This is a genomic window from Anabaena sp. CCY 0017 (assembly GCF_963920885.1).
Classification (GTDB): Bacteria; Cyanobacteriota; Cyanobacteriia; order Cyanobacteriales; family Nostocaceae; genus Nodularia.
In genome coordinates, this window is sequence record NZ_CAWUDG010000010.1 from 1 (window position 1) to 57671 (window position 57671).

Genomic DNA, 57671 nt, shown 5'->3' on the forward strand with positions numbered 1-57671 from the left:
GGGGTTTAGGGGGATTTAGGGGGATCAGATCACTTGTGTGTACACCGTAGCCCCTACACCCGACCCCCTACCCCCTACACCCTATTCATGACGCAAATGCCTAATACTGAGACTGACTAATACACACGAATGATTTTCGGAGAATTTTTTGGGTGGATGAAACGCGGATAGATACCAATGATTTGGGATAATTGTCTGCGTCCATCTGCATTGAAAAATGGCTTTTGCCAATAGATGCCGATGGACACCAATGATTTGGGATAATTATCTGCATTCATCAGTAATGTAGCTGACAATCCAAAATCCACAATTCACCGAGGGTCATGGGTTCTGAAAACTTTTCACAAGATACACTAGCAGAACATCTGCTGGATCTAGCGATCAAGTCGGGAGCAGAAGCTGCGGAGGTCTATCAGTCGCGATCGCTTTCTCGTCCCGTATTTTTTGAGGCTAACCGTCTCAAACAGCTAGAAACTAGCCAATCTGAAGGCACAGCCCTACGACTGTGGCGCAATGGGCGACCGGGACTAACGGTGGCTTATGGTTCTGTGGAAGCGCAAATAATGGTGGAACGAGCTTTGGCTTTAAGTCAGCTCAATCAACCAGAAGCAGTGGAGTTAGTCAAGAATTCTCAGCCATCTTATCCAGACATCGGGTCAGCTGTCCCATTAGAATTATTGGTCAATTGGGGTAAAGAAGCGATCGCTCTGATTCGTGATGTCTATCCCGATGTGCTTTGCAGTAGCGACTGGGAATGTGATGTGGAAACTACTAGACTTTCCAATAGTCAAGGTTTAGATTGTTACTACACCGACACAACTCTCAGTTGCTACATGGCTGCCGAATGGGTACGGGGTGATGATTTTTTAAGTGTTGCTGATGGACAAACTCAACGGGATATTCTCCACCCTGAAAAATTAGCCCATCAAATTTTACAAAGGTTGGATTGGTCTCAAGAAAACGTCCCACCCCCAACCGGTCGCGTTCCGGTTTTGTTTACCTCTAAAGCTGCTGATATGCTTTGGGGTACAGCACAAGCAGCGTTAAATGGCAAGCGGATTCTGGAAGTAGCGTCTCCTTGGGTAGAACGCCTGGGTAAGCAAGTGATGTCACCTAGTCTCACCCTCTACCAAGACCCACAAGCTGGCCCCTATAGTTGTCCTTTTGATGATGAAGGTACTCCCACAACTAGTTTAGTTTTTATCCAAGACGGAATTTTACAGAATTTTTATTGCGATCGCACCACAGGAAAACAACTAGGTATTAACACCACAGGTAATGGTTTTCGCCCTAGTTTCGGCAGTTATCCTAGCCCTGGCTTATTTAATTTCTTAATCCAACCCGGTTCCGCATCACTACAAGAATTAATACATCAAATGGATGACGGCTTAATTGTGGATCAAATGCTGGGTGGAGGTAACGGTATTTCTGGAGACTTTTCCATCAATATTGATTTGGGTTATCGTGTCAAAAACGGTCAGATAATTGGGCGTGTTAAAGATACAATGCTCGCAGGTAACGTCTACACAGTTCTCAAACAATTAGTAGCATTAGGCAGTGATGCTGATTGGAATGGGTCTTGTTATACCCCATCACTGTTAGTAGAAGGATTGTCTACAACTGGTAGAATTTCTTGACCGATTTATCAACAACCGATGGAGAGATGGGGAATACTGCAAAGTTGGTTAAAATTTAAAATAGGCTCGTCAGCATAATTACCTGAGTATGTGCTAGCGGGTAGCAATGAGTGCTGAGTAAAACCAAGTAGGGGCGGGGTTATTAAAATTATTATTAGTCATTGAGCATATCTAGGGCTTACGCATTGACAATAAATACCAAATATGTGTAACACTAAAAAGCACATATTGCGTAGGGGTTTAGCATTGCTAAACCCCTACAACACGGGTATATTTACTATCAACATAATCATTTTTCAAAGCCGGAAATTGGCTATTTTGGTAACTGCATACCATGATGAATTTGTACAGTGCGTAAGTCCTAATATCTGTAAACCCGCCCCTACATCAAGGCTTTGGGCAATCAACAATGTCCTAACGTGTATGCGTAGTGCTATAACATAAACCAGCACATAACAAAATAGCCCTCTCTTACTTGGCGTACCACAGCCCTTGCGGGTATCGCTTTGCGCGGGAGACTGGGCGGTTCGTTATTCAATATTTATTCCAAATTAATTTTAATGATTATGGTGCTTTCTGGTCTGTCTCAGCGCTTTCGCCTGTGGTTGCAACCCAGAAAAGGTTTAGCGATCGCCGAAGCTTGTATTATTGGTTTTGTTGCTGCCCTATCTGCGGTATTCCTGAAAGTCGGTTCGGGATGGTTAGGGACATGGCGAGTCCAAACTAGCCAAATTATACCAGCCTGGTTAATCTTACCTGCCATTGGTCTCAGCTTTGGGTTTATGGCTGGCTGGTTAGTGAATAGATTTGCACCAGAAGCTTCAGGTAGCGGTATCCCTCAAGTTAAAGCCACCCTGGCGAATGTGCCAATTACATTATCCTGGCGAGTCGCAATTGTCAAGTTAATCAGTGCCATTATTACCCTCGGTTCAGGGATGGCTTTGGGGCGACAAGGCCCCACCGTTCATGTTGGGGCGGGTTTAGCAGCAGGAATGAGTCGTTGGGTTCCCACTTCCCCAGATCATCGCCGACAGATGATTGCGGCGGGTGCGGGTGCGGGTTTAGCCGCAGCTTTCAATGCCCCAATTACAGGTGTACTATTTATCATTGAGGAGTTACTCCAGGATTTATCAGGGTTAACTTTAGGCACTGCCATTATCGCTTCGTTTATTGGTGGTGTAGTATCCCGACTGTTGGGTGGCGGCAGTCTGGAACTAAACCTGGAATTGATCCAATACTCTAGTAACTTCACCTTGCCAGAAATTCCCTTTTTTGTGTTGTTGGGAATTTTAGCAGGATTTCTGGGGGCATTATTTAATCGTGGTGTGATCGCCAGTATCAAATTTTATCAAACTTTCCACCTCAGCCTGCCGCTAAAAATGGCTTTAGCTGGATGCGTTTCGGGTTTAGTTGTGGCAATGCTTCCAGAATCTTTCCGTGATTATGCGGGCTTGCGGGAGTACATGATCATCAGTGAAGCTAACATAACTTTTGCTGCGATCGCCTTTTTATCTCAATTTATTCTCACCATGATCGCCTTTGGTTCCGGTGCGCCTGGGGGGTTATTTGCGCCTAGTCTGATTTTGGGTTCTTGTTTAGGACACCTAATTGGTGTATCCGCTTCTTATTTCTTAGCAGTGGATTCTCCCACGACTTACGCTTTAGCAGGTATGGGCGGTTTTTTTAGTGCCGTTTCTAAAGTACCAATCACAGCCATTGTGATTGTGTTTGAAATGACTACAGATTTCAATTTGGTATTACCTTTGATGATTGTATCTGTATCCGCATACTTGGTTTCTGACAAGGTAATGCCGGGATCTTTATATGACAAACTATTACAGCTAAAAGGCATCACAATTACCAAAGCTATTTCCTCTGAAGGGATATTAACAAAGTTAACAGCCAATGATGTTATGCAGCATCGAGTTGAAACTCTGGATGCAGATATGACATTAGAAGAAGCAATGCAAGTATTTTCCCGTTCCCATCATCGTGGCTTTCCAGTGGTGGAGAACAGTAAGCTGATCGGGATTATCACACAATCGGATTTTGTCACTAAACGGGATAGTGATTCATACATCCTCAGTAATAGCCAGTCACCAAAGGATGTCTCCTTAAGAGAGATTATGATCCAGTCCCCCATAACTGTCAAACCCAAGCATAACCTCAGTAATGTGCTGTATTTGCTAGATCGCTATCAAATTAGTCGCTTACCAGTGGTGGAAGGACGAAAATTAGTGGGGATTATTACCCGTGCAGACATCATCCGCGCCCAAGCAGAACATTTGAATTATGGCAACGTTACCCCAGAGTCACAGCCAGAACCATCTTATGTAGTTTATCAAACGCGATCGCCTAATATTGGCAGAGGTCGATTATTAGTACCAGTAGCGAATCCCGAAACCGCCGCCATTCTTTTGCAAATGGCCGCCGCTATGGCGCGCGATCGCCACTACGAAATCGAGTGTGTGCAAATAATCTTAGTCTCTCGTCACAGTTCGCCATCGGAAACACCAGTTAGAACCGCCAAAAGTCGCCGCTTACTCCGACAAGCCGAAGTTTTGGCTAAAAAGTGGAAAATTCCCTTACACACCCAAATTAGAGTCGCCCACGACCCAGCCCAGGCAATCTTAGAAACCATTCAGGAACGCCACATAAACCTGATTTTAATGGGGTGGAAAGGTGAGACTTCTACCCCTGGGCGAATTTTTGGCAATGTTGTCGATACAATCATTCGCCAAGCCACCTGCGACGTAATGCTAGTTAAACTGGGGCAAAAAGCCCAAAAAATATTTTCTACTAAATTTCCTCAGTCCCTGGAAGAGATGCAACGCCAATCGCTACAACGGGGGGAATTCCCCCAACCTGCGGGTTCATCAATCGCGTCTCTACCCACTCCCCAATTCAACCGTTGGCTAGTCACAATGGCTGGCGGCCCTAATGTTAGGGTAGCGATTAAATTATTACCTGCTTTAGTAACATTGGGGGATAATCCATACATTCGGCTAACGCAGGTGTTTAAACCATCTCAATTAAAGCCAGACATGACAGTTTTAGAACAAGCCATCCGCATATTAATGCGTCGTCGCCAATTATCCAGTAATGTAGTTGCTATTCCAGTCCAAGCTGATTCGGTGGCTGAAGGAGTGATTAACTTAGTGAAAACCGAAGGTTATGATGTTGTGGTTTTAGGGGCTTCTCGTGAAGGATTATTACAGCAAGCAGTTCAAGGTAATATTCCGGAAGCGATCGCCTCTGGTGTGGACTGTACAGTAATTTTAGTCAGAGGCGCAATTAGTAGTTAAGTTGACCCCAACCTACAATTTTTTGCAACATTTTAAGCTTGTCAATGTAGGGTGGTTTAGGACGATAGTCCGTCACCCACCATTATCCTGTCCCTATTTCATTCGTCCAAAACTTTAATCTAACACCCGCCAAATCATAATAGTATTATCTTCACTACCACTGACAAGGGTTTTACCATCCGGGCTGATAGCGACTGAAGTTACAGTATCGGCGTGTCCCACAAGTGTACGCATTTCTTTAGCTGTGGCTAAATCCCACAGTTTAATCGTGCGATCGCGACCACCACTCACAAGAGTCGTATTATTGGGACTAAACGCAATCGATGTCACCGTTTCGGCATTTTCTGCTAGTGTGTGAGTTTTTTGTTTTGTGGCTAAATTCCACAGTTTAATAGTGCGATCGCGGCTAGCACTAGCCAGAGTCAGACCATCTGGACTAAAAGCCACATCTGTCACCGTTTCCGCATCTGAAACCAGTGTGTCAATAAAAACAGCTTGATTTAAATCCCAAATTTTAATAGTTTTATCAAAACTACCACTGGCCAGAGTCACACCATCCGGGCTAATAGCTAGCGATCGCACCCAAGATGTATGCCCTTTGAGTGTCCGTCTTAACCTTCCCGATGCTAAATTCCACAATTTAATAGTGTGATCATCACTACCACTAGCCAAAGTTGTCCCATCTGGGCTGATCGCGATCGCCTGAATTGAATCGGAATGTCCCCTCAGCGTGCGAACTAACTCACCAGTGAACAAATCCCAAATTTTAATAGTTTTATCATCACTACCACTAACTAAAGTGCGCCCATCTGGGCTAATAGCTACCACATTGACCCTTTGGAAATGACTTTTAAAGCTAGCAATTTCCTTTCCTGTAGTCAGGTTCCAGACTTTAATTAGGCGTTGCTTACCGCCGTAAGCATCACCACTGGTCACAAAAAGTTGGCTATCGGGACTAATCGCCACAGATAAAACCAAATGTTCATGACCTTGCAGAACTTTAGCTAAGGAAATATTCTTTAAAAGCAAATTAGGCGATTGATCAGCAACTAACTTACCTGAACTACTTTTATTTTGACTCAACCGAGACAATAAAACGGTTTGGATACGATGATATTGCTGATACCAAGAATCTTGAATGCCAAATAACAGAATTAAAGCACTAACCAAGACTAGATTTTTCAGTAAGGTATATTTGACTGGTGAAGATGAAATCTGAGTTGCTGGTATTTTTTTAGCAGATTTACCTGCTGGCGGTAGTGCTAGTGATTGTTTTGGAGTCAAATCTTGAATGACTTCATCCGCCGATTGGTAACGCTGCGCGATGTCTTTGCTCAAAAGTTTATCGAGAACATAATCCAATTCATTACTCAATGGACTTCGCAAATATTGTCGCCAATTCGTCACCCACCCATAGCCATATTCCATCCACAACTGAAATGGCGAAACCCCAGTTAGCAAATGAAAACAGGTAGCCCCCAAACCAAACAAATCACTAGCTGGGTAAGCCTTACCATCTCTAATTTGTTCCAATGGCGAATAACCATGAGAACCAATAGATGTGCCAATTTTTTTCTGTACTCGCGCCGTGAATTGCTTCGAGGAACCAAAATCTATCAGGCTTAAGCGTCCATCACCATGTCGTCGGATAATATTTTCTGGTTTGATGTCGCGATGAATCACACCACGGTCATGGATAAACTTGATTACAGGCAATAAATGCAGCAGAATTGCTTGAATTTCGCCAGGTCTGTACAGTTTTCGCCGTTGCAACTCCTGTAATAAGTTCTGCCCATTCACAAACTGTTGTACCAAATACAGACAATTGTCTTGCTCAAAATAAGCTAACAAAGTTGGTATTTGTGGATGTTCTCCCAGTTCTTGTAGACGCTTCGCTTCTTGGGCAAATAACTCCACAGCTTTCTTTTGCGACCAAGTTCCTTGAAACTTAGGCGCTAATTGCTTGACTACACAGCGTTCATTGAGTTTATCTGTATCTTCGGATAAATAGGTTCTGCCAAATCCCCCCTCATCGGAAAGCACCCGAAGAACGCGGAAGCGATTTCGCAAAAGTGGCACTAAGGGAGTGCTACAAGCTTGGCATAACTTCTTTTTGTCAGGATTTAGGGGATTTGGGCAATCAGGATTTAAGCAGCAGATCATTATCTGACAGGCGCGACTGCACAACAAATTATCTTCAGTTAGCCCCGAAATTTCCCTTAACTAAGATTGGCTCTTGGGTAATGATGGTAGAAAACACTGCTGTAGGGATTGGGGAGTTAATTGTATAGTAAATTTTGGTAAATGCTCACCCGTCTTTTTTTGCACCGCAAATTACAAGAGCCACGTAATTCATAATTCTATCAATTATACTAAATTCTTTGGACATTTTCAACGATAAAAATGTGTTTGGATCAGGATATTTTTGCTCTTCTCCCTTGCATCCTGACAACTGAGTAAATATATATCAAAATATATTCGCATTAAATAGGCATAATTAAGCGTAAAATACGATAATTAGCTGATAATTATTCTCTTTTGTTCTCCACAATCTGCCTTGCTGACTGCTAAAGCTTTATGAAAATTGGACTACGGCAATATTGGAACTTACTTGTAGATTATCTCCAACCACAAAAGGGCAGGGTTGTTAAGTTTGCGATCGCACTCTTAGCCAGCATCGGACTACAATTAGTCAACCCCCAAATTCTGCGCTATTTCATTGACACAGCTATAGCTGGTGGTTCAGCGAGAAACTTACTCATATCCGCCTTACTATTTATTGGTGTAGCTTTAGTCACGCAACTAATCACTATTGCTGCTACCTACTACGGTGAAAACGTTGCTTGGAGAGCCACCAACGCCTTACGCGCTGACTTAGTTGAGCATTGTTTGCAACTAGACTTATCTTTTCATAAATTCTCCACACCCGGTGAACTACTAGAGAGAGTAGACGGTGATGTTCACACTCTTTCGCAATTCTTTTCCAAATTTACCGTTTACATCTTAGGCAATTTGCTGTTGATGTCAGGTGTAATTGTAGTGCTATTTGCCGAAGATTGGCGGGCTGGGATTGCGATCGCCTTTTTTAGCCTGACAGCATTAGGAACTTTAATACGTCTGCGTTCCATAGCCGTTCCCTATTGGAGAACTTATCGTCAAATTAGTGCTGACTTCTTTGGTTTCGTCGGGGAACAACTGGCCGGAATGGAAGACGTGCGCGCCAATGGTGCTAAAAGCTATGTCATGCAACGCTTCCACAAAATTTTGCAAGGCTGGCTACCCATCTATCATCAAGCTCGTTTTGCCAGTACAATACTTTGGGCGACAACAAACGGTATCTTTACATTAGGAACTGCGATCGCTTTAAGCGTCGGTGCTTACCTTTGGAGTCAAAAAATTGTTACTATCGGTACAGTATATTTACTGTATTATTATACCAACTTACTCAGCGAACCCATTGAACAAATTCGCAACCAATTTGAAGAACTCCAACAAGCAGAAGCCAGTATTTACCGCATTCAAGACTTACTGCAAGAAAAATCCCAACTCAGTGCAGGAGGAGAACAAAGACTTCCTCAAGGCGCACTTTCAGTAAATTTTGCTCACCTTTACTTTAGCTACAACGACCGGAAATCGGAAGCTGAAGATTTGGTACTGCAAGATATATCCTTTAATTTACCTGCTGGACAACTATTAGGTTTACTAGGGCGCACAGGTAGCGGCAAATCCTCCCTAGCACGGTTATTGCTGAGATTGTATGACCCAAAATCAGGCTCAATTCACTTGGGAGGCGTACCAATTAACCAGACATACTTAACCGATTTACCTCAGAAAATCGGCTTAGTCACCCAGGATGTACAACTGTTTCAAACAACAGTGCGGAATAACCTCACCTTTTTTAACCAGGAAATTAGCGACGAACGCATCTATGAAACCTTAGAAATCTTAGGATTATCACAATGGTTGCATTCATTACCCCAAGGCTTAGATACAAACTTGGGGCCAGATAGTAGCGGCTTATCTGCGGGACAAGCGCAGTTACTCGCATTTACGCGCGTATTTCTCAAAGACCCTGGTTTAGTCATATTAGATGAAGCCTCCTCACGCCTCGATCCCATGACCGAGAAACTGATTGAAAAAGCCGTTGATAAATTACTAACTGGACGTACAGGCATAATTATTGCCCATCGTTTAGCCACTGTACAAAAAGCCAATCAAATACTAATTTTAGATCAAGGTCGAATTAGTGAATATGGTCAACGAGAAGAATTACTTAAAAATCCCGAATCACGTTTTGCCCAATTATTACAAACTGGCTTAACCGACTTATTAACCTAACACCGCAGGGCGGAGTCAAAACAATTCAAAATTCAAAATTCAAAAATTTAATCTGTACAACTGTAAAAAATCATGCTCCCTCTCCTTACTAAGGAGAGGGCTGGGGTGAGGTTCTTCTCTTTACTAACTATCATGACAGCAACAAAAAAGCCTAAACATTGGGAACTAATATGGCAACTGATTCGCTATCAACCCAAACTATATACCCTTGATAGCATCTACTGGATATTAATCATGGGTTTGCCAGCCCTACCCGGCTTAATCATCCGCGAATTTTTCAATCGTTTAACAAACGAGACACAATTAGGACTATCACCTCTAGCCTTAATTGCATTATTATTAGCCCTGAACTTAGGACACATCGTAGTTATATTTGCCGGGAGAGTTACCAAAAGCCAACACCGTTTTCTGATGCGGTCATTACTGCGACATAATTTATTAGATCGCCTGTTTCAAAATCCCACAGCACAACCAATGGTTGTGAATCAAAATTCAGAAACAACCGTATCTCAAGGTGAAATAATTAGCTATTTTCGTGATGATGCCGAACAAGTTGAAAACAACGTTGCTTGGATATCCGAAGTCTCAGGAGAGGGAATATTTGCTATTTTCTGTTTGGTAATTTTATTGAGTATCAATGTGCAGATGACACTGTTTGTATTTCTGCCCTTAGTAGGAATGGTAGCAATTCTGCAACGAGCCGAAACACGCATTAAACAGTATAGAAAAGCCAGCCGCAAAGCCACCGAAAAAGTTACAGGAATTTTAGGTGAAATATTTGCTTCAGTGCAAGCGATTAAAGTATCTGGCGCAGAAAAAAATGTATTGGATTATTTTCGCACCTTAAATGACCAACGCCGTCAGACAATGATTAAGGATAGTTTGTTTAACGCTATTCTCAATTCTTCCTTTCAAAATATGGTGAATCTGGGGACAGGAATAATTTTGCTTATGGCTTCTCAATTAATGCAGAGTGGTGTAAATCAATTAACAGTAGGTGACTTTGCTTTATTTGTGTATAACCTGTCATTTGTAACCAGCTTTTTTACTTCTGTTGGTGGTTTCATGGCCTTGTCTAAGCACACAGAAGTGTCTTTTGATCGGATGGCTAGTTTACTCTCTGGTGCATCAGCAGATACATTGGTAGCCCCAAATCAACTTTATCTGAATGATTTGAATAATCACCAGAAAGAATTACCAGTAATAGAACAACCTTTGAGGAATGAAATCAATAATCTCCAATCTTTGAGAATATCTCATCTAACTTATATTTATCCTGGTACTAACCAAGGAGTTACAGATATTAGCTTTGAAATTCAGCGCGGTACTCTAACTGTAATTACGGGTCAGATTGGTTCTGGTAAAAGTACATTACTACGGCTATTATTAGGATTGTTACCGAAACAACGTGGGGAAATTTATTGGAATGGGAATATAGTTGAAAACCCTGCAACTTTCTTTGTTCCCCCTCGCAGTGCTTATACTCCCCAAATTCCGCAATTATTTAGCTATACCCTGCGCGAAAATATTTTGTTGGGCTTGTCTAAAGATAATCAAGATATCGCCACAGCTTTAGACATGGCTGTATTTGAACAAGATTTAGCAACTATGAATGAAAGCCTAGAAACATTAGTTGGTTCCAAAGGTGTGCGGCTGTCTGGTGGACAAATGCAACGAGTAGCAGCAGCGCGGATGTTTATCCGTCAACCGGAATTATTAGTATTTGATGACCTTTCCAGCGCTTTGGATGTGGAGACAGAATTGGCGTTATGGTCGAGGATATTTGTTAATACAGAACAAGAAAAAAATCCTTGGACACCAACCTGTCTTGTAGTTTCTCATCGCCCGTCTGTGTTACGTCGCGCTGACCAGATTATTCTCATGAAAGCAGGTAGAGTCGAAGCGCAAGGTAAATTTGATCATATTTTCCAACAGGAAGGTTTCTAGTAAGGACTTTAGTCCTTTCCATACTGGGGTCATTTCTTCGGGTAATTGGTTTCCAGTACAAGAAATCATTTACCTTATATCTGGTGTGGGAGGGATACGGACTAAAAGATGAGAACGAAGTGTCCTAGGTAGTTTAGGAGGTAAAACATATCCGTCTTGACTTTCTTGATAAAGCTGGCTGAATTCCAACAAATCAGTTATGCAATCCTCTGTCAAATCCACAAAGTGATATGTATATTTTTGCGGACAAACAAAGCTGACAGCACAAGAATATTTTTTAACGCAAGTCCATAAACATCCCACATCCTGAATATTGAGAGTGCTGTAAATTGAATTATTTTTTTGCACTTCCAGCAGCTTCAGCAATAGTTGATTTCCTTCCGCGCGTTCGTCTGCTTCTTCGTGAGAGAGAACGGTACTGCAAGATTTACAAACAAATAAGGTATGAGTTGTCATAGTTACTTGAGACCCACTAAATCAACAAAACACTCAGGACTAATTTAACAGATATAAACTATGTTTTCGTGAATCTTATGATTCATTAATGAGATACTTAAATAAATCATCAATAATTGCGTTTGCAGCTAACATACCACTACCAATCCAGTATCTTGGGACTAAATAAACTTTATTTTCTTGCACAGCTTTTAAGTTTTGCCACAGTTGATTCGATTTGAGTTGCTCTAAATTTTTTTGCGCTGTTTGATTGCCTTTTTTGGTGCTATTATCTTCATTAATCCAGATAAATATAACATCACCATCTGCTTTTTCGATTAACTCATTACCGATAGATACTTGAATGGAATTACCAAATAATTTTTCTGCCTCTGATGCAGTAAATTTTTGTGATTCAGGACGAGACAATCCCGCATCTTGTAAAACTGTTCCGCAAAAAGAATCAAGAAGATAAAGGTTGATTTTATCTGGATAGACGCGCACTACAGAAACTTTGATTTTTGATAAATTATTACCCATTTGCTGCTTAAAATCTTCAAGGCGACGGTAATAATTTTTCATTACTTCTTGAGCAGTTTGTTGCTTATTTAATGCTACACTAATATTATTAAATACCTCTTTCCATTTACCACTATGGGGAAATTCAAACAAAACTGTTGGTGCTATTTGTGAGAATAGAGAATACAATGGTTGCTGATAGTCAAACCCTAAAATAAAGTCTGGTTTTATGCCAAGAATGCTTTCTAAATTAGGCTCACCAATTTTGCCGATATTCTTGACTCCTATTAGCTGATCTTGGAAGTATGATGAGAATTCGGAAATAACAGCACCAACGGGTTGAATACCTAATGCGATCGCATTTTCTAAAGAAGCAGAATCTAAAGTCACCAGTCGCTCAAACTTGTCAGGAACACAGGTGATACCCACAGCGTGTTTAACATCACGACAAGCTGTGTTTGTTATCTGTTCATTCACAGGTAGAGAACCACCATGATGACAAGCTACAGTCAGCAATAAAGAACAAAACATTGCTATCGCCAATCCCCACCAGCTAGTTAAGCGTTTGAATTTGGTATAAATGTCATTCATGATGGTTATTTCTACCCCAAACCTGAGTTGTTTAAAATGTCACAGAAAAACTACCAATAACCGTTAATGGTGCGCCAGGTTCTATGGCAACTCTACCAAAATTTGCTCCTTGGAAATACCTTTGATTAAACAGATTTTGGATATTAATTCCAGCCCGCCAATTATCACGTTGATAGTAGATTGCTGCATCTGTTCTGAGATAACTGGGGATGATATAGGTATTGCTGGAGTCACCTTGGCGATCGCCTACATAAAATAAACCTAGACCAAAACCTAAACCTTGCAAATCACCTTGTTGCAATTCGTAAGTTGTCCACAAACTGGCTGTATTAAATGGGACATTGGGTGGACGATTCCCCGCCAAACCATCATTATCTTTAGTAATCTCGGCATCAATATAGGAATAAGATGCGATCACATTCCAACCAGGACTAATTTCTCCAGCCACATTGAGTTCAATACCTTGGTTGCGTTGTTCACCTATAGGAAGAAGAAAGTCTGGATTAGCAAGATCAGTTGTAGCAATGTTTGATTTTGTAATACTATAAGCTGCCAAAGTAGCCGCTAATCTACCATCCAAAAATTCACCTTTTACTCCTACTTCGTATTGAGTTCCCTGTTCAGCTTCTAGAAATGAACCATCTACTCTTGTACCAAAATTTGGTTGAAATGATTGGCTATAACTAGCATAAAGAGAAATAGGTTCAATAGGTTGATAAACAATACCCAATCTGGGAGTGAAAGCGGAATCGTAGCGACCAGATTCAGAACCATCCCGTAAATTTTTACTGTTTTGATCGACAATATCAAAACGTCCACCCACAAGCAATTTGAAATTATCTGCAAACGCTATTTGGTCTTGCAAGAAAATTCCTAAACCATCGTTGCTATCCTGGTTATTACGCACAACGTTTGTTAATTCGTCTAAACCAGGTCTGGGTATGGCGTTGTAAACTGGATTGAATACATCAATATCTGGTGTAATTCCTCCTGGTAATCGCTTCTGAGTTCCTCCTGACGTAGCTCTAGCTAAGTCAACACCAAACAAAAGAGTATGATTAATTGAACCTGTCGCAAACTTACCAACTACATCAGTTTGTAAAGTATAATTTTCGCTATAGTCATCATTGGATCTAAAGTTCCGTGTAAGAATGCCTGTTGTTTCATCTAATCTCACAGGTTCAGCACGATAATCAAAAGCATCTGAACTTTGATATCGAAAGGCATTGCGGATTTTCCAATTATCGTTAAAGTTATGCTCTAAACGATAGCTCAAGCCTATTTCTTCAACTTTTCTGAAATCATCTGGTTCACCAAAAAAACGCTCTAGAGGAGTGTCAATAATACCCTCACCAAAGGCTAAAAATCCCCGATCAAATGGACGCTCATCGTTGAGATAGTCGAATTGAAACGTTAAGTTAGTTGCTTTGCCAATTTCCCATTTTAAAGTGGGTGAAATAAAGAATCTTTGAACATCTTGATTAAAATCACGGAAACCATCGGAAGTTTCGTAAACAGAGTTAAGCCTATATAGCAGAGTTTTATCAGAATTTAGTGGCCCTGAGATGTCAATACTAGGGCGAAATGTCGAAAAACGACCCACTGAGAATTCAGCATTATAGTAGGGATCTCTCAGAGGCTGCTTTGTAATTAAATTAATTACTCCTCCAGGCTCAACGCCACCATATAAAACTGAAGCCGGTCCCTTAAGAACTTCTATCCGTTCGACGTTGGCGGTTTCTCTAATACCACCTCGTCCATCTTTGAAACCATCAACTAAAATACCGCCACCAAAAGTACCTCCGCCAAAAAATCCCCTAATACCAATTTGGTCCGCTGTACCAGCAAATCCACCATCTTGAAGCACACCCCCAACATTCAGCAGCGCATCTCTTAAACGAGTCACCCTTTGATCTCTAATCACTTGTTCAGGAATTACTTGAATAGTCTGAGGAATATCTCGGATCAGAGTATCAGTTCTCGTTCCAGTCGAAGCATTGGGTACGCGGTATCTATCTTGCTCACCTGTGACTAATAATTCAATCGGTTCTTGAGTTTCACTGCTTGCTTGTTCTTCTGCTGGTGGTGTTTGAGTAGTAGACACGGTGGAAATAACACCAAAAATTAAACCTTCGTCACTATCAAATAACTCAACTTGTGGCGCACTAGCTTCACCTGTCACCGTCAGCCGAATGGTGTTTGCATCCAAGTTAGTAACTGTAACTTCAGTGATTCCCGCCGTGGGGTTTTCTTGACTGACAACATCACCATTAGGTAAGCTTAATTGAGCATTAGGAATGTCAATAATATAACTATTCCCTTCACTCTGATTAGTAAGTTGCAGTTGATCTGATTGATTAGTTACTAAAATTACCTCTAAGCCTGTGTCTGTTGCTTGTAAGTTGACACCTGTTACCTGAATCATAGACTGAGCCAGCAACTGCCCAATACTTGTCGCAGATTGTTCTATGTTATTTAGTTGAGAAGTTTTATCTATTGGTTTTTGGTTTTCTTCAGCCAAAACGGGTACACTCACCCACACCAAAGCCAAACCCGTCATCCAAGCTAGTTTTTGCACTTGATTTAACATCACTCTACACACCACTTAAGTAAGGGACTGGGTAGCAGGGGCGAGTTTAGTAATATCCTCATTAATATTGAATGATATCTGTGAACCCGCCCCCATTAGGACTGAGAAAATAAATCTCAGTACCAACCTATACCCATGTCTTTAATTAATAATTCCTATCAAAAAGATTACAGGAAAGTTCTGAGGTATGGGTGAAGACATGATCACTAGACGGAGTTTTTGCGATCGCTAGCCGGAGTTTTTGCGGATCGCTAGACGGAGTTTTTTGATTTTTGTCGTTTGTCATTGAGATAAATTCCCGGATTTACGCCAAATTTGCGCCGGAAGGAGGCGGCAAAATAACCTCGATTGGCAAATCCTACAGCTTTTGCGGCTTCAGTTACCGTTAATCTACCGGCTGCTAACATTTGGCGCGATCGCTCCATGCGACAATCATGCAGGTAGCCAAACACCGTTGTCTCAAACACCTGCTTAAATCCCACCTTCAGCTTATTGTCATTAATTCCCACCATCCGCGCCAACTCCATCAACGAAGGTGGCTGATCCAACCGCGTCAATAAAATTTCACTGGCGTAATGAATGCGCTCAATGTCCTCTGCATTTAAACTTTTGCTGGTTGTCTCCACAGTCTGAGTTTCCAGGAATTGGTCAACCTGAAGCGCCATCAATTCCCAAACTTTGCTTTCCAGATACACCCGCTTTGTGTTTCCCTGATACGGACAGCCTAACAGTTGTTGTAGTGCCATTTGCATTGCAGAGGTGGTCTTACCGTAACGTTCATAATATTTTTGATCTAATTTACGGATTAATGGTTGCAAGTTTGCCGGTAGTTCCCCCTTATGGCCAAACCACTGGCAAAATAACTCAGGTTCTACATGAACACTCACCCAGGCGGTTGGTTGAATTGATGAATGTTCTAAACTTTCCCCTGGTGCTAAACCGCTACCAAAAAAGCCATAGCTTCCAGCCTTCATCCCTAAAAGGTTGAAAGTATACTCAATCTGATGTTCTCGATCAGAGGATTTTGTAATTATCTCATCATGCAACTGATAATTGCCAATATCTAAATTTAATCCTGCTCGTAAATCAATACATCGAGTGTAACCGTTACCCAGTTTCACGGGATACGGATGAGTTACATCAAATCCATCAGAGGCATCAGGTGTGGGTTGATTCTCCTCACTTTCATAGACGAGTTCCTGGTAAGCGGATAGGGAGAGGATAAGAGTCATAGGGTAATTAGGTGCTGGCAATTTGAGACAGTCTGTACTTAATTGCCAGAAATTTATAATTTTAATAAGAATTACTTGCAACTATTAAACCATAAATATCACCCAAATACTACGGTGGTATAGCAATGAACGAGATCAGCCAGCATCTTGGAAAATTGTTCCACAAAAGGAATCAAGTAAATAAAGATTAATACGATCTGCGTAAACTCGCACTACAGAGTGGTCATGCGATCGCCTTTCTTTCTAGAAGAGAATCATCTAAAAATATACACATAAATCCCTTAGAAAAAAATATTATCATAATTAACAAGAATATTTTCTATTTAAAGTCAGTAAATCTTGACCTAATTGTATCTTTTATGATGTAACTATTGTCATAAAATTCTTTAAATATGCTCGTGAGTTCCTGAATTAACCAATCATGGCCAAGCTTTGCAGAACACAGCTATAAATCCTTGATGCAGATATATCAGGTTTTAGTTACACACGTTACCACATTCTTTTTGAGAAATATTCTCTAAATTCTGCTAATCTAGTTATAAATATTACCTTCAATAACGTGCAACTAGAGATGGCTAGTATCTTATCAATCCAAAATATCGATGAAATGTTTGAAGAAACACCTATCAACGGTAATTTGGATCATTCATCCGGAAATGACATAGTTTTGAACTATTCAGAGTCTGTGGGGAAAGGATACTGGCAGCGAACTTTCTTACCAGATGGTATTTCTATAGATATTGAAAATAATCAATTCCTCAAGGATATTATCTTGGAGGAATCAGACGACGAGGGATGGCCGGAAATAGGTTTTCGTTTATCGGGAAACCGTAAATTGTATACAGGTGAAGTGATGCAAGGTGGTCAAAACTTCTTGTGCTTGTCGGATGTCAGTCGCGGAGGGATAACAGAGTGGGCGGGTAATCAAAGACACCTGAAAGTTGATATTAACCTCACGCCGGAAATGTGGGCAATGTTGATTCAGCAACACTCACAATACTTATGTCCACACCAGCAACTTCCTCTTCATGGGGCTAAAAATGCACCTTACTACGAATTACGAACCACTACACCTGTAATGCAGTCGGTGTTATATCAAATTCTTAATTGTCCCTACCGAGACTTTATCAGAGAGGTTTATCTACAAAGTAAAGCACTAGAACTTGTGGCATTGTGGCTGGCGCAGGAACTAGACTATCGACAGATTAACCAATCTACGGTCAAACTTTCCCCAGATGATATAGAACGTATTTACTATGCCAGAGATATTCTCGTTACTAACTTACATCATCCGCCTACATTGCTAGAACTCTCACGTCGAGTGGCGGTGAATCAACGAAAACTCAAGCAGGGTTTTCGGCAAATATTTGGAACTACAGTTTTTGGCTACCTGCATGATCATCGCATGGAACAAGCTAAACAAATGTTAGCAGAACAAAAATTTTCTGTTTCCCAAGTTGCCCATGCTGTGGGATATTCTCACCTAAGTCACTTTGCATCTGCCTTCAGAAAAAAATTTGGGGTAAATCCCAGTGCTTACGGACGCTAAAATGTCCGTTTATGGATAAATAAAGTCCGTCTATGGATAGACACAGTACCCACAGAACCATCAAAATACTTGCAGGATAGTTGAAAAGTATTCCTAACTAGCAGGTTAAAACCCTAGTTTTAATGTGCTTTTCAGGGTGATGTAACTGTGGTTTGAGGGTGATTACTGTGAATCAACAAATTTTTTGTAGTCTTTGCGTAACAGGGATTGTATCCGCATTGATTGTGCAGTCTGCGTCTGCTGAGGTAGTACAGACAAAATCAAGCGTTTCGCAAGATATGACGCGAGCAAGACTAGGTGAACGTCTTGACTTTTCACGGGATCTGGAAAACCCCTCTCCAAACCTCTCCCCTGCAAGGAGAGAGGCTTTAAATTTTCCCCCTTCCCTGGTAGGGAAGGGGGTTAGGGGGTTAGGTTTCACGTTAGCTTTTCCACATAACGCGAAAAGTCAGGGTAAACGTCTTGCAACTAAAGCTGAATTACTTTCTCAAGTACCTAATTCTCCGACACTGGTACAAGTTACCGGAGTGGAAGCTACTCCCACAGATCAAGGTGTGGAGGTAATTTTACAAACAACTCAAGGACAACAGTTACAAATCACCAATCGCAGTGCCGATAATAACTTTATCGCTGATATTCCTAATGCTCAATTGCTTTTACCCAGTGACGATGGGTTCATATTCCGTTCCGAAAACCCAAGTGAGGGAATTACTGAAATAACAGTAACAAACTTGGATGTAAATACTATCCGCGTGACTGTGGTGGGTGAGGCGGGATTACCCACTGTGGTGTTATTTGATAGTGACGAAGGTCTGATTTTTGGCTTCACACCAGTTGTATCTTCTGCCCAGACTCCGCAATTACCAGAAGAAGCACCAGAAGGTGAAACTCAAACAGAACAACCATCAACTTCAGACCAGCCGATTGAATTGGTGGTAACGGGTCAGCAAGATAGATACAGAGTACCCAATGCCACAAGTGCGACGCGAACGGATACACTTCTGCGTGATATTCCTCAATCCATTCAAGTAGTTCCCCGACAGGTGTTAGAAGACCAACAGGTAATCCGAGCCTCTGAAGCATTGCGTAATGTCAGTGGCGTACAACGAGGAAATACAATTGGTGGCACATCTGAAGTATTTAGCATTCGCGGATTTCAACAATTTGGAGGCACTCTCCGCGATGGCTTTAACTTTAGAAATAATTTCTCTATTGCAGAAACGGCGAATTTGGAACGAATCGAAGTACTTAAAGGACCAGCTTCTGTACTCTACGGAAATTTAGATCCTGGTGGTGTGATTAACTACGTTACCAAACAACCGCTTTCAGATCCTTTTTATGCTGTGGGATTGCAGGTTGGAAGTTTTGGTTTAGTGCGACCAACCCTTGATTTATCAGGCCCCTTAAATCCAGAACGGACACTGCTCTATCGATTGAATACAGCTTATGAGAGAGGCGGAAACTTTCGGAACTTTGACACGGAAGTTGAGAGATTTTTTATCTCGCCTGTCGTGACTTGGAAGATTAGCGATCGCACTGACTTAAGACTTGAATTAGAATACTCAAACGATAAACGTCCATATGATCGGGGATTAGTTGCTCTTGGCACAGGTATTGCTGATATTCCCTTTGATAGAATTTTGGGTGAACCCGATGATGTGAGTGAAAGAACAAATTTTTCAGCAGGATATCGATTAGAGCATCGTTTCAATGATGACTGGAAACTCCGGAATCAGTTTCGATACTCTTTCTCTGACGATACCAATAATCGGATCAACCCGCTCAGACTGAATGAAACTACTGGGGAACTAGGTAGAGAATTTGCTGGAGGTGAAGGGACATTAAGAAATTATGAATTGCAAACCGATTTAGTGGGCAATTTTGCTACGGGATCAATCCAGCACACCCTGCTATTTGGCGTTGATGTATCTTGGCTAACGGACAGGGGAGGATCTCGTTTTGAACCCGCTCCTAGCATTAATATCTTTAATCCTGTTTATGGAATCGCCCGACCTAGCAGAGATGAATTTTCAGATGTATTCGTATTTGATTCTCAAACAGATACTCTTGGCTTTTTTCTGCAAGATCAAATTACCCTAGCTGAAAACTTAAAACTATTGTTAGGTGGACGCTTTGACAATATCGATCAAAGCTCTCCTTCTGATGAACGGCAAGATCAAGCCTTTAGTCCGCGAGTGGGTATCGTCTATCAACCGATTGAGCCAATTTCTCTATATACCAGTTTCAGTAGATCATTTCAACCTAACTTTGGAAATCGTGTAGATGGTTCGCTGCTTGAACCAGTGCGCGGTACGCAGTATGAAGTAGGTGTTAGAGGCGAGTTTCTTAACGGTAGATTAACTACAAACTTGGCTGCTTATGAAATCACTAAGAGTAATCTTGCAGTTACTGATCCAGATAATCCCAATTTCTCCATTCCATCAGGAGAGCAAAGAAGCCGGGGTGTTGAGTTAGATGTCACAGGACAAATTCTTCCGGGATGGAATCTGATTGCCTCCTACGCTTACACTGATGCCAGAGTTACCAAAGATGACAATCTACAGCCAGGTAATTTACTTGAAGGTGTGCCGTTTAATTCAGCCAGTTTGTGGTCAACTTATGAGATTCAAACAGGTGATTTCCAAGGCTTAGGATTTGGCTTAGGTTTATTTTATGTGGGTGAACGCCAAGGTGATTTGAATAACTCTTTTCAAGTCCCTAGTTATGTGCGTACTGATGCCAGTATATTTTATCGACGAAATAACTGGCGGGCTGGCATTAACGTTAATAACCTTTTCAATGTAGATTATATCGAAGCTACCCAGCGCCGAAATCGCATCGATCCTGGTGCGCCGTTTACGGTCAGAGGAACGGTGTCAGTGGAGTTTTAGATTGAACTAAATCAAGATTTCAAAATGTACAAAACCTGGTGTCCAATGACAGTGCTATGTACTGATTGAGTGAGATAGAATAACCCTACCCAAACCTCCTCCCGGCAAGTATTGTAGGGGTTTAGCAATGCTAAATCCCTACGAAAAATATGGTTTTTGACAACAAATATTTAATGTTGATTGTCAATGCGTAACTTCTAATAAAGTTATATCAGTTAAATAAATGAAGTATTGGTTCAGACATCTTAAACTATTGCTAATCTCAATATGTTCACTAATTTTAGTAGTCGCCTGCAATAGTAGTACACCTCAACTAAATACCAATCAAACACCTACAAGCAGACCTTCAGATTGTCGGGTAATTAATCATGACGGGGGAGAAACAGAAATTTGCGAAGAACTCCAAAAAATTGTGGCATTTGGTCCACCCATATTAGATATTTTGTTATCTTTAGGAGTGCAGGCCGCAGGTTATTCAGAAGTGGATTTACTCAACAAAAAAGTATTTGATAATCCTAGTGAGCAGATTCCTTATCTAGGGGATTTAGTGACAAATCAACCTGTAAATTTAGGCGATCGCAATAATCCCTCGCTAGAAACATTTGTGCAACTTCAACCTGATTTAATTATAGGTGAAGCGTATCATGTCAAGGAAAAATACAAATTATTCTCCAGTATTGCACCAACGGTATTTTTTGTAAATGAAAGAGACCTGGATTGGAAAACCACGATTAAGGCAATTGCACCAGCCCTAAACCGAGAGGAACAGGCACAACAAGTAATTGCATCCCATAATCAACTTATAGAAACGGCTAAAAAACAATTAGCACCAGTGATATCAGGACAAACTATTATTGTTCTAGGATGGCAACGAATTACCAATCAATCATTTATTTTTCCGGACACTTTTATTACCAGGTTGTTAAAAGATTTAGGCTTTGAAACTATTTTAGGAGAAGCAAACAGACCTAGCACATCAATTGAAGCTATCGCAAACCTGAAAACCGATCACATTTTAGTCATGCCGTCTGGAGATAACACCATTGATAATGCGAAACAGGACTGGGAAAAAAATCCTATTCTGAGTTTAATTCCCGCAGTCCAAGCCGGAAATATTCATTTTGTGGACTATCAATTCAGTCGCATTCGAGGACCAATTGCAGCGGAGATGTTTATCAATCAAATTCTTCAACTATTGCAAAATTAAAATATACCTACCGTTTTCTGTATTAGAAGTAATCATGAATATCTCAACCCAAAAAACTCACAACAATTGTCGTTTTTGTTCTGAGATTTCCCAAGCTAACGGTGAAGACCCCATTGGTTCAGCGAACAATGCCGAACAATACTTGATTATTGAAGCTGCACAACCTTGGCCAGATAACATTTGGATAAACCCTAACTCCATACCACAGAGTGTATTAGACCCGTTACAATTTATTTGGGGAAATGGTGGGTCAATTCGACCACTGGCGATCGCCACAGACCCAGAATACTCCAAACCTGGTTACACTCGTGTATTCTACTATCGCCGCCCAGCCAAATTTTTTGCTCAATTTGAGAAACATGAATTTATCGTACCTGATGCTTTAGTGGGTTCTCTGGCATTAGCCTTACTTAAAAATCCCGAAGAACTACCAAACTTTGAGCAATATTGCCAAAAAACAAACCACATTCGAGAAATACTCGTTTGCAACCACGGGAATGTAGATGCGGCTTGTAGCAGATTTGGTTATCCAATTTATCAAAAATTGCGTTCTGAATACGCTGCTGCAAATAATAATAACTTACGTTTTTGGCGATGTAGTCATTTTGGCGGACACGAATTTGCACCTACCTTAGTTGATTTACCTCAAGGACAATATTGGGGTCATTTAAAACCAGAAATTTTAGATTTATTAGTCCGACGGAATGGTTCAGTCAAAGAACTATATCCCTACTATAGAGGTTGGGGTGGTTTATCCTTTTTTGAACAAATTGCCGAACGAGAAATTTGGATGCAAGAAGGTTGGAATTGGCTGGAATATCACAAAGCCGGTCAAGTTTTAGCCAGTGATGAAATTAATCAAGAATGGGCAGATGTTCGCATTGATTTCAGCACAGCCGATGGAAATATCAGCAGTGCATATCAAGCCAGGGTGGAGGTGAACGGTTCAGTTATGACAGCTTGGAAATCAGGAGCAAATCCTACTTTAGAAGAAGTAAAGCAGTATCGTGTCCGTAATTTAGTGAAATTGGCATGATGAAAAATGGATTACAGCCCTGGAACCCTTAGAATATTGCTAACGCAACGCCAAGGGCGATCGCGGCTATACAAACTAAACCTCGTCTAGGTTGAGACCCGTAGTTTTTAGTCAAGATGGTGAGATTGCTTCCTTACGTCGCAATGACAAAAACTCCACTTTTCATGATGGACAAGGTTTAAGTCCGCACTTCGATAAGCTCAGTGACCACCAGCGCGGACTAACAGAAAATCTTGATTTTTAATCGCTTACACGTCGCCAACCTCTGAGAGGGTCGAAAAACATGAACAAAGCTTGGACTCCTTCGCGAGTAGGGAGCAAAAATCCAGGCTTTATGCTTTGGCTGTAATAGACTGTAAACTTTGAACAGTAGAAATTACCTGCTGTGCTACTGTGTCTATTTCTTCAGCAGTATTAAACCGCCCAATTCCAAACCTTACCGAAGCATAAGCTAATTTTTCCGAGTGTCCCAAAGCTGTCAGCACATGGGAGGGTGCTGTGCTGGTTGAAGAACAAGCAGAACCAGAAGAAACCGCCATTATCGGCTGCAAACCTAACAATAAAGCAGCACCATCTACACCCTCAACACTGATATTTAAATTTCCCGCTAGTCGTTGCGTCGGGTGTCCATTCAGGTGAACCCCTGACAACTGCGAAAGCTGTTCCCATAATCTTTGTCTGAGTTCAGTCAGACGTTGATTTTCCGTCTCTTGTGTTGCTAAAGCAATTTCTACAGCTTTCCCAAAACCCACAATTTGCGGCGTGTACAAAGTCCCAGAACGCATTCCTCGTTCATGTCCACCGCCATGCTGTTGGGCTGCAATTTGGACTCTGGGGTTACGCCTCCGCACATATAAAGCCCCGATACCCTTGGGACCATATACTTTATGTGCAGTCAGCGACATCAAGTCAACTTTCATCGTCTGTACATCCAAGGGAATTTTACCAATAGCTTGGGCTGCATCTGTATGAAAAATTATATTGTTTTCCCGGCACATTTCCCCAATTTCTGCCAAAGGTTGCAATACACCAATTTCATTATTTGCAGCCATCACCGAAACCAAAATTGTTTCTGGACGAAAGGCTCTTTTCAACTCAGTTAAATCAATAATTCCCTCTGGCTGAACGGGGAGAACAGTAATCTCAAATCCCAGAGATTTTAAATAAGTACAAGGGTCAAGAACTGCACTATGTTCGGTCGCTACAGTAATAATATGCTGACCTTTAGAAAAATAAGCTTCAGCTACACCTTTAATAGCTAAATTATTCGCCTCAGTTGCACCACTTGTAAATACAATTTCTTCAGGTGTCGCATTAATAGCTGCGGCTAAAATTTCTCGTGATTTTTTAACAGCCGCTTCTGCTTCCCAACCGTAAACATGACCAATACTAGAAGGATTTCCAAAGTGTTCTGTAAAATAGGGGATCATTGCTGCTAATACCCGTTCATCTATAGGTGTAGTAGCGTGACAATCGAGATATATAGGACGAATAGACATAATTTAACTTAAAATTTGGCTGATGTTTTTTAAAATACTAAGGACTTCATACAATTCATTTTTTCTTTTTAACAACGTAAATTGGTCAGACAAAGCATATTGGGAAATATTTTCTTGAATAAACTTGAGAAAAATAAACTCACTACCATTAGTCACACATCCAAACACAGGTTTTTCTGGATGAGGATTAGCCAACATATAAGTCAGTGCTTGGGGTATAGCTTCTAAAAGAGAAAAACTAGAACGTTTAGACTCAATTACCAATAACCAGAATTGTTCTTGAATTACCAGAACATCAATTCTACCTCGAATAATTTCTCCTTTATCCTCCGCCGAAATTTCAATTGATTGTTCACTTCTCATAAAAAAAGGTTCGTCATAAAACCCAGCCAGATTTAGCAGAGGTGATAAAACAACTAATTTTACTGTTTCTTCAGATAAAGGAGGATATTTTGATAAACGCAGAAAATGAGATTTTATTTTGTCTAACTGTTGTTTTTCTAAATCTGTAGTTTCCGGTAAATTCTCTAACCATTCGGGAAAAAATGCCTCATCTTTAGCCTGTTGCAGACCAAATTTTTCTTCTAAATAGGCGAGTCCAACATTTTGCACTGGGATAAATTGAACCATAGTTTTCTCACAATATATAATTTACTTAATTAGAAAAAACAATCAACTAAAGATTTTACCTAGTTTCATTAAAATTTGTAAAACTTTATATAATTCATTTTCACGTCTATATAAACTGAATCTATCAGATAAGGCATATATTACGGCTTTATTTTGTTTAATTAATTTGATAAATTGGAAATCTTCCCCATTCATGATTAACGAATATACAGGATAATCAGAAGTAGGCGCAGCTATCATACAAGTAAGTGCTTGAGGTATTGCTTTAGCTAAAGAAAAACTAGAGCGTTTAGATTCTATAATCAATATCCATAACTTATTTTAGATAACTAATACATCAATTTTACCCTTAATAATTTCCTTAGCTGTTTCTACTGCTTCTTCAGGACTAACAATAATGGTTTCACTAATCTCTATAGATTGTTCTGTAGCGATGTGAAAGGGATAACGATAAAACCCAGCTAAATCTAGCAAGGGAGATAATACTACCATTTTTACTGCTTCTTCTAGCAGAGGAGTAGTTTCAAATAAGCTGAGATAGTTACTTTTAACTCTATCTAAGTATTGCTTTTCTAATTCGGAAATTTCAGGTAAAGAGTCAAACCACGCTGTAAAAAATTGCTGATCTTCAGATTTCTCTAAAGCAAAATTTTCTTTTAAGTAAGTGAGGGTGATGTTTTGTCCTGGAATAACTTGAACCATGTTTGTTGCAACTGGCGAAAAGTGTTATGCCCTACCTCAATAATAACGCTGTTAGGCTCGAAATCTATAAAGTTCGTAGTCAGGGCTTTAGCCCTTTACAATCGTGTCAAAGAGCGATAAATCGCTTACTACGAACAAAAATTTATTTTAAATTTATTGATGTCTCTCTACTTAATTCCTGTAATTTGTTTAATACTGCTTGTGCATGACCTTTGGTTTTGACATTCGGCCAAGTGTCAGCAATTATCCCATCAGGTGAGATGAGAAAAGTTGACCGGGCTACACCCATATATTCTTTACCCATGAATTTTTTCAAGCGCCAAGCACCATAGGCTTCTATGAGATGATGTTCAGGGTCACTTAACAGGGTGATTGATAAATTATGTTTGTCTATAAATTTACAATGAGCTTTTTCTGTATCTGGACTCACACCTAATATTTTCGCTCCCAAGGCGCTGAAGTCTGGAGTCAAGTCTGTAAAGTCTTTCGCTTCGGTGGTACAGCCTGGGGTGTCATCTTTGGGGTAAAAGTACAGTACAACCCACTGACCGCTAAAATCGCTGAGGCTGACGGGCTGATTATTTTGGTTAGGTGTGGGGAAATTAGGCGCAGGTTGTCCAGTTTGGGGAATGTTACTCATGATTGGTGTTAGATGGGGATGGTATCAAAATTTTACCTGTATTAGGCGACCATGAATTTTTTATCACGCAGAGGCGCAGAGTCGCAGAGAGGAAGAGTTTAAGAGATGTAATTTTGGCATTTCATATTCAAATTTAACAATGCCCACCTTTTCATCTCATGTCACACTATTTATATCTTGACTTTGCGCCTTTGCGTGAACCTTTCATCCAAATTTAAGCCTCGCCATTATTAAAATGCAGTCTGAGTTTAACTTTTTCCAACAGTGGTATCCCCTCTCACCTGTAGAAGATATTGATCCCACACAACCAACTCCTGTTACTCTTTTGGGAATTCGTTTAGTTATCTGGAAACCTAAGTCATCTGAGACTTACCAAGTATTTTTAGACCAATGTCCCCACCGTCTCGCCCCTTTGAGTGAAGGACGGGTTGACGAAAAAACTGGTAATTTAATGTGTAGTTATCATGGTTGGCAATTTGATTCTCAAGGGATTTGTACTCACATTCCCCAAGCAGAGAAGCCAGAAATTATTACTAAAAATCAAAAGAATTTCTGTGTAATATCACTACCAGTTCGCCAAGCTAATGATTTACTTTGGGTTTGGCCTGATGCTAAGTCAGCAGAAGCAGCAGCAAATACGCCGTTACCGTTGTCACCTCAAGTAGATGCTGATAAGGGATATGTTTGGTCTTCTTATGTGCGCGATTTGGAATATGATTGGGAAACTTTAGTGGAAAATGTCGCTGATCCTAGTCACGTACCTTTTACTCATCACGGGGTACAGGGTAAGAGAGAATATGCTGCACCCATACTGATGGAGGTTGTGCAATCTACTTCCAAGTTAATTGAAGTAATGACTGCTGGACGCTTCAAAACAACAATTACTTTTGAACCTCCTTGTCGGTTAGAGTATGCTATCAACTTTGGCGACTCCGGGGATAAGAAAATGGGGCTTGTGACTTACTGCATTCCTGTGTCTCCGGGTAAGTCAAGAATTGTCGCCCAATTTCCTCGTAACTTTGCTAAAACACTACATAGCTTGACACCCCGGTGGTGGAGTCATATTAATACCCGTAATCTAGTGCTAGATGGAGACATGATTGTTTTACATCAGCAAGAAAAGTATCTGCAACAAAAACAAGCAATTGAAAGCTGGAAAACTAGCTACAAGCTTCCAACAAGTGCAGACCGTTTGGTAATTGAGTTTCGGAATTGGTTTGATAAGTATTGTTTCGGTCAGCTACCGTGGAGAGAAGTAGGAATTACTGTTCCACCCAGCCCGCAAATTAATGATAACCGTTCTGTGTTGCTGGATCGTTATTCACAACATACCCAGCATTGTAGTAGTTGTCGTAATGCGCTAAAGGTTATACAGCGCTTACAGGTGGGACTTTTAATATACAGCATCAGTATTATTGCTGGTGTGGCTTTACTTCCTGATGCACTCAGAATTAAGCTGGGTTTACCTTTGGTAATTACGGCTGCTTTAAGTATGGCTGCTTACTCTTGGCTGAAATTCCGGTTAATTCCTAAGTTCTACTTTGTAGACTATATCCATTCCCAAAAATAATAGTTTACCGAATAGGACTTACGCAAGAACTCTCCAAAACCCTCTTAACTTCTCTCAAGGGGAGACGCTAACGCTTTAGCGATACGTTTTTTCATAATTTTGCTTAAGTCCTGCCGAATTACGAATTACGAATTACGAATTACGAATTAAAAAATATGCGACGTGATTTTACTAACCGCGATGATTTAATAGCCTACCTGCGGGAACAATTCCCCAATGCGGTAGAACGAGATGATCATATTAGTGAAACTGTGGGAGGACGTAAAGCTGCTGAGAAATTACTCCAAGCAGTTAATCCTGTAGATTATGCGAAAACACGTAACTCTTTAACTGGTGCTGTAACCAAACTTTCGCCTTATATTCGTTATGGGGTTTTAAGCTTGCGGGAAGTTCGGGATGATGTGCTGGAAAAAGTACAAGACCCCAATGATGCTAGTAAATTGATTAATGAATTGGGCTGGCGTGACTATTGGCAGAGATTATATGAGAAACTAGGCGATCGCATCTGGGAAGATCAAGAAGAATACAAAACTGGGTACACCCCAAAAGATTACGCTGACAAACTACCAGCAGATATCACCGCAGGGACTACAGGAATGGTTTGTATTGATAGCTTTAGCCATGAATTACGGTCAACTGGCTACTTACACAACCATATCAGGATGTGGTTAGCCGCTTATATTGTCCATTGGCGGCGGATTCGTTGGCAAGCCGGAGCCAAATGGTTTCTAGAACACCTGCTAGATGGCGACCCTGCCAGTAATAATATGTCATGGCAGTGGGTAGCCAGCACTTTTAGCCATAAACCTTATTTTTTCAATCGTGAGAACCTAGAACGCTATACCAAAGGTGTTTATTGTCACCAATGTCCCCTTTACGGTCATTGTGATTTTGACGGTAGCTACGAAGAATTAGAACAGCGACTATTTCCCCAAGGAGAATTTACCAAAAAACCCAATAGTCAAAGTTGGCAAAGAGGCAAAAAAGGTAAAAAATGAATAAACCAATCGTTTGGGTACATGGAGACTGCCTGAGTCCCTACAACCCCGCATTACAAGAATACCCCCAAGCCCCTGCTATTTGGGTATGGGATGAAGCCTTAATAGCAGAATCGCAACTCAGCCTCAAACGCATCACATTTATTTATGAATGCTTATTAGAATTACCCGTGATCATTCGCCGTGGTAATGTGGCACAAGAAGTCTTAGCATTTGCCCAAGAACATCATGCCGACTTAGTAGTAACAACCACCAGCCCCAGTCCCAGATTTAAACATATTTGCGACCAAATAGAAAAAACCTTAACCCTAGAAACCTGGGAAACAGAACCATTCTTTGAATACCAAGGACACATCGACCTGAAAAGATTCTCCCGCTATTGGAAAATAGCCGAAAAACACCTCCTCACCTAACTCCCCTCTCCGCGTACCTTTGCGCTAACCTCCGCGCCCCTTTGCGTTAAAATCTTACCCCCAAATGCTAACCACCCTCACCGACACCCAAAACATCCTCTCCGACCTCATCACTCGCTACTCACCCCACGTAGATTACCTAGTCATCCGCCTCGAACAAGCAGAAGGAACAGATATCTTATTACGTGGCGACAAATTAGAAACCCTCAGTGAAGGCATTTCCATTGGTGGACATATTCGAGCTTGTTATAAAGGTGGCTGGGGATTCAGTAGTTTTAACCAACTAGCGACCATCAAAGAACGGATTGAAGAAGCGATCGCCGCAGCTAGAATGGTAGGTGATGAAAAAACTATCCTTGCCCCCATTGACCCAGTACAAGCAATATGTGAACTACCCCTCACAGGCACTGATCCCCGAAGAATTCCGGTGAGGCAGAAAAAAGAACTGTGCGATCGCTATACTGATTTATTAAAAAGCGTTGATCATCGCATCACCACCACCTCAGTCCGCTACGGTGACAGCGCCCAAAAAGTGATTATTGCTACCTCAGAAGGAACTTTCATCGAACAATCTTGGGTAGATATGGAGATGCGTTTTGCCGCCACAGCCAGAAACGGCGAAACGGTGCAAACCGGCAGAGAAACCACTGGTTCTCGCAAAGCCTACGAAGATTTAACAGTTTTGGATCAACAAGTCAAAAGTGCAGCCCAAAGAGCGATCGCAGCCTTAACGCTACCAACCGTAAAAGGCAATACTTACACAGTAGTCATTGACCCCATTCTCACTGGTTTATTTGTTCACGAAGCCTTTGGACACCTTTCCGAAGCTGATATGGCTTACGAAAACCCCGACCTATTGGAAGTCATGACCATTGGCAGGCGGTTCGGCACAGAAGAACTACAAATTTTTGATGGTGCTGCCCCAGAAGGTCATCGCGGTAGTTATTTTTACGATGATGAAGGCACGCCCAGTACTACTACGCAACTAATTAAAGATGGCATTTTAGTAGGACGTTTACATTCCCGTGAAACCGCAGGCAAATTAGACGAAGCACCCACTGGTAACGCTCGTTGTCTAAACTATCACTTTAACCCCATTGTTCGCATGACAAACACCTGGATTCAAAGGGGTAAAACACCAGTTGCCGACTTACTCGCCGATATAAAATCAGGAGTATATGCCCGTAACTGGCTAGGTGGCATGACAAACGGGGAAATGTTCACCTTCAGTGCTGGGGAAGCCTGGATGATTAGAAACGGTGAAATAGCCGAACCTGTGAAAGATGTCACACTTTCGGGTAATGTTTTCCAAACTCTAAGAGATATTGAAGCCGTTGGTGATGACTTTTATTGGGATGAGTCTGGTGGTTGTGGTAAAGGTGGACAGAACGGCTTACCTGTTGGTTGTGGTGGTCCCAGTCTCCGGATTCGGGATGTGGTAGTTGGTGGGGAAACCTGAGCTAATCTCCAGTCCCCACTGCTCATTTCCCATCACTCTGGACTAGACTCTTTTCTTTCCTCTTGCACTTGGCGCAACTGCTGTATGAGTTTTTGACCAGATTCTAGAGTGGTAGACAGTGAATTGTTATTAGCTTCGGATCTAGTCGATGGTTGGGGAGTAATAGCCTCTATGGGTGCTGAGGTCTGATTTTGGATTCGCAGTTCTGGTAATGGTTTGAGACTAGCTGCGGGTGATTGCTCTTGAGTGGTTGCAGCAGTTTTGCCGTTGTGTTGGAAACGTAGGCTAAAGGGATAACTGCTGATTTGCTGGCCTCCTTTAGGAGATTTGGTATTAAAGTATTCTCTTGCCTTGACTTTTAAATCACTAGAAAGTGATTCGTCTTGGAATTTAATATCTAAAACTCTGCCGTCAGGATCTACTACTAAGAAACCCAATACTGTGCCTTGAACATTTGGCTTATTTGCCGCCACAGTTTCCCGAATAACGGGCTTTTCTTGGGAATTGGGGTATGATTGCTGAATTTGTCGTCTCAGAACTTCGTATGAGTTTAACTGGGCGATGACTCCCTGTTGCTCATTTACTTTCGTCACAGGCAACTCAGGTGCTTTGGGCGTAGCTGGCTGCAATTTGGGAATACTTTGATTTCCCAGGGCTACTTCGTTTTTAGGTTGGGTGTGTTCTTGAAGGCGAGTTATGAGAGTTTCGTTACCGGCAACTTTAGCCGGATCATTACTAGGCTGTGTAATTTGTCGATTGCTATTTGTGACTGTGTTAGTGCGATCAGGTGTTTCCGACGCAGTTACTTGTGGCAATCTTTCTACAGGTACTGATTCGGTTGCTACTGTAATTTCGCTTTGATTAAAGGTGCGAGTGGATGGGGTAAATCTTTGATTAGCAGCATTGAACCCAGAGGGATCAAATCGAAATTCCTCTCTGGGAACTATCGGCTCACGAACAGGCGCAGAAGCACGTGCAGACGCACGCATATCTGTGGGCTGCCTTTGGGGGAAGGAAACATTGCGATTAGGAGCAGAAACCCGATAGTTAGGTGTTGTCCTAACTGGCGGTAATGCAGACTGCATATAGGGAGAGGCCGATAGCGGTAACGGCGGCAATGTTGTCTGCATCTGGCTCTCCAAATTCGGACTCAAAAGTTTTGGTTGTTGCGGAAGTTCTGGTTGCAGAGCCAGTTGAGACGGAAATGTGCTTGGTATTTGTGGCAGACGGTTTTGATCAGCTTGGCTTAATTCCAAGATGCCGACCGATTTTGGTGATGCTGATGCTGGAGATTGCTGAGGATCTACAGGCATCAATGGCACAATCAACGCAATAGCACCGTGAATGCCAAGGGAGGCTATTGCTGCTATCCCAGTTGGTTGGCTGAGGATTTCTGGTATATTTTTTAGCAGGGAGACATAAGACATAGCTGTTATCGTTCACTCGGCTCGGTTGCGGTTGACTAGCAAAGCAATTTTATCTTAATTACAAGAGATACATCCTGATCAAAATCATAACTTCCTATACTGGTACTCAAAATGGCAGAATAGGTTTTTGTCAAGTTTTTAATTTTTCATTGCAAAAATGTTTCTCTTGCTCACAAGGTAATGGAACATGATCACTTTTGAATTGTGATTTTTATGAGGAGATGCACAATATGGACTGGAGTTTATGGTAGTTGCTGCTGGTAGCGATCGCTACGCCCGTCAAAGGCATCGCATCAGTCTAAATATATAACTCTATCTGTTGCAGTTGCTGACTTTATTAGCTTAATTATCTTGGCGTGAGTTACGTCCCTCTAAAGATATACCAAGCTTACTTTGAAAACAGATTACAGTTTCGTCTAATTATATCACATCAGATCGATTTTCCACTGTAGGCAAATTGACCAGACTAATTTTTGGTGGATTTTCAACGCCAATTTAAAATCCACAATTGTTTCACCCCTCCCATATACTACTGCTCCAAAATGCCATTACCGACAATTATTGTGCCTGGATATTTAGAAAGTGCGATCGCTTACCGTCAATTAGAGCAATCTTTATTGCAGTTGGGTGTACCCACGGTCACAGTACCACTGCGGCGACGTGACTGGTTACAAACCATTGGCAGACCTGTAACACCCATTGTGCAGCAACTAGATCGCACAGTCAAAGAGATGTTGTACAAACATAACGTCCCTCAAGTCAATTTAATTGGTCATTCCGCCGGAGGTTGGGTTTCCCGCATTTATTTAGGAGACCAGCCTTATTTAGGACGGGGTAAAGTGACATCCTCCTGTTGGAAAGCTCACCCTTTAGTGGCTAGTTTAATTACTCTAGGTACACCCCATATTAGCCAAGAACGTTGGACACGAGCGAATTTAGATTTTGTAACTGATAACTACCCAGGCGCATTTTACAAAAGTGTTCGTTACGTTTGTGTAGCCGGGAAAACTATCTTTGGTCAAAGAAAACCCGGCGGCTGGTTAGCTTACAACAGTTATCAACAAACCTGTGGTCAAGGTAACACCTGGGGAGATGGTATTACACCCATTGCGGCTGCTCATCTAGAAGGCGCGGAAAATCTGGTAATTCCCGGTGTCCAACATTCTCCCAGAAGCCCAGGCATTTGGTATGGCTCCCCAGAACCTTTAAAATCTTGGGTGCAGTATTTATTGAGTGCTGAGTGCTGAGTGCTAAAAGTTATGAGTAAGTTTCTTGCCCTGCTCCCCTGCTCCCTCTTTGAGAAGAGAAACATAAATTAACTTTTCTTAGTTACAATTGTAATAAAAATACACACTTAGCTAAGAACAGGAAGGGGACACAATGGAAAGTACCCAGTTCGATAGAATTTTACGGCGACTGGCGACGATTTTAGCAGTAGCGATGCTGAGTTTGTGCTTGATTTACATCACTACGGGAATTTTGCTCTCTTTTTACTACGAACCCACCGCAGGCGGAGCATATCGATCTTTGAAAACGATTAATACACAAATACCCTACGGGTGGTTGTTCCGCAGAGCTTATGATTTGGCTGGTAATGCAGTCATAGTGGTTGCATTGGTGCAAATTGTCGTCATGTTTTTAGGACGACAATTTAGGAAAAGTTGGTTGACTGCTTGGATTAGTGGAATTTTCTTAACTTTAAGCGTGATTGGTCTAGATTGGACGGCGATGCTTTTAGACTGGACTCAAGAAGGCTATTGGCGTTTTAGCATTGAGCTAGGAACTATCGAAGCAATTCCGTTTATAGGTGGGCAACTACGAGACATTCTCACAGGTGGTGGGGCTATTAGCACAGTCACTGTTGCACACCTTTATACCATCCACAGTTATATTTTGGCGGTTGCTGCCATCATTTTGGCTGTAGTACATTTATCTGCCCTGATTTGGCAAGAACAACAAATGTATCAAGTTAAAGCATTTAATTCTTAGGAGCATCACCGCTAAAAATTTGAGATAATTTTTCCAAGGGTAGTTCTTCCACCTCTGGTAAAGTTTCCAAAGACAGGCGAGTTGATTGGCTACCACCAGATAAACGCTTTAACAAGTTGGGTCTGGGGTCATGCAATAAGTAGATAATGCGATCGCCTACTAACCATTCTTGACTAGCTGGCATCACTTGTAAACGGTCTTCTCGCTCTACCAATAAGGGAATCAAATCTCCAGTCTTAATTTTTTCTTGGATGCGCTCAAGTTGTTTACTAAATTCAGAATCATTGAGTGTCGTTGTGCCTAGCTTCACTCTGCCATCATTTAGATACTCATTCCAAGTCTTAATGACTAACTCCGTAGCGAAAGCTTGGCTCACTTTATGATTGTTACTGGAATTAGCCTGGGGTTTACGGGGAAAAACTGCCAAAACACGGGGCGGACTAAATTCTTCAGCCGCCCGTTGCGCCAAGACAAAATTCACCTCACCGTTATTAGTCATCGCCAAGAAAGTTCCCATAGAAGCCAGTCCAGCTTCTTCCAAAACGGAAACATCCAACGCACTACTAGAAATTACCCGAATATCTTGAGCGGCTGCTTGTTCACAACGTTGCGGGTCTGTATCAATCATCACGACTGTTTCTCCCCGTTCTTGAAAGAAACGGGCGATTAACAAACTCAAGGGATTGCAACCCACAATCACCGCCCCAGTCACATCCTTGGAAGTGATGCGTAGCCATTTAGCAAATGTTCCAGCTGTTAACCCTTGAGAAACCACCGTCATGATAATTGTTAAGAATACTAGGGCTTTAATGGCATCACCACCGTTAATACCGCGCTGTGTCAAAGAAATAGCAAACAAAGAAGCCACAGAAGCCGAGACAATTCCTCTAGGAGCTACCCAGCTTAAAAATAGTTTCTGTCGCCAATTCAAGTTACTGTTCCAAGTACAGGAAAGAATGTTAATGGGACGAACCACGAACATGAGGACTAAAACAGTAAAAACACTACCCCAACCCAAAGCAAACACACTGGCAATGGAAAGGTCAGCCGCTAGGAGAATGAATAGCACCGAGACGCTGAGAATTGTTAGTTGACCTTTAAAGCTTCGCAATGAACGCTCTTCTGGTACCGAGGAGTTAGCAAAAACCGCCCCAGCAATGACTGTAGTCATAACTCCCGATTCACTCCGAATCGTCTGCGCCACAGTAAATAGACCCCAAAGAATCGCCAGTACCACCAGGTTCTTTAACTCTGGGGAGAGAAAGTTGGCACGTTTGAAAATCAAGCTCATCAAGTAGCCGCCTGCGCCACCAATTGCCGCACCAATTCCCAGCCGCATCAGTAACCCAATAATGGCATTAATGGGGTCGGCATCGCCGTTCATAATGGTGTCTAGGACAACGAAGGCCAGAATAGCTCCTACAGGGTCAATTAAGACTCCTTCTCCTTCTAAGATCGTTGCTACCTGACGATCTACGTTGATTTGTTTAAGTAGGGGGCTAATCACAGTTGGCCCTGTGACTACAATGATCGAGCCGTAGAGAAAAGCTATATTCCAAGGGAATTCACCCAGCCAGTGGGCTGCCATACTACCACCAATTAAAGTGATTAATGTTCCCAAGGTGACGAGTAATTGTAGGCTGACGGAAACTCTGCCCAACTCCTGTACATCCAGGTTGAGTCCGCCTTCAAACAAAATTATTGCTGTTGCTAGGGCAACAATCACTTCTAGTCCAGAACCTAGTACGTGAGGATGCAACACGCCCAGCCCATCGGAGCCAAGGAGAATGCCCAGTAGCAATAATAAGACAATACTAGGTAAGCGGAAATATGCAGCCAACACCTGGGCGGTAATGCCTGCAACAACGACGCTTACTATCTGTAGGGTTATTTCAAAAGATGCTTCCATGTTGTAGATTTTGAGCTATATATTTCAAAATCTTTTGTAAAGAATAGTAAATATCACCTCTACAGAGTACAACATCACATCCTCTGTCCCCAGTGAAATCCAGACTTTTTTCATACGTAGTCCTATATATTACTCCATTTTCTGATGACTTGGAGAAACATCTCAATTTAGGACGGAAGTGAACAGTCCTCTTGTCACTATCAAACACCAGGAAAAATTCTACAGCTAAATTCATCGCTGCTGATGCTGTGGAGTTATGTGCATGAGGCACAAATTCTTATATAAGGTATGTCTTACCGCCCATTTAAACCTAGAAAAAATTTATTTTGGAAAAACTGTTGACATCCATTAGAAAATTAGTTATTTTATAAAAGGTCTGAGACACACGCCCCCATCGTCTAGAGGCCTAGGACACCTCCCTTTCACGGAGGCGACGGGGATTCGAATTCCCCTGGGGGTATTCTCAGAATACAAAATTAAATATCTGGTTTATAAATAAGCCTTTTCCCGTGAGATACATCTGAGGAAAAGGCTTATTATTTTTCAGTTAGGACAAGGCTGAATGCTTAACTCAGTACCCCTCACTCCTCACTTAATGTCCGGGCGGGTTTACCAAGGATTTTGACGAACCACAGACTGACTGCCTAAACCCGCCCCTACCCACTCAGCACTCAGCACTTTCCAAACGCTGGTGAATAGCCAAAAGATTTATCCGTAGATCATTGCTGAGGCGACGTTCAATAATTGTGATGGGCATTGTGAGTTTAGGCCAGATTTGAATGGTGTAACACAGGGTAGTTCCACTATCCTCACCCTCGGAATAAGGCTCTAAACACCAGCTACCAGAAAAGCCTTTGAAATCTCCCTCTACCATTGAGAAATTAATTTCTTTAGGAAAGCATTCTTCTAAATCCAACACTACACGCGCACAAAAGTTGAACTTGAGTAGACGCTGAGAGCCGATTTGTTCTAGTCGAATTCCACCTTGAGGATGTTCTAACAAAGAACTTTTAGACAGGTTGGGAATAAAGTCAGGCAAGGCTTCATAATTTGTGAGGACTTTCCAGATGCGCTCAACAGGGTGAGGAATTTGGATTTTCGCTGTAATCTGGCGCTGTCTTTCGGCTATTTTTTCCACTGTAACTGTCACATTTGGTAAACCAACTGCATCAACAGTCAAGTCGTTTTCTAGCTGGATGTGATCACTAGCGGCGCTGGGATCAAGATTTTCTGTGATGTCGGATTGTTTAGTCACTTTCGGAATATGGTTTGCTTTCATCGGAAAATTGGGGCAGAGTCAGGGTAAAACAAACTTCACTCAGGGAAGAATCTGAGATTTGCATACTCTCAACAGCGATCGCCCCATTCAAGTGCTGCACTAAAGATTTGACTAAAGCCAGTCCTAGTCCAGTCCCAGGGTGCCAGCGTCCTTTACCACGACGGAATTTGTCGAAAATATAGGTGGATTCCTCTTCGGAAATGGCACGACCTGTATTGGTCACTTTAATAATAACTTGATCCTTTAGGGCTTCAATTTGGTGAAATGCTTGCAGGCGAACAATCGTGTCATGCTCAGAATAGTTATAAGCATTATTTAACAACTCTTGCAAGATGCGGTCAAAACTTTCGATTTCGGTTTGGATGATTAACGGCTTTGGCGGTAAATCTACGGTAATGCTTAAATTTTTAGTTCCTACCCTGCGATCAAAAGCTGCGGCTAATTCCTGAATTTTGCTATTTAAATCGATGGTCTCGAATTGCAGGGGTTCTTGCTCAGATTCTAGTTTTTGCAAGGTCAGCAGGTCATTAATTAAGTTAATTTCCTTGGTACATTCTTGCTCTAAGATATCTAAGTATTTAGCTTGACGCTCTGGTGCTATTCCTGGCAGACGTAAATTTTTAATCGACATCAGCATATTTGTCAGGGGGTAACGCAAGCGATCGCTCATGTTGCTCAAAAATTCATCTTTGAGTTCGCTGATTTCCCGTAGTTGTCCCACATATTGCCGCGTTTTCTCGTGCAGTTTGGCTTGGAGTTCCAGACTGCTTTTTAATTTCGCCGTCCGTTCATCAACGACAGTCTGGACTTGCCTTAATGTTTGTGACTGAATTATGGCATTACTGACTTGGGCGCAGACCATTTCTACTAAATTTAATTCTGCCGGCTGCCAATTGCGTGGTACTGCTTGTTGTAACACCAAAAATCCCAGAACTTTCCCTTGATTTTCTAAGGACATTAACAGCACTGTCGGTAAAGCCTGAATTTTAAACAATGGGGCTACGGTGCTAGCTTCTGGTAAATCTATGTAGTCACTGATGATCACTGGGTTGCCAAAGTCTGTAAACACCCGTTGACACAAACTACACTCGCCAAGGGAAAATGTCTGAGCTAAAGTATCCGGCTTCACCGTCTGGGAGTCTGATTTTTCCCGGTTCCATTCACCAACAACGGTAGCTTTAGCCGTGGGAACTTGTTTTTTAGGTTTAGTTCTAAATAGTGGATCTGTGTATTTGAGTAGTATCAATAAACCCCGATCTGCTTGTAGAGATTCGGCAGTCGAGGCGATCGCTAACTGCAACATTTGATTCAACTCTAAGTTACTGCGGCTAAGTAAAGTTAATTGCTTAATGAGGCTTTGATGATGATTGGTCTTTTGGAGGTATTGACCTTGAGTAGCAATCAACTGGGCTTGTATGACTTGGGAAAAGGCGATCGCGCAGGACGATTCTATGTCTTTGAGCAGTTGTTTTTCTGACTCCTGCCAACTGTAAGTCTGGAATTTAATCAAACAAATCACGCCGTTATTTTTGCCCCCCAAGCGCGTCGGGAGTGCCAAAACAGCTTTGATCGGTAATGGCAGGTATTGACACCCAACTACCAAACTGTGTTGAATAGTGGAAATATTTTCTATGGTTAATGGTTCAGCAGCACACTGCACCACTGGTAAGTCCATCATTAACTGTTCCATCGAGAACATCTCGCTAGGGTGCGGCATTTTTAGGTACTCATCAGAACACCAATTCGCCGCAGTCGCATGGTCCGGGACTTCTGGACTAACTGTAACTAAACAGCAACAATCTACATTGAAGGTAATTCCTAGCAACTTGGCAATCTCTTGTAGCATCAATGCTGTTACTGAACTGTTAGCAATGATGTGGTTGATTGTTTGTGCCAAATAATGAACTAGTTCTTCCTGATGCTGCATCAGCTTCACTGGGTATAATTGTGTCCGACCTAGGTTGTCCGGGTATTGTAATGGCAACGATAAATAATTGTTCATTCCTGGCACGCTCTTGGATAATTACCCCGTTTTTCGTGTACCCAATTTCTTGGCATATCCTTCACCGTTGATGATGTTGCTATACCCTGACTAGTTGCAAATCTTTTATTAAGACTGTCTTTGACCTGTTATAGCCCTTTTCGATTTCAGATGACCAAGTTGCTAATAAAGCAAAGTGTTGTAAAAGTAGCGGCGCGTGAACCAATGCGGAGGATAAACCCAATTGCTTCATCGCTCTAGACTATCAAGGATTGTCTTCACCCAGATAAATCCGGCTATAGATTAAATTATTGTCCATATAAGCATAAAAATATTTTAAATATCCGAAAGTGCTGCATCAAGATCCCATTTAGCTATTTGTGCAGATTTAATTAGTTAGCTTTTAACTAGAATATCTTGTCTGTAACCATACATAAACCGTATTTTCTCCTGATTTTAGACAATAAGTCCATGAATTTAACTGTATTAATACTGTTTTCACTAATCACTTTATGTATTTTTGGTGAAACTTCTTTTTAAACCTAAGTAACTCTACTAATGATTTGACAAAAATACCCAAGTCATGATTAACATCGCTTCAGCACAAACTTTAGGAACAAGTAGGCAATAATTCTCAGACCTGCATCTAAGATAATCCGCAAAACAAAATTTTAGTCATCTTTTAGATAGATATTTGATCTGATTTGACTTGAATGTTCACAAAATTTAATACCCACATCAACCAGCAGATATTGTACTTCCATAAAATCTATCCATAACTAGAATGAAACTCAATTCTAAATGCAGCCCATTTATACTTGTAAGTTATGGGCTGCATTCACAGCAATAAAAGCCTAAGAAGCTAAACTTTCGACACTTAGAGGAACCATATCGCCATTTTTCGTGAGTCCCAACAACATCGCTTGTTGCGGTGGAATTAATTGACCTGTAAGTACACAACGTTCTTCTTGTTGAGCTGTAGCAGCTATACTAGCTCGAATATCGGCTCGCGAAAATCGGGGTTTCCACTCACCTGATTTTTGTTGGACATAATTCCAGAGTATATCCCTGATCAAAGCTTGATATCCCTGATTCCCAGCGATGTCTTTGAGTTTATCTTTGAGTTCACGCTCCAGACGGATGCTGGTAACTTCCATTTCAGTGGTGGGAGTGCGAGCGATTGTATGCATAATTTTTGCTCCTAAAAGGTATGGACAGTATAGTAATACAAGTGTAGTATGTTTAAAGAAATCTTCAAATAGGTGAAATTTGCTGTGAAATGCCTCTATCCCATCTCCACTTCCTTGTGTGCTACCATCTGCCGAGCCAGTTGGGAATTAGTCACCGTGGGAGTGGAGTATTTATTTATGGGTGATGGTGAACGAGGTTGTCAGCAAATCACGGAGGGTAATTATGATTTTAGGTATAGGTATATCAGTATGAGTGTACTGAGTTTAAAACCAGAAATAAATCAAAGCAGTGGGGGCTACAGACTGAGGAATACTGTACCCAGGTGAGACCAATGAATTTTACGGTCAAACTTTAACCCCCGCCTCACAACAGAAGAAGCGGGGGTTTTTGATCGAGAGTAAAGCTGGAATAGATGTGCAAAAGCAAACCTGGAAGAACAGGAGAGCATAAGGAATGCTGAAATTAACTTACACCGAAGGGAGCTTTTATTTAGAGTGTCTAGCTCAATCATTAGAGGAATGGGTGGCGCAGCGAGTAGTTTTTGCACTGCGTGTTGGACAAAGTTTGGATGTTGAATCCAGCACGGCTTCCTTTCTGCTTCCTGTCGATTTACCAGGAATAGAGATGCTCACAGATAAAATTAAACAAGATACTAGTGAAATTATTACCTTGTGTGCCTGTGATAGTGAGTATCTGGAAGTCACCTTGAGGGGTTTTTGGCTATCAGATGGTTCTGACGATACGGTGGGTTTGTTTGCCACCACTATCAGCGATTCACCAGTTTCACCCATTGAGGTATTTTTGCACCAACTTTGGCAAGCAGCACAATCTTGTAATTCTGTGATGAGTGAGTGGTATGATTCCTAGGGACTGTTTTCAAACCCAAAATTAGACGTAAATGTAGGTTGGGTTGAGGTTTTGGGAAACCCAACTTTACCCCATATTTGGGTTGCTGCGTTGGGTTGCGCTGCGCTTAACCCAACCTACTTCTAGACTTTGAAAACACGCCCTAGACTCAGGATGACAGAAGAAGCCGGGGAGCAGGGAATAGGGAAGAGGGAATAGGGGGATTTGAAACTTCCCTACCTAAAGGTGGATTTTGTTGTAAATATAAATCAAATAAATTTCATTCTTCAGGTCGATACAAGTGTGAGTTATTAACACGTAAAATTGCAAAAGATGAAATTTGATTGAAGAATAATTTTGTGTAGAACACATTGATTGATCAGGTATTGACAATTTGATTATTCAAAGCGGAAATACCGAAAAATTTTCTTCCCTATTTCAAGAACATAAAAAAGGACACATTAGTAAGTAATTGAATGCCTATTTTTTCTCAATTAAGGCATTGATTTAGTTTTAAATGTGTAACCCTAGCGTTGTTGAAGCTGTTATTGAGGATTGACTATGAAGGTTTTGGATTTTGTTTTATCTATTTTGCGCCCAGTACGATTTGTAATTGTGGCTTCAGCTTGTACACTGCTGTTTTTATCCAGCGCATCTCCTGCTTTTGCTATAGATAGCTATCAAAGTGATCCACAAGAAGGCACTACACAACTTCTGGAAACTCAACGAAAAACTGATGAAGTTGCTAAATCCAACCCCCCGACACTCAAAGAGGTTCAAGAAAAGTCAAATAAAGGGCTTAATGAGGTTCAGGGAGATGCTGACATTGACAAGATGAATACTCCGGCAAATTCACAAAGTTCGACTTCAGTAGAAAAAAATGTCCAAAACTTCTTGGATAAAGTGACAGGTAAAAACTAAAATAAGTTTTAAAAGTAACTAGAAATAGCATAAGTTTCAAAACCCCGATTTTTCCAAATAATCGGGGTTTTCCAATTTTTAACACATGAAGTTAGTCCTAACGCACCGAAAATCTAGGATGGTGCGTTGCGCTACGCGACAACACACCCTACAGGTAATAATTTATCATTATTAATCTAAAAGCGGGCAAGATGCCCGCACAAGAGGGTAGGAGAATTTTTTCCAGTTCCCACTTAATAGGGGTCTGAATCAAATCGCCCCCGCTTGACACTTCTGAGATAGTAACCTTTGGTGGGTAGATTCCTTAAGTTGAAGGAATCGCCACGGGGAACGCGCCAAATTTTGTAGTCGTAAAATGTCAGGGGAGTTTGGGGTTTGCATTCTTCTGGCGGATGGTCTCCTAAGACAAAATATGCTGCACCTCTTCCCATGACTTTCGCCATACCGTATTTATCGACCACAACTGATGTTTCTTCGCTAATGGCTATCCCTAAAGCAGTTTTCGATACGCCATCTTGAATTTGACGAGCAATAAAAGCCATTATTCGTCCCATTCTTTTGCGTCTGTCAAAATGGGTATCGATAACGGTTCCCCTCAAATGACTCCAAGGGAAAAAGTTATAAGTGAAAGTAATATCTCGATAAGGATCTTCGAGGGCTTCTCTGGTTTCAATACCTTCTTCGGAAGAAGCACAAGCATCGTAGACGTAATCACTTTGAATCATTGCACCCGCACTAGTGCCGCCAATGCCTCCGCCTTTGGCATAAACTGATTCAATAGCAATTTCTAATTTGGTGTTTTTCCAACTGCGGATATATTCACATTGGTCGCCGCCAGCAAAGAAAATTATGCCAGCATTTTTGACTTTTTCGAGAATCTCAGGTCTGTTGGCATCTTGGCGATTACTAATGATGAGAGTTTCTACATAGTTTACTCCCTGCATATCATAAATTAACCGATTGTAGTCATCACTACCATAAGTGCGGATGACTACAACATTAACTTTGGTCGAGTAATTAGTAGATCCCCTAACTTGATTAATCATCCATTGAATAGCTTCCTCTACATCGGGTCCGCCCCCACCTAAAAGATGCACTGGCCCGGCTAAGGGGCTAGGTAACGGGGGACGTAAATCTACAGTTTTGTCTTCTTGGAAGTCGGGTTTCAGGAATGCTGTGAGACGGGATATGATTTCGGCTCCCATCTTCTTCCATAAGGTTCCTAGATTCTTGAACCACTTTGCTATGCTTGGGAATACCTTTGTCATACTAAGCTGCTGGTGCAAACCACAATTATTGCTAACTCTCGCACCAGAAAGGGTGAAATTTCCAGCGTATAGGGATTGTACTGTTTTTTAACCCTAAATAATCTAGAGTAATCTTTAATTCTCTGGACTATGTTGCTAAAATCTCCGCATTTTTTGTAAGTTTTAATGCCAGATAATTTGCGATCGCTCTTGCACGACTCGCTGATAAACTGTTTCTGTCTGTCTGGCTAATTTTGTCCAATTAAAGCGTTGCGCTAAATCTTTGTAAGCATTATCAATCAACCATTGTCGATAACCAGGATGTTGCAAAACTTCTAAAATTCCCCAAGCGAGAGAATAAGGATTATTTACCTGCGTCACAATGCCTGTTTTTGTATGTTGCACTACTTCGGGAAATCCGCCCGTATCGGATACTACAACTGGAACGCGAGAGGCAAAGCTTTCTAACGCCACAATTCCAAAGGGTTCGTAAAGACTGGGAAATACCGCACAGTCAGCAATGGTTTGGAATTTATCTAAGTATGTATCCGAGAGAAATCCGGTAAAGTAACATTTGTGCCAAATTCCCAAAGCCCAGGCTTGATGTTGGAGTTGGTCAGTATTTCCACCACCAATAATCACAAATTTGACATCACCAGCCATTGACTTTAGCACTTGAGGCGCAGCATTAAGTAATACAGATACGCCTTTCTCATAAGTCATGCGACCAACATAATAAACAATTTTTTCATGGTCTGCGGCAAATTGACGACGAAATTCTTGAGCATGAAAGCCTTCGTCGTGCTGTTTTTTTTCTGGTCGAATACCGTTATAAATAATATCTATTTTGTTACCAGGACTGTGTAGCGTTTGTTCTATCTCTCGCCGCATATAGTCTGTACAAACGATGATTCGCCAAGCATTATAAGCGAGTAAGTATTCTTTATGATGAATATAGCGTTGAACTTCCGTGTAAATACCGTTGTGTCGCCCGTGTTCAGTTGCGTGGATGGTAGCAATCAGGGGGATTTTAAAGTTATGCTTTAAGGCGATCGCTGCATCCCCTACTAACCAATCATGAGCATGAATTAAATCAAAGGGGCCTTCCTCCAGAATTAACTTCCCAGCGTGATGTCCCATACTTTGGTTAAGATTGACTACCCAGTGAAAAAAGTCGTTACTATGTGACACTGGAACCCGATGCACTTTTATGCCTTCGACTACTTCATACATCGAAGCCTGACCAAACTCTGAGGTAATTAGGTGAATTTCATGTCCTAGCTTCACCAGTTCCGGGTATAACTCCGCTACATGACGGGAAATTCCCCCAACTATCCTCGGCGGAAACTCCCAACTCAGCACCAGTATTTTCATTTACTAAAGTCTCCAATACTCTATAGATATCTAAAAATACAAAAATGGTAATTGTAGTGAGTATATTTACTACAATTTTTCGATAGAGATAATCAATTAAAATAACACAACCAGAGAAAGAGGAGAAAAATACTTCTGCTTTTTAGCATGGTTTTAATTTCATCACAGCAATAATTTTTAAACCCTGATTTCAAAGGTAAACACAGTCAGGAATACGGTTAGTTAAAATTAACCGACCAAGTTGCACGGATAACCACAGGTGTGTGGATAAAACGGCAGAATTTATATAAACAAATACAGCAATGTGACAGCTATAACCGCAAGAAAACCAAATTTTGCGGAAATTACAGACATCACCGCAAATTGTGCAGTAGGATGTGTTCCGCCGCAGGGCTACCGCACCATCACAGATTTGCGGAACTGGTAATAATTCTGTTATGTGAACAATAAATATACCTCACCCCCAGCCCCTCTTCTTACCTTCGCGTAGCGTCTCCCTTTGGGAGAAGGAGAGGGGAGTGACCACCTGCGCGGGTTAAAAACTTTAATTCTTCATTAGTCCACGTTCGCGTAGCGTTCCGAAGGAATAGGTGGACTTTGCTTGAGTAGTAGCGTTCGCCCTTGGCGTGGCGTAGCCATATTATATTTGCCCAAAACTTTTAAAACATCCTCTAAGGAGGTTAGGACATTTTTAATTAAGGGCGGGCAAGATTTATATTAAGATGTCTACTTCATTTACTTGCAAAGTTGAGAAAACCCTCTCCTTACCTTCGCGTAGCGTCTCCCTTTGGGAGAAGGAGAGGGACAGGTTTTGCACAGCAAAAGCAGGGTGAGGTTTTTCCGGTGGTTAACTTTGATCTAATCGCAACACAGCCATAAAAGCTTCCTGGGGTACATCTACTGTTCCCACAGATTTCATCCGCTTTTTACCTTTGGCTTGTTTCTGCAAAAGTTTCTTTTTCCGGCTGATGTCGCCACCGTAGCACTTAGCTAGTACGTCTTTTCGCAAAGCGGGGATGTGTTCGCTGGCAATGACTTTACTGCCAATTGATGCCTGAATTGGCACTTTAAATTGATGGCGCGGAATTAGTTCTTTGAGTTTTTCGGCCATTGACCGTCCCATGTTATAGGCTTTATCTCGGTGAACAATCATCGCTAAGGAATCAACGGGATCACCGTTAATCATGATGTCCAGCTTCACTAAGGGATTTTCACGGTAGCCAATGATATGATATTCCATGCTGGCGTAACCGCGCGATCGCGACTTCATCTGATCAAAAAAGTCGGTGACAACTTCCGCCAAAGGTAAATCGTAGGTTAAAGTGGTGCGTCCTTGGGCGAGATATTTCATATCTTTGAAAACGCCGCGCCGATTTTGCGACAATTCCATCAAACTACCAACGTAGGTTTCCGGCGTAATCATTTCTACTTGGACATAGGGTTCCTCAATTTTCTGCCGTTCATTGGGAGAGGGTAAGCGGCTGGGATTGTCTATATACAGTTCTTCGCCTGCGATCGTCACTACCCGGTAAACTACTGAAGGGGCAGTAATAATTAAATCTAGGTTATACTCTCGCTCTAAGCGTTCCTGGACAATTTCCATATGCAGTAATCCCAAGAACCCACAACGAAAGCCAAAGCCCATGGCGCTAGAAGTTTCTGGTTCGTATTTGAGCGCCGCATCGTTGAGTTCCAGTTTACCTAAAGCTTCGCGTAAGTCTTCAAACTGGTCAGCATCAATGGGGAACATTCCACAAAATACCATTGGTTTCGCTTCTGTGTAACCAGGTAAGGGTTCTGCGGCTTTAGCTTTAGTTAAAGTGATTGTGTCTCCTACCCGTGCATCGGCTACAGCTTTAATGGCTGCGGCAAAATAGCCTACTTCCCCAGCGTGGAGTTCTTCTACTTGCATTTCGGTGGGAGAAAGCACGCCTAACTCATCAATGACGTATTCTTTCTCCGATGCCATCAAGTAAACGCGATCGCCTTTTTTGATTGTGCCATCCATCACCCGGAAATAAACAATTACTCCCCGGTAGGTGTCATAGTAGCTATCAAAAATCAATGCCCGTAATGGTGCATCTAGGGTATCTTTCGGTGGTGTGATGCGTTCTACAACTGCTTCTAGAATTTCATTAATGCCAATTCCCTCTTTAGCAGAAGCCAGAATCGCACCACTACAATCTAAACCGATAATTTCTTCAATTTCGCTAATTACCCGGTCTGGTTCTGCCCCAGGCAAATCGATTTTGTTTAAGACCGGAATAATCTCCAGGTCATGTTCTAAAGCCAAATACAGATTAGCTAAAGTTTGCGCCTCTACACCTTGAGAAGCATCTACCACTAACAGCGCACCTTCACAAGCCACAAGGCTCCGGGATACCTCATAAGAGAAATCGACGTGACCGGGAGTATCAATTAAGTTTAATACATACTCCTGACCATCCTTGGCTGTGTAATTCATCCGGGCAGCTTGCAGCTTAATCGTAATGCCGCGCTCCCGTTCAAGATCCATGTTGTCAAGGAACTGTTCCTTCATTTTGCGCTCATCTACAGTGCCAGTGGCTTGCAGTAAGCGATCAGCGAGGGTAGATTTCCCGTGGTCAATGTGAGCAATAATACAGAAATTGCGAATGCGATCTGCGGGAACATCAGTCATATACTATCTTTGCTGAAGCAGCAACCAAAGTTAAACAAGAAATTTACTTCATATATTTTAATGCTTTCTTAGCAAAGACGCTGTTTTGAGAGAATTAATCAATTTTTTTCTCTCTACACCCTGCAACTAGTAGTCTGTCAAATTTATTTTGACGGATAAAGGAACGTATCGCTTTAGCGATAAGCTCTAAGCGCAGCCATGCCCGCAGGACTTTACAGCACTTTGCTATAAAGTCCATTTTACATGATGGGATTGACCAACTAGGAGCGTACAATAAATATATGTCAGTAAATAATGTAGAGATCGTGGGTTGTTACACTGCGTAACTGCCTATAACTACTGATTTACACACACAAATTCTAGAGCTGTTGTCTAGCGAGTTCGATCACATTTACCATTTAAAACCAAATGCTGTTACTTTGGGGGGATTTTAGGGAACTATCTAACTGTGCGGTAAATTTGCACTTTCACAGTATTTAGTAAACTCACCCAAATGGTAGATAATCAGCGCACGACAAGGCTTTAGAGGCAACAATCTCTGAGTATAGAAATCTATGAATATGAAAGAGAAAGCTACCGGCTCGGAGTCAATACGAGCCGACAAGGTAGAAATCGCTGTCCGCTTGGACTCGGAGTTAGTAGAGCAAATTCAGCACTTAACCAACGACCCCAGTAAAGTCATTGAAGTGGCGATTCGTCAATGGTTGCGCGGTGAAGTTCCCAGAGATGATGAACTGACACGCACTCCTCGCCGCACACCTGTTCCGCCACGGGGTGAATGGAATGATTGACATTCATTAACTTGTTGTAAATAGAACATGAAAAAAATGTAAAGTTTGTGAATCTAGACTCAATACACGCCAAAATACCTAATATAGGATGCTAAAGCTGTAATAATTTACGCCAAATTTTTTTAACAGCTTCAGCAAAACCGTTTTGAGTTGCCATTTGTCTATCCAACTCGATTAATGACTATTATTGCTAACTCCCAATTGCCTAACTTATTTCCCCAAAACGTGGACTACTCGACGAATAAAACCGATGGCTTCTTGCCAACTATCGGTTGCGAGTTGGTGTACACACAAGATGGGACAGGACGCTACTTGACATTTTATTGGCAGCATAGCGAACTTTTAGGATTAAATCCCAAGGAAATAGTTAACCAGTGCAATGAGGACGCAGTTTTTATCCCTGTAGACAATGGTGCTTACTTGGAACGGTTGCGCCAGATTTTAAATAGTCTGATTCCGGAGAAGTTTCAATGCTGGTTTAGCTATGGCCAAGAATTGTTTGAGTTGGAGTTGGTAATTTCCCCGATGATGCCGCAATTAGGAACCGCCGCCACTACAGTTTTAGTAATGGGACGGTTATTGCAAGCTATACCGAACAAAACGAAAGTTAAGACAACTCCACAAGAACTGACACAGGTAGAATTGGCTTTAACTTTACTGCGTGACGCTGGAAGAACGCAGCAATACCAGAAATTGGTAAATAAAATTACCAGAAATATTCGACGGACATTGGATTTAGATGTTATTTGGCAACAAACAGTTGACAGTTTAGGAAAAGCGCTGCGGCTAGAGCGCTGCATTATCTGTCCTTACCAGCCCTCTAATTCTATACTCACGGTGATAGCAGAGTATCACCACCCAGAACGTAACTCGGTGCTTGGCTTAGAAATAGATGTAACTTCTGAGCCAGCCTTTGCTCAGGCGTTGGCAACCCTAGAACCCATCGTGATGGATGGGTCGGGGTATAATCTGTGTCCCCAGAATAAACTATTAGTTGTGGCTACCAGCCATCAAGATCAAGCTAACGGACTGATTTGTATTAGTTTGCGAGATGAATTAAACCCGTTGACGGAGACAGAACTAGAACTAGCAAAAGAGTTTGCCAATCAGTTAGGTACAGCGATCGCTCATGCTACCTTGTACAAAGAACTAGAAGCAGCCCGTCAAAAAGCCGAAGAAGCTTCCCGCCTCAAAAGTGAATTTCTGGCTAATGTATCCCATGAAATTCGCACTCCCCTCAACGGCATGATCGGATTTTTGAAGCTGATTTTGGAAGGTATGGCAGATGATCATGAAGAACAAAATCAGTTCCTCTCAGAAGCCCATCATCTATCGATACATCTGCTAAATATTATCAACGATATCTTAGATATAGCCAAAATCGAAGCTGGCAAAATGGAGCTAGTTTGCTCTGAAGTTAAGCTCAATGATCTATTTGAAGATGTAGAAAATTTCCTGCGTCCTCAAGCAGAGTCAAGAAACCTCAGCTTTCGCATTGATACACTTCCCACCTCTGATGAAATTATTGTCCAAGGTAATTTCCAACGGTTACTACAAGTCATGCTCAACTTGGTGAGTAATGCCATCAAATTCACCCAAGAAGGCGGCATCACCGTCAGCGCTGATTTAGTCTTAAAAAAGGTGAAATTTCAAGACCAGGAATTCCCCGGAATGGTGAGGGTAAGAGTCGCCGATACAGGTATAGGTGTTTCCCTGGATAAACAAGACAAACTATTTCAATTATTCTCTCAGGTGGATGGTTCCCGGACTCGGCAGTACGGTGGTACAGGTTTGGGGCTGGCAATATCCCAGAAGTTAATCGAGGCGATGGGCGGTGAAGTACATTTTTACAGTCTCGGCGAAGGACTGGGTTCCACAGTTACATTCACAGTCCCTCTGTATCAGCAGCCAGTCTTAGCTGAAACAGCAAGAAACCTCTCACTCAATCCAAAAGACGATTGAGTTTCTTCTCATGAATAGATTGAAGAAGAGGAAAGGGGGCAGAGGGCAGGGAAGAAGAGATAAGATCAGTAGTTAACCAGAGTGAATAAGTGCTAATTTGTTTTAAACTCCTCCAGCAGAGGTTGCTTTGGGAGTTATGAATGCATGACTATTAGCTTTTCCAATCTTGTTGACACACAATATAGGGACAATTGTATCTAAAATTAAGTTAACAAACTTTGAATCTCACAATTTTCCTACCCAAAGAGGCCTCACACAATGGAATTGACAATTGACAACGTTGAAACAGTCTTGGATGAAATGCGCCCTTACTTGATGTCTGATGGGGGTAACGTGGAACTTGTAGAACTTGATGGTCCGGTTGTGAAACTGCGGTTACAAGGTGCTTGTGGTTCTTGCCCTAGTTCCGCAATGACGTTGAGAATGGGTATTGAACGTCGCCTCAAGGAAATGATTCCGGAAATTGCCGAAATTGAGCAAGTAATCTAGCGGCTGGGATGATGGGGAAAACGGGAATAACCAATGCCCCATACCCCATTTCCCATGCCTAATCCCCCATTTTCTATTATTTTAGTATGTCTCATCCATTACATATCGCTTTTATCTGGCATCAACACCAGCCTCTGTACAAGTCCCCTGACAGAGGCGTTTCGCTTTCTAATAGTCAGCATTACCAATTGCCTTGGGTACGATTGCATGGAACCAAAGATTATTTAGATTTAATATTAATTCTGGAAAAGTATCCGAAGTTACACCAGACAGTAAATTTAGTTCCATCCCTGATCTTACAATTGGAAGATTATATTGCGGGTACTGCTTTCGACCCGTATCTCACAGCTAGTTTGACACCTGATGCCCAAATAACTCAGGCACAACGAGAATTTATTATTCAACACTTTTTTGATGCTAATCACCATACTCTGATTGACCCTCATCCCCGGTATGCCGAGTTATATTACCAAAGACAAGAAAAGGGACAAGCTTGGTGTTTGGCTAATTGGCAATTGCCAGATTACAGCGATTTGCTGGCTTGGCATAATTTGGCCTGGATTGATCCTTTATTTTGGGATGATCCGGAAATTGCCGCTTGGTTAAAACAAGGTCGAAATTTTACTTTAAGCGATCGCCAGCGCATATATTCCAAACAGCGCGATATTCTGGGTCGCATTATTCCCCAACACCGGAAAATGCAAGCTACAGGGCAGTTAGAAGTTACCACCACGCCCTACACTCACCCGATTTTGCCCTTACTAGCTGATACCAACTCTGGGCAAGTAGCAGTGCCTTCTATGACACTACCTCACCAGCGCTTTCAGTGGGTAGAAGACATTCCGCGCCACTTGCGGAAAGCTTGGGAATTATATACGGATCGTTTTGGGCAAGAACCACGGGGTTTATGGCCTTCAGAGCAATCAGTCAGCCCGGAAATTCTCCCCTATATTATTAAACAAGGTTTTCAGTGGATTTGCTCAGATGAAGCAGTTTTGGGGTGGTCTTTAAAACACTTCTTTCATCGGGATGGAGCTGGGAACGTCGAGTCACCAGAATTATTATACAGACCCTATCGTTTAGAAACTCCTGCCGGTGATTTATCTATTGTCTTTCGTGACCACAGATTATCAGATTTGATTGGCTTTACCTACAGTGCTATGCCGCCTAAAGAGGCAGCAGCAGACTTAGTGGGACACCTACAAGCGATCGCTAAAATGCAAAGAGAAAGCGACAGCGAACAACCTTGGCTAGTCACCATTGCCTTAGATGGAGAAAATTGCTGGGAGTATTATCCCCAAGACGGCAAACACTTTTTAGAAGCACTATATCAAACCTTAAGTGACGAACCTCATCTCAAACTCGTCACTGTCTCTGAATTCATCGAACAATTTCCCGCCACTGCAACTATCCCTGGAGGACAGCTGCATAGTGGTTCTTGGGTAGATGGTAGCTTTACCACCTGGATAGGAGATCCCGCCAAAAATCGCGCCTGGGATTACCTCACCCATGCCAGGGAAACACTAGCAAAACATCCCGAAGCCACCGAAGAAAATAACCCAGCAGCTTGGGAATCCTTATACGCCGCCGAGGGTTCCGATTGGTTCTGGTGGTTTGGAGAAGGACATTCTTCCAATCAGGATGCCATCTTTGACCAATTATTTCGCGAACATCTGTTAGGAATTTACCGAGCCTTAAATGAGCCAGCGCCATCTTATCTCAGACAACCATTAGAGGTGCATGAATCACGAGCTAGTCATAGACCAGAAGGGTTTATTCATCCCACCATTAATGGTAAAGGTGATGAACAGGACTGGGACAAAGCCGGACGCATAGAAATCGGCGGGGCGAGAGGAACTATGCACAATAGCAGCCTGATTCAGCGACTTTGGTATGGGGTAGATCACCTAAATTTCTATGTGCGGGTGGACTTTAAAAATGGTGTTGTCCCAGGAAAGGATTTACCCGAAGAGTTGAATTTGTTGTGGTTTTATCCTGATCGGACAATGCACAATAGCCCTATGCCCATCGCAGATGTGCCAGATATCGCGCCACTTAATTACCACTACCATCACCATCTAGAAATTAATTTACTCACCGAATCGCTCCAGTTTCAGGAAGCTGGAGAGCATTATCAATGGCATCCCCGTGTTACCCGCGCCCAAGTCGCTTTCAATAATTGTTTAGAAATTGCAGTACCGTGGGCTGATTTGCAAATTTCGCCAGATTATCCCCTGCGTCTAGTTTTACTCCTAGCCAACGAAGGACATTTCCGCGACTATGTGCCAGAAAACGGTTTGATTCCCATTGAGGTTCCGTGAAGTACTCTACGGCAAGGTGTTTCGCGATCGCTTTGCCCCAAGGATTACTCCAATTTTACCCAATAACTTGATAGTCAACTTATGAAAAAGAACAATTTTTCCTGACCTTAGCCTTACGTTGCGATACCTATAGAGAAGGGGCTGATGGTAAACCTACTGATCATTGGGGCAGATTTGAAGTCACTTTCATTGACCCAAATTTCCCCTCTCGTTGGCAAGCTGATATTAGCCTTTGCGATGGGCTGCGCCCTGTCGGTAGCGATCGCAATCCTATTATGACTTTAAACGGTACACCTGTCACACAGTAATCACCAAGCTCAAAGCCCAAGTATTTACACGCCTGAGTACGGTGTGAGGGCTAAAGTTTGCGTTCCTTCAGCCAGAAGAACGCGATCGCAAAGGTTAAGCAGTTCAACCTCATTCTGCGTCTGTCGCATCAGCCGGAGGAAATCACCTTCAGCGTCAACACTTAGGGCAATGTAGTTGAGGAACCTTTTGAGGTAGCCGACACGCGATCGCGCTGGCATAGTTGCGGCGGCTGGGGTTTGCCATAAACGATCAATATAGTTGCGTACCTCCATTAAAGGAACCGGCGTAATCGGCTCAAAGCGCAAAGCCTGCCGAATTTGATTAAACAGCCAAGGATTCCCCATCGCCCAGCGTCCCACCATGACACCCGCCGCGCCCGTTTGAGCAAGCACTTCCAGCGCAGTTGTTGCCGAGTAAATATTGCCATTAGCCAGCACTGGACAATCAACCCGTCTGACCGCTTCAGCAATCAAATCATATTTGACTACCCCGTGGTACATATCTTTCACCGTGCGACCATGCACACTCAGCAAATCAATGCTGTGGCGATTGATTACATCTAGAATTTCGTAAAAGGTATCTGTATTTTCAAACCCTAGACGCATCTTCACAGTCAAAGGTCGATCATTCACTGCTTGTCGCAGTTCTGCCAAAATCCGATCCACTTTTTCTGGTGAAAGCAGCAATCCACCCCCAACATTTTTGCGATAGATTCGAGGTGCTGGACAGCCCATGTTCAAGTCAACTCCAGCGATATTATAGCCGCAGAGTTCCTTTGCTGTTCTTACTAAGTCTGGAATGCTTTCGCCAATCATTTGAGCAAAAACGGGGCGACCCGTGTCGTTTTCGGTGATTGCTGCCAGAATGCTACGACTGAGCCTTGAGGTATCATTGACACGGAAATACTCGGTGAAGAAGTAGTCGGGACTGCCGTAGTGGGCAATGACCTTCATAAACCAGAGGTTGGTCACATCCTGCATAGGCGCAAGAGCTGTGAGGGGTAGGTCTTTCTGGAGCGATTGGGGGAGTGATACCTGGGACATAGAGATGAAGAGCGTTCAACAAAGCATCACTCTATCAAAAAATGGTTCCTGATCAGCATCTTTGACCATTTGATAAATGTCGCCATTTTTATCAATGAGATAGTGGGCAGAGACTCTTGATGTCGAATTGCTAAAATGATTGATAGTGCTTTGTGCCGTTCCTGCTGTGGTGTAGTGAAGAACAATTGTATCAATCTTGTCACCATTGCGACTGCTATAATTAGGGCTTTGGATAAATGCTTTAATTGCTGGTTTACTGATAGGTTCTGCGGTTCCTGGATGATGATGATTGATATGTCCAGCAGCTGCTAAGAGTTGTTTTCCTTCAGCCAATAAATTCAATACCTTGGCAACATAATTACTATCAGATGCATAAATTGGACCAATAAAGCTAATAAAATTTTCAGGTGAATCTACATGATCACGCCATCCTGTATAGGGTGAACGATCTAGAAAACGCCAGTAACCTTCAATAAATTTATCTATACTTTCAAATTTGCAATACTTCTCTTTACCATCATGGGCTTCATAGTCTACCGCCGTGGCAAAATCTTTCATCTCCTCTCGCCATTTCAACCCGCCAAAGTTAAGATGCTTAACAGCTAAGGAACTGCTTCCTCTAGCAGATTCTAGAAGCCATTGAGCAATAGTAATTTCTTTAAGTTGAGGAAAATTAATTCTTTTTTCTGCATAAGCTTTCACTAGCTGATTAAAAAGCTCGCTCATTCTTAGTTCTCGTCAAATATTTACTGTAACAATATATTATTTAAACAGCTAAAATTATAGGAATAATGTTTAAAATTGCCAATTCTTGCTAATTGTCAAGTAATTTATATAGAAATCCGGTTTAATTTATGAAAACAATTAAGTATTGTAGTGGCGTGACACAGCTAATTTTGTGCATAAGCATAAATATTGTGGGGTGGGTTTCTTGTCACCCCAGAACAGGTAAGATACCTGTTCCACAAGAGAAACATAATGCACTATTTTAAGCTGGCCACGCCAGTAAGGTGCGTTAGGATGAAATCTGTTCGGCTAAACTCTATATTCAAGGTAATGCAAATGCATTATCTTATCAAGAATGGCTAATGCGATCGCTTTTCAAATCGCGAAGCCTTAAGCCTATATTTCTACGTTGATTACTTTGTTTAAACGATTAGTGTGATCTTTTGCCTCTTTAAGTAATTCATTCCAATCGTCTGGAGGATGACCACTTTCAAGCATTTTATGAAAAATTCTATAAGCGTCTGTCTTACTGTCATAAGCTCGCTGAGAGTTCTCATCGTTAACCCAGGCGAAGACAATAATTTTGCTCTCTTGGTGATATCGAAAAAATAGTCGGTACTGTTGATAAAATTTAGCTCTAAACCAGTGTTTATAATCATCTCCAAGTGTAGTGCCTTGGCGGTAATCACTACGTGTTGGATCTTGAGGAATAATATCAAATGCCAACTTTGAGATCGCTGCTAGACGTTTTGTAGCGTTTTTCTTCTTGTAGTCTTGAGGATACTTTTGACGCAAATGCTCAACTTGCTTCAGAAGTTCTTCAAACTGCTTTAAAAACAGAGAATGGGCAAATATATTCCACCCATTAATCACCAGGGGCTGATCTACAGACAAACTTATTCATCCTCGTCCGAAAGTGGGGCATCAAAATCAACATCAACTTCAGATACCAAGGATTGAACACGGTTGACTAAATCTGAGCTAATTGCTTTTAAGTGCTGAGGATTCTTTTCCATATCTCGTGCCAGAAAATTCAAAAACTTCCCCAATACAGGATCGCTTTCCGTCTGTTCAGCGCGAGAAATCACCACTTGACCGTCAGACTGGATGGAATAGCAGATTTTATCCCGCTTTTTCAAGCCAAGGACTTTGCGAACGGCATCAGGGACTGTAGTCTGATAACGATCAGTCAGGGTAGATTCTGAGCATGGGGCTAATTTTTCAGCCATAGCGACTTCTAAACCTGTCGGCTAAACTCTATTCTTAAGGTAATGCAAATGCATTATTTTTTCAATACTTGTTAAATCTGACATTTCCAGACAACTCCTGTCAAAATATAAGTAAATTTTCTATATAAAACATATTTTTGTTATATTGTACAGCATTTCCCGTATATCCCTTGGTTTTATACATAATCTTTCGTATAACAGCGATCGCCTGTCCTATCCAAAGTTTCTATTCCGCCTTCTGTGCCGCCGTGTTGTGTAGTGCATTAGATTTCGCGGCAATGCCCAGCTTCAAACTCAGCGATCGCCTCTTGAGCTAAAGCTTCTAATTTACCGTCTGCAATATCATGCTCTAGCTGTTCATCCCAGCGTTAATAATCCAGATTGAAAAAGAAGATTTTTTTGCGGCGCGATGCTCCAGAGGAGCCAGTTCGCGATCATATCCAACTAGTAACATGACATTTTCAATTACCTGCCGCAGATAAGCTCTCGATAGTCGGGTAAAATGGGTTTTTTATACCGCTATGTTTGCCGTAAGAGGGTGTTTAAACTAACCTAAACAAACCTTCATAAAAGAAAATCTAAACATCGTCCTACATGATCATAGTAATCTAGATATTCTTCTTTAGTCACTTCCCAAGAAAGGCTCCCATCAGATCCAGGATGAGAAACACTATTAGAGTTTCTACGATCAAACAAGTTCCTTACTTTTATGCATATTTCGTGTTGGATGTCTTTTGATTGCAAAAACTTAACCACATTATTGACATCATAATTTTTTTTATTTGCTCCA

General features: G+C 41.8%; 45 protein-coding genes and 1 tRNA gene (1 of these 46 running past the window's edge). 22 read left to right on the plus strand and 24 right to left on the minus strand.

What is annotated here, in order from left to right; all coding sequences use genetic code 11:
- Window positions 1-116: 116 nt before the first annotated feature.
- Window positions 117-308, minus strand: coding sequence for a hypothetical protein (locus ACM0OW_RS13715; protein WP_414550662.1), 192 nt, complete (start codon window positions 306-308; stop codon window positions 117-119).
- A 15-nt stretch (window positions 309-323) separates the two neighbouring features.
- Here ACM0OW_RS13715 and ACM0OW_RS13720 point away from each other — a divergent pair, with 15 nt between their 5' ends.
- Together ACM0OW_RS13720 and ACM0OW_RS13725 are read left to right on the plus strand one after the other, a co-directional pair.
- Window positions 324-1637: a TldD/PmbA family protein gene (locus tag ACM0OW_RS13720; RefSeq protein ID WP_414550663.1), complete on the plus strand. Its 1314-nt coding sequence runs from the start codon at window positions 324-326 to the stop codon at window positions 1635-1637.
- Between the two features lie 566 nt (window positions 1638-2203).
- The gene (locus tag ACM0OW_RS13725; protein ID WP_414550664.1) at window positions 2204-4942 is read left to right on the plus strand and encodes a chloride channel protein; all 2739 of its coding nucleotides are present in this window, start codon (window positions 2204-2206) and stop codon (window positions 4940-4942) included.
- A 114-nt stretch (window positions 4943-5056) separates the two neighbouring features.
- Here ACM0OW_RS13725 and ACM0OW_RS13730 read toward each other — a convergent pair whose 3' ends face one another.
- Window positions 5057-7105, minus strand: coding sequence for a protein kinase domain-containing protein (locus tag ACM0OW_RS13730; RefSeq protein ID WP_414550665.1), 2049 nt, complete (start codon window positions 7103-7105; stop codon window positions 5057-5059).
- Window positions 7106-7519: 414 nt separating this feature from the next.
- On the opposite strand from ACM0OW_RS13730, the gene ACM0OW_RS13735 reads away from it, so the two are divergent.
- Window positions 7520-9280, plus strand: a complete 1761-nt coding sequence (locus tag ACM0OW_RS13735) for an ABC transporter ATP-binding protein (RefSeq protein ID WP_414550666.1) — start codon at window positions 7520-7522, stop codon at window positions 9278-9280.
- Window positions 9281-9412: 132 nt separating this feature from the next.
- Window positions 9413-11227, plus strand: coding sequence for an ATP-binding cassette domain-containing protein (locus tag ACM0OW_RS13740; RefSeq protein ID WP_414550667.1), 1815 nt, complete (start codon window positions 9413-9415; stop codon window positions 11225-11227).
- Between the two features lie 69 nt (window positions 11228-11296).
- Here the strand turns inward: ACM0OW_RS13740 and ACM0OW_RS13745 are convergent, their stop codons facing one another.
- The 4 genes from ACM0OW_RS13745 to ACM0OW_RS13760 form a co-directional block, all read right to left on the minus strand.
- Window positions 11297-11683 (minus strand): DUF1636 domain-containing protein, encoded by a 387-nt coding sequence (locus ACM0OW_RS13745; protein ID WP_414550668.1) that lies wholly within the window; start codon window positions 11681-11683, stop codon window positions 11297-11299.
- Between the two features lie 75 nt (window positions 11684-11758).
- On the minus strand, window positions 11759-12772 hold the full coding sequence (locus ACM0OW_RS13750; RefSeq protein WP_414550669.1) for an iron-siderophore ABC transporter substrate-binding protein: 1014 nt from the start codon (window positions 12770-12772) through the stop codon (window positions 11759-11761).
- A gap of 31 nt (window positions 12773-12803) precedes the next feature.
- On the minus strand, window positions 12804-15362 hold the full coding sequence (locus ACM0OW_RS13755; protein WP_414550670.1) for a TonB-dependent siderophore receptor: 2559 nt from the start codon (window positions 15360-15362) through the stop codon (window positions 12804-12806).
- 251 nt (window positions 15363-15613) lie between these two features.
- A complete protein-coding gene (locus tag ACM0OW_RS13760; protein ID WP_414550671.1) occupies window positions 15614-16594 on the minus strand; it encodes a helix-turn-helix transcriptional regulator in 981 nt (326 codons plus the stop codon).
- 571 nt (window positions 16595-17165) lie between these two features.
- Between ACM0OW_RS13760 and ACM0OW_RS13765 the strand changes: the two genes are divergently transcribed.
- The 4 genes from ACM0OW_RS13765 (at window position 17166) to ACM0OW_RS13780 (ending at window position 23277) form a co-directional block, all read left to right on the plus strand.
- Window positions 17166-18143: a helix-turn-helix transcriptional regulator gene (locus tag ACM0OW_RS13765; RefSeq protein ID WP_414550672.1), complete on the plus strand. Its 978-nt coding sequence runs from the start codon at window positions 17166-17168 to the stop codon at window positions 18141-18143.
- 167 nt (window positions 18144-18310) lie between these two features.
- Window positions 18311-21034 carry a TonB-dependent siderophore receptor gene (locus tag ACM0OW_RS13770; RefSeq protein WP_414550673.1) on the plus strand — a complete coding sequence of 908 codons (2724 nt, stop codon included), beginning with the start codon at window positions 18311-18313 and terminating at the stop codon, window positions 21032-21034.
- Between the two features lie 223 nt (window positions 21035-21257).
- Complete coding sequence (locus tag ACM0OW_RS13775; RefSeq protein WP_414550674.1) at window positions 21258-22241, plus strand: ABC transporter substrate-binding protein; 984 nt, start codon at window positions 21258-21260, stop codon at window positions 22239-22241.
- Between the two features lie 34 nt (window positions 22242-22275).
- On the plus strand, window positions 22276-23277 hold the full coding sequence (locus ACM0OW_RS13780; RefSeq protein ID WP_414550675.1) for a sucrase ferredoxin: 1002 nt from the start codon (window positions 22276-22278) through the stop codon (window positions 23275-23277).
- A gap of 332 nt (window positions 23278-23609) precedes the next feature.
- On the opposite strand, the gene ACM0OW_RS13785 is transcribed toward ACM0OW_RS13780, so the two are convergent.
- From ACM0OW_RS13785 to bcp, 5 genes are all read right to left on the minus strand, one after another.
- The gene (locus ACM0OW_RS13785) at window positions 23610-24776 is read right to left on the minus strand and encodes a cysteine desulfurase family protein (protein ID WP_414550676.1); all 1167 of its coding nucleotides are present in this window, start codon (window positions 24774-24776) and stop codon (window positions 23610-23612) included.
- Window positions 24777-24779: 3 nt separating this feature from the next.
- Complete coding sequence (locus tag ACM0OW_RS13790) at window positions 24780-25406, minus strand: type I restriction endonuclease (protein ID WP_414550677.1); 627 nt, start codon at window positions 25404-25406, stop codon at window positions 24780-24782.
- A gap of 42 nt (window positions 25407-25448) precedes the next feature.
- On the minus strand, window positions 25449-25712 hold the full coding sequence (locus ACM0OW_RS13795) for a hypothetical protein (protein ID WP_414550678.1): 264 nt from the start codon (window positions 25710-25712) through the stop codon (window positions 25449-25451).
- A gap of 15 nt (window positions 25713-25727) precedes the next feature.
- Window positions 25728-26108: a hypothetical protein gene (locus ACM0OW_RS13800; RefSeq protein ID WP_414550679.1), complete on the minus strand. Its 381-nt coding sequence runs from the start codon at window positions 26106-26108 to the stop codon at window positions 25728-25730.
- 142 nt (window positions 26109-26250) lie between these two features.
- Window positions 26251-26748 carry a thioredoxin-dependent thiol peroxidase gene (bcp, locus tag ACM0OW_RS13805; RefSeq protein WP_414550680.1) on the minus strand — a complete coding sequence of 166 codons (498 nt, stop codon included), beginning with the start codon at window positions 26746-26748 and terminating at the stop codon, window positions 26251-26253.
- A gap of 235 nt (window positions 26749-26983) precedes the next feature.
- On the opposite strand from bcp, the gene ACM0OW_RS13810 reads away from it, so the two are divergent.
- From ACM0OW_RS13810 to ACM0OW_RS13825, 4 genes are all read left to right on the plus strand, one after another.
- On the plus strand, window positions 26984-28318 hold the full coding sequence (locus ACM0OW_RS13810; protein ID WP_414550681.1) for a Rieske 2Fe-2S domain-containing protein: 1335 nt from the start codon (window positions 26984-26986) through the stop codon (window positions 28316-28318).
- Between the two features lie 155 nt (window positions 28319-28473).
- The gene (locus ACM0OW_RS13815) at window positions 28474-29316 is read left to right on the plus strand and encodes an FAD-binding domain-containing protein (RefSeq protein ID WP_414550682.1); all 843 of its coding nucleotides are present in this window, start codon (window positions 28474-28476) and stop codon (window positions 29314-29316) included.
- The gene (locus ACM0OW_RS13820) at window positions 29313-29729 is read left to right on the plus strand and encodes a hypothetical protein (protein ID WP_414550683.1); all 417 of its coding nucleotides are present in this window, start codon (window positions 29313-29315) and stop codon (window positions 29727-29729) included. Before ACM0OW_RS13815 ends, ACM0OW_RS13820 begins: the two co-directional genes overlap by 4 nt.
- A gap of 64 nt (window positions 29730-29793) precedes the next feature.
- Window positions 29794-31188: a TldD/PmbA family protein gene (locus tag ACM0OW_RS13825; protein WP_414550684.1), complete on the plus strand. Its 1395-nt coding sequence runs from the start codon at window positions 29794-29796 to the stop codon at window positions 31186-31188.
- A 32-nt stretch (window positions 31189-31220) separates the two neighbouring features.
- Here ACM0OW_RS13825 and ACM0OW_RS13830 read toward each other — a convergent pair whose 3' ends face one another.
- Entirely contained in the window at window positions 31221-32615 is a 1395-nt protein-coding gene (locus ACM0OW_RS13830) for a hypothetical protein (RefSeq protein ID WP_414550685.1), read from the minus strand.
- A gap of 542 nt (window positions 32616-33157) precedes the next feature.
- Between ACM0OW_RS13830 and ACM0OW_RS13835 the strand changes: the two genes are divergently transcribed.
- Both ACM0OW_RS13835 and ACM0OW_RS13840 read left to right on the plus strand, forming a co-directional pair.
- On the plus strand, window positions 33158-33862 hold the full coding sequence (locus ACM0OW_RS13835; protein WP_414550686.1) for an esterase/lipase family protein: 705 nt from the start codon (window positions 33158-33160) through the stop codon (window positions 33860-33862).
- A gap of 133 nt (window positions 33863-33995) precedes the next feature.
- Entirely contained in the window at window positions 33996-34604 is a 609-nt protein-coding gene (locus ACM0OW_RS13840; RefSeq protein WP_414550687.1) for a cytochrome b N-terminal domain-containing protein, read from the plus strand.
- On the opposite strand, the gene ACM0OW_RS13845 is transcribed toward ACM0OW_RS13840, so the two are convergent.
- Window positions 34594-36513 carry a cation:proton antiporter gene (locus tag ACM0OW_RS13845; RefSeq protein ID WP_414550688.1) on the minus strand — a complete coding sequence of 640 codons (1920 nt, stop codon included), beginning with the start codon at window positions 36511-36513 and terminating at the stop codon, window positions 34594-34596. The two genes, ACM0OW_RS13840 and ACM0OW_RS13845, sit on opposite strands and share 11 nt — an antisense overlap.
- Window positions 36514-36900: 387 nt before the next feature.
- Between ACM0OW_RS13845 and ACM0OW_RS13850 the strand changes: the two genes are divergently transcribed.
- Window positions 36901-36973: transfer RNA gene (locus tag ACM0OW_RS13850), tRNA-Glu, on the plus strand.
- Between the two features lie 204 nt (window positions 36974-37177).
- Here ACM0OW_RS13850 and ACM0OW_RS13855 read toward each other — a convergent pair.
- From ACM0OW_RS13855 to ACM0OW_RS13865, 3 genes are all read right to left on the minus strand, one after another.
- Entirely contained in the window at window positions 37178-37792 is a 615-nt protein-coding gene (locus ACM0OW_RS13855) for an SRPBCC family protein (RefSeq protein ID WP_414550689.1), read from the minus strand.
- Window positions 37761-39794 carry a GAF domain-containing protein gene (locus ACM0OW_RS13860; RefSeq protein WP_414550690.1) on the minus strand — a complete coding sequence of 678 codons (2034 nt, stop codon included), beginning with the start codon at window positions 39792-39794 and terminating at the stop codon, window positions 37761-37763. The genes ACM0OW_RS13855 and ACM0OW_RS13860 overlap by 32 nt, the downstream gene beginning before the upstream one ends.
- A gap of 833 nt (window positions 39795-40627) precedes the next feature.
- Window positions 40628-40963, minus strand: a complete 336-nt coding sequence (locus ACM0OW_RS13865; RefSeq protein ID WP_414550691.1) for a hypothetical protein — start codon at window positions 40961-40963, stop codon at window positions 40628-40630.
- A gap of 84 nt (window positions 40964-41047) precedes the next feature.
- On the opposite strand from ACM0OW_RS13865, the gene ACM0OW_RS13870 reads away from it, so the two are divergent.
- From ACM0OW_RS13870 to ACM0OW_RS13880, 3 genes are all read left to right on the plus strand, one after another.
- A complete protein-coding gene (locus tag ACM0OW_RS13870) occupies window positions 41048-41290 on the plus strand; it encodes a hypothetical protein (protein ID WP_414550692.1) in 243 nt (80 codons plus the stop codon).
- A 127-nt stretch (window positions 41291-41417) separates the two neighbouring features.
- Window positions 41418-41831 (plus strand): alr0857 family protein, encoded by a 414-nt coding sequence (locus ACM0OW_RS13875; RefSeq protein WP_414550693.1) that lies wholly within the window; start codon window positions 41418-41420, stop codon window positions 41829-41831.
- A gap of 540 nt (window positions 41832-42371) precedes the next feature.
- Window positions 42372-42731: a hypothetical protein gene (locus ACM0OW_RS13880; protein WP_414550694.1), complete on the plus strand. Its 360-nt coding sequence runs from the start codon at window positions 42372-42374 to the stop codon at window positions 42729-42731.
- A gap of 233 nt (window positions 42732-42964) precedes the next feature.
- Here ACM0OW_RS13880 and ACM0OW_RS13885 read toward each other — a convergent pair whose 3' ends face one another.
- The 3 genes from ACM0OW_RS13885 to lepA form a co-directional block, all read right to left on the minus strand.
- On the minus strand, window positions 42965-43999 hold the full coding sequence (locus ACM0OW_RS13885; RefSeq protein ID WP_414550695.1) for a cyanophycinase: 1035 nt from the start codon (window positions 43997-43999) through the stop codon (window positions 42965-42967).
- A 162-nt stretch (window positions 44000-44161) separates the two neighbouring features.
- Complete coding sequence (locus ACM0OW_RS13890) at window positions 44162-45352, minus strand: glycosyltransferase family 4 protein (protein ID WP_414550696.1); 1191 nt, start codon at window positions 45350-45352, stop codon at window positions 44162-44164.
- A gap of 847 nt (window positions 45353-46199) precedes the next feature.
- A complete protein-coding gene (gene lepA, locus ACM0OW_RS13895) occupies window positions 46200-48011 on the minus strand; it encodes a translation elongation factor 4 (protein WP_414550697.1) in 1812 nt (603 codons plus the stop codon).
- Window positions 48012-48565: 554 nt separating this feature from the next.
- On the opposite strand from lepA, the gene ACM0OW_RS13900 reads away from it, so the two are divergent.
- The 4 genes from ACM0OW_RS13900 (at window position 48566) to ACM0OW_RS13915 (ending at window position 53574) form a co-directional block, all read left to right on the plus strand.
- Window positions 48566-48802 (plus strand): hypothetical protein, encoded by a 237-nt coding sequence (locus ACM0OW_RS13900; RefSeq protein ID WP_414550698.1) that lies wholly within the window; start codon window positions 48566-48568, stop codon window positions 48800-48802.
- A 177-nt stretch (window positions 48803-48979) separates the two neighbouring features.
- Complete coding sequence (locus tag ACM0OW_RS13905; protein WP_414550699.1) at window positions 48980-50764, plus strand: sensor histidine kinase; 1785 nt, start codon at window positions 48980-48982, stop codon at window positions 50762-50764.
- Between the two features lie 258 nt (window positions 50765-51022).
- Window positions 51023-51253, plus strand: coding sequence for a NifU family protein (locus ACM0OW_RS13910; RefSeq protein WP_414550700.1), 231 nt, complete (start codon window positions 51023-51025; stop codon window positions 51251-51253).
- An 86-nt stretch (window positions 51254-51339) separates the two neighbouring features.
- Window positions 51340-53574, plus strand: a complete 2235-nt coding sequence (locus ACM0OW_RS13915; RefSeq protein WP_414550701.1) for a glycoside hydrolase — start codon at window positions 51340-51342, stop codon at window positions 53572-53574.
- Between the two features lie 332 nt (window positions 53575-53906).
- On the opposite strand, the gene ACM0OW_RS13920 is transcribed toward ACM0OW_RS13915, so the two are convergent.
- The 5 genes from ACM0OW_RS13920 to ACM0OW_RS13940 all read right to left on the minus strand — a co-directional run.
- Window positions 53907-54926, minus strand: coding sequence for a tRNA-dihydrouridine synthase family protein (locus tag ACM0OW_RS13920; RefSeq protein WP_414550702.1), 1020 nt, complete (start codon window positions 54924-54926; stop codon window positions 53907-53909).
- A 15-nt stretch (window positions 54927-54941) separates the two neighbouring features.
- Window positions 54942-55652, minus strand: a complete 711-nt coding sequence (locus ACM0OW_RS13925) for a glucosaminidase domain-containing protein (protein ID WP_414550703.1) — start codon at window positions 55650-55652, stop codon at window positions 54942-54944.
- 396 nt (window positions 55653-56048) lie between these two features.
- Complete coding sequence (locus tag ACM0OW_RS13930) at window positions 56049-56546, minus strand: type II toxin-antitoxin system YhaV family toxin (RefSeq protein WP_414550704.1); 498 nt, start codon at window positions 56544-56546, stop codon at window positions 56049-56051.
- Window positions 56547-56548: 2 nt separating this feature from the next.
- Window positions 56549-56881 carry a type II toxin-antitoxin system PrlF family antitoxin gene (locus ACM0OW_RS13935; RefSeq protein ID WP_414550705.1) on the minus strand — a complete coding sequence of 111 codons (333 nt, stop codon included), beginning with the start codon at window positions 56879-56881 and terminating at the stop codon, window positions 56549-56551.
- A 564-nt stretch (window positions 56882-57445) separates the two neighbouring features.
- Window positions 57446-57671: the end of an AbiA family abortive infection protein gene (locus tag ACM0OW_RS13940; RefSeq protein WP_414550706.1), read on the minus strand. 1721 nt of this gene lie beyond the right edge of the window; 226 of the gene's 1947 nt are visible here — the last part of the coding sequence; the start codon falls outside the window, past its right edge; it ends in the stop codon at window positions 57446-57448.

Excerpts from the sequence above, each read along its gene's own strand:
- ACM0OW_RS13720 (WP_414550663.1), top strand. The coding sequence starts at position 324 with ATGGGTTCTGAAAACTTTTCACAAGATACACTAGCAGAACATCTGCTG.
- ACM0OW_RS13725 (WP_414550664.1), top strand. The coding sequence starts at position 2,204 with ATGGTGCTTTCTGGTCTGTCTCAGCGCTTTCGCCTGTGGTTGCAACCC.
- ACM0OW_RS13730 (WP_414550665.1), bottom strand. The coding sequence starts at position 7,105 with ATGATCTGCTGCTTAAATCCTGATTGCCCAAATCCCCTAAATCCTGAC.
- ACM0OW_RS13735 (WP_414550666.1), top strand. The coding sequence starts at position 7,520 with ATGAAAATTGGACTACGGCAATATTGGAACTTACTTGTAGATTATCTC.
- ACM0OW_RS13740 (WP_414550667.1), top strand. The coding sequence starts at position 9,413 with ATGACAGCAACAAAAAAGCCTAAACATTGGGAACTAATATGGCAACTG.
- ACM0OW_RS13745 (WP_414550668.1), bottom strand. The coding sequence starts at position 11,683 with ATGACAACTCATACCTTATTTGTTTGTAAATCTTGCAGTACCGTTCTC.
- ACM0OW_RS13750 (WP_414550669.1), bottom strand. The coding sequence starts at position 12,772 with ATGAATGACATTTATACCAAATTCAAACGCTTAACTAGCTGGTGGGGA.
- ACM0OW_RS13755 (WP_414550670.1), bottom strand. The coding sequence starts at position 15,362 with ATGTTAAATCAAGTGCAAAAACTAGCTTGGATGACGGGTTTGGCTTTG.
- ACM0OW_RS13760 (WP_414550671.1), bottom strand. The coding sequence starts at position 16,594 with ATGACTCTTATCCTCTCCCTATCCGCTTACCAGGAACTCGTCTATGAA.
- ACM0OW_RS13765 (WP_414550672.1), top strand. The coding sequence starts at position 17,166 with ATGGCTAGTATCTTATCAATCCAAAATATCGATGAAATGTTTGAAGAA.
- ACM0OW_RS13775 (WP_414550674.1), top strand. The coding sequence starts at position 21,258 with ATGAAGTATTGGTTCAGACATCTTAAACTATTGCTAATCTCAATATGT.
- ACM0OW_RS13780 (WP_414550675.1), top strand. The coding sequence starts at position 22,276 with ATGAATATCTCAACCCAAAAAACTCACAACAATTGTCGTTTTTGTTCT.
- ACM0OW_RS13785 (WP_414550676.1), bottom strand. The coding sequence starts at position 24,776 with ATGTCTATTCGTCCTATATATCTCGATTGTCACGCTACTACACCTATA.
- ACM0OW_RS13790 (WP_414550677.1), bottom strand. The coding sequence starts at position 25,406 with ATGGTTCAATTTATCCCAGTGCAAAATGTTGGACTCGCCTATTTAGAA.
- ACM0OW_RS13800 (WP_414550679.1), bottom strand. The coding sequence starts at position 26,108 with ATGGTTCAAGTTATTCCAGGACAAAACATCACCCTCACTTACTTAAAA.
- bcp (WP_414550680.1), bottom strand. The coding sequence starts at position 26,748 with ATGAGTAACATTCCCCAAACTGGACAACCTGCGCCTAATTTCCCCACA.
- ACM0OW_RS13810 (WP_414550681.1), top strand. The coding sequence starts at position 26,984 with ATGCAGTCTGAGTTTAACTTTTTCCAACAGTGGTATCCCCTCTCACCT.
- ACM0OW_RS13815 (WP_414550682.1), top strand. The coding sequence starts at position 28,474 with ATGCGACGTGATTTTACTAACCGCGATGATTTAATAGCCTACCTGCGG.
- ACM0OW_RS13820 (WP_414550683.1), top strand. The coding sequence starts at position 29,313 with ATGAATAAACCAATCGTTTGGGTACATGGAGACTGCCTGAGTCCCTAC.
- ACM0OW_RS13825 (WP_414550684.1), top strand. The coding sequence starts at position 29,794 with ATGCTAACCACCCTCACCGACACCCAAAACATCCTCTCCGACCTCATC.
- ACM0OW_RS13830 (WP_414550685.1), bottom strand. The coding sequence starts at position 32,615 with ATGTCTTATGTCTCCCTGCTAAAAAATATACCAGAAATCCTCAGCCAA.
- ACM0OW_RS13835 (WP_414550686.1), top strand. The coding sequence starts at position 33,158 with ATGCCATTACCGACAATTATTGTGCCTGGATATTTAGAAAGTGCGATC.
- ACM0OW_RS13840 (WP_414550687.1), top strand. The coding sequence starts at position 33,996 with ATGGAAAGTACCCAGTTCGATAGAATTTTACGGCGACTGGCGACGATT.
- ACM0OW_RS13845 (WP_414550688.1), bottom strand. The coding sequence starts at position 36,513 with ATGGAAGCATCTTTTGAAATAACCCTACAGATAGTAAGCGTCGTTGTT.
- ACM0OW_RS13855 (WP_414550689.1), bottom strand. The coding sequence starts at position 37,792 with ATGAAAGCAAACCATATTCCGAAAGTGACTAAACAATCCGACATCACA.
- ACM0OW_RS13860 (WP_414550690.1), bottom strand. The coding sequence starts at position 39,794 with ATGAACAATTATTTATCGTTGCCATTACAATACCCGGACAACCTAGGT.
- ACM0OW_RS13865 (WP_414550691.1), bottom strand. The coding sequence starts at position 40,963 with ATGCATACAATCGCTCGCACTCCCACCACTGAAATGGAAGTTACCAGC.
- ACM0OW_RS13875 (WP_414550693.1), top strand. The coding sequence starts at position 41,418 with ATGCTGAAATTAACTTACACCGAAGGGAGCTTTTATTTAGAGTGTCTA.
- ACM0OW_RS13880 (WP_414550694.1), top strand. The coding sequence starts at position 42,372 with ATGAAGGTTTTGGATTTTGTTTTATCTATTTTGCGCCCAGTACGATTT.
- ACM0OW_RS13885 (WP_414550695.1), bottom strand. The coding sequence starts at position 43,999 with ATGACAAAGGTATTCCCAAGCATAGCAAAGTGGTTCAAGAATCTAGGA.
- ACM0OW_RS13890 (WP_414550696.1), bottom strand. The coding sequence starts at position 45,352 with ATGAAAATACTGGTGCTGAGTTGGGAGTTTCCGCCGAGGATAGTTGGG.
- lepA (WP_414550697.1), bottom strand. The coding sequence starts at position 48,011 with ATGACTGATGTTCCCGCAGATCGCATTCGCAATTTCTGTATTATTGCT.
- ACM0OW_RS13900 (WP_414550698.1), top strand. The coding sequence starts at position 48,566 with ATGAATATGAAAGAGAAAGCTACCGGCTCGGAGTCAATACGAGCCGAC.
- ACM0OW_RS13905 (WP_414550699.1), top strand. The coding sequence starts at position 48,980 with ATGACTATTATTGCTAACTCCCAATTGCCTAACTTATTTCCCCAAAAC.
- ACM0OW_RS13910 (WP_414550700.1), top strand. The coding sequence starts at position 51,023 with ATGGAATTGACAATTGACAACGTTGAAACAGTCTTGGATGAAATGCGC.
- ACM0OW_RS13915 (WP_414550701.1), top strand. The coding sequence starts at position 51,340 with ATGTCTCATCCATTACATATCGCTTTTATCTGGCATCAACACCAGCCT.
- ACM0OW_RS13920 (WP_414550702.1), bottom strand. The coding sequence starts at position 54,926 with ATGTCCCAGGTATCACTCCCCCAATCGCTCCAGAAAGACCTACCCCTC.
- ACM0OW_RS13925 (WP_414550703.1), bottom strand. The coding sequence starts at position 55,652 with ATGAGCGAGCTTTTTAATCAGCTAGTGAAAGCTTATGCAGAAAAAAGA.
- ACM0OW_RS13935 (WP_414550705.1), bottom strand. The coding sequence starts at position 56,881 with ATGGCTGAAAAATTAGCCCCATGCTCAGAATCTACCCTGACTGATCGT.